The organism is Terribacillus saccharophilus (assembly GCF_000725365.1).
Classification (GTDB): Bacteria; Bacillota; Bacilli; order Bacillales; family Amphibacillaceae; genus Terribacillus; species Terribacillus saccharophilus.
The window spans coordinates 3,123,936-3,181,606 of sequence record NZ_CP008876.1 but is presented as its reverse complement, the minus strand read 5'-3'; the positions used below and the strand labels follow the sequence as shown (position 1 = coordinate 3,181,606).

Below are 57,671 nucleotides of genomic sequence, written 5' to 3'. Positions count from 1 at the left end.
GCAAGCGTACCGAAGCTTTAATATAGTTGTAGTCAACAGATTCTACTTTAGGAAACGCAACCTGTCTTGTTACATCTGCCTCAACTGGCTTGAACTCTTCCATAATGTAGCGTTGTGTGAAGAAACTCGCCATATAATCTATCTCTTCTTCAGTTTGAATTACCAACTCTGCTCCATCTATTGAACAAGTTAAGATATCATTCAACACTTTATAGTAGAGATATTGCGAATCATGGATTGCCTGCAAAGGTATCTCAGTATCACTTTCGTCACTCAAAGCATTTTCTAAGTTATCCACTACAGTATTGATGTAATATGGCTGGACCATTGCCTGACATGTCTCAGCCGAAGGCAATTCATACGCACCATCAGCAATAGCTGGTAAATCATCCAAACTAGGCAGATCTTCACTATATCCTTCAACGACTGTTAGAATTCCTCTAGATAATGCTTCAATTGTTAGAAAGTGAGATTCTTCATAGTTTCCATTAACGATAATTGCTGTTGCCGATTCTACATGTTGCCAAATATCTTCCGCTGCGTCTTTCCAATCAATTGTTTCGATTCCCATTTGCTTTGCCATGTTTTGAATTGCTACCTTATCAGAACCCTCACCTATTATCGTCAAATGAGCCTTATGCTGCACACTTCTAAAGGCACAAAAAATACGTTCAAAATAGTTATCAAACAAAGAAAGTTCACCCACGGAGATGAAGTGCGCTTTATCTGCAGGACGAGGAATTATATCATGTTTCTCCTGCAATATCGGCTCACCAATCATATGCAGCCATTGATCCTGAAAAGCGTATCGCTGAACTGCTTCCTCTAGCTGCTCATTCATTACCAAATGTCGATCGGCAAATTTTAGAGCCTCTTCATAGCCATACTCCTCAGGCACTCCTTGTAACCATGAGTAGATTCGCGGTGCTGAGCCGTGAAGCTGGGCTACAGCTGTTCGGCACACATAATTCAGGAGCGGAGCTCGTACTGCAACAATCACATCTGGCTTACCGTGATGACGTAAACTATTTGTATAACCTTCTATAAGTGAATCGGGATTCTCGTACTCTAGCCCGCTTTTCTCTCCATAATAATGGATTTCAGGCAATACAGACTCCCATTCCGTATTCTCAGGTCGATATGATTGAAAAATACGCACATGGTGGCCACTCTTAGAGAGCAAACCTGCTGTCTTTGTTAAAGTCTGTTCCAGCTGACCATTGCCATTTGCGTAAATGAGGGCGAAATCGATGATCATGGTAAATGCTCCTTTATTTTTAAAAGATTCGTTTTACCTGCCAAGTCCCACTTTCGTTCACAATTTTTACTCTTACTTCTTCTATACTATCATGACTGTCTTTTCGATAGCTAAAACGAATGATAGCTCTTGTATAAGAATAATTAATGATATCGATTTTCATATCATACCAGTTAAACGAACTTTCCCCTGATAACAATTTTTCTACTAACTTGGGATAAATATCCTCTATTATGAATTTACAAGTAACGACATCATCTAACTGACTTTCATTTACAACTTTTTCGTTTAGAGTAAACCCATCATTTTTAATAACATTTAGAATATTATTTAATTTCTTCACTACTCTATCCGCTTCATACTCTAAAACGGAATTGACACACTGTTGTGCATTAGGCAACGTAACTTTTCCAGTTTGAATAGCGTTAAGAAGATCTTTTAATTTATTAATATCTCCTTTCGGTACAATCCAGCCATTAATACCGTTTTTTACTATGTCAATGGGTCCATCACAATCTGTCGAGATAACGGCGACGCCGCGGGAAAGTGCTTCTACTAAGACTAATCCAAACCCTTCAATATCAGATGGTAATACCAATACTGACGCTTCATCTATCTCGTCCCAGGGAGCTTCCTTCCAACCTAACCATGTTATTCTTTTATTAATATGTAATTCATCAGCTAATTCATAGAGCTTATTTTTATCAGGGCCATCTCCAATACAAGTTAAGCTCCACTTGTCTTCCACGCCTTCCAAAGCTTTAAGTAATAAATCTAGTCTCTTTTCCTTATTACTCAATCTACCTATGAATATAATCTTCAGTGCATTAGGACGTATTATTTCATTCTGATTGATGTCTACAGGGTTATTCACTAAATAGATTGGCTGTTCTTCAGCAATATCTTTTATTGTGCGCCCTATGCTTGATGAAATCGCAAAATGCGCATCACTGTATTTTAGAAATTTCCCGCCTCCGAAATAAGCAGGCGGTCCATGGAGCCAAGATACCACAGGAGTTTCAGGTTTAAAGCGCGCAATAGCTGTCCTGCAGATGTAACTTAGTATAGGAGCATGTGTTGCTATAATTACATCAGGAAGCTCCGCACTCTTCAAAAAGTTTGTATATCCAGTCTGCATTGAAGATACAGTTTCTTCCTCCACCTTTCCTTCCTGGCCATAATAATATATTTCGGGTATTGTGTCTGCCCAAGATTCGAATTTTGGAGCATGCGTTTGTAATACACGAATCCTATGCCCCTTACTCACAAGCCCATTAACAACAGTAGTTAATACGTCCTCTAAACCTCCTTTTCCTTCTGCATGTCCCAAAACTATATCAATTAGCATTATATTCAGCCTCTTTCCTTTTACATCATAAAAAACACACCTTTGAAAGGTGCGCTCTTTTCTTAAATTCTTAATAGTTTCTCTTCCAGCCATATACTGTCTTTATATAAGTTCAATGCTTCTATTAGATACGGCTCTGGATTCTCATCCGTCTCAATTATCTGTTCATAAAATACATAATCATCTTTAAATTTCATTAATGCTTCTTTTGATATCCTGTTCGCTTCTGCTAAATTGCCTTGCGCCTTCAGCCATAGAACTATATTTAAATAATCTTGTTTCTCTAAGTTATTTTCATCTGATCTCTCATACATTGTAATAGCTAAATCTTGTTGCGATAATTTAAACAGTATTCCTCCTAATTTTGCATATATAGAAGGTGAGAACAAAGAAACTTGTTCCAGTAACTCATTGGCAATTTCAAAGTTTTGGTATTTGACTAATTTCTTAATCATATAACAGAATTCTAGAGTATACTCTTCTTTTTTCAGTTTGTCTTTATCATAATGGTCGTCAATTGTGAAACCTAATACTGAATTTAATATTATGTTGCGGTATACGTCGCTTAATTCCTGGGTTGGTTTAAGAAGATGGAGTAAATAGATGTCCCCGGCATCGATAAACCTAAGTTTCAGTGCCTTAGCTAATTTTTGTTCATCCTTTTCAAGCCAATCCTCTTGAATTTCTGTAAAATTAATTATTGCTGTTTTTACACCTATAATATCTATTATATCTTTATCCAATGTACTGTGCTGTACAATCTCGCTTAAAAGTTCATGCAAACCTTCGTTTAGCAGGAAGCGAATGACATCGTATTTATTATATTCAAGATAAGGTCTAGCAAGCTCGAATGTTTCTTTTGCAGAAGTATGAACTGCAAGTATCTTCACAAGACTTGTCAATGAATCAAAGCAGTGATTATTAATGTTCAAAGCTTTTGAATAATAGGTTACGGCTTTTTCAATGTTATTCTCTAGTTCATAAATTTTACCTAACCTTAGGGAAGGGAGATATTCTATAGAATCAGAACTCTTCACAACAGTTTTAAACGTTGATTTCTCATTTAAGATTAGTGTGAAAACTTGCTTAGCATCTTCAAGTCTACCTTGGGATAGATAAATCGAACCTTTAACAAAAAGGAAATCAGCTGAATCTTGATAAATTCTTATTGCGTCTTGTAAAACATTAAGCGCATCATTATGTCTGTCCAACAATATTAATGTTTCTGTCATATTTAGTAAGCAAATTGGAACCCAATTAATAAATGGATCTATCTTTTTCTTATATGCAGTTACATAGGCATTAAGTGCTTGCTCGTACTTCTTTTCAGTCTTCAACTCATTTCCGAGATTATAATAGTCGAAGCCATCCTTTTCTTTCTTAAGTTGTAGATCGATTAACTTTTTATTTCTTTTTGTCTTTTGCTTATTCTTAACTACTTCTTCCATGTATCCAGAGTGATATGCAATTAGCCCTGATAATTTGATAGTGAAGTTTTTATTATCTTTGTGTGTTATTTGTTCATGTATTGCTCTAGTGTATTTATAAACACCAGAATTTTTGTACAATCTAACATGTTTATTTTCTATAATACGGTTCCCATCGCTACCCACAAAATTAACAATATTTATTGCATAGACATCGTTCTTACTATTTTTCAAATCATCTATTACAGCACGTGCATTTGTTGGCTCAAGAAATTCATCTGCATCTAATACAAGTATCCATTCACCCTGTGCATGACTTGCAGCGAAATTCCTGGCATCAGCAAAGTTATTATTCCATTCAAAACTAAATAATCTAATATTCTCGTACTCTTGAATCATTTCTATTGTACTGTCAGTAGAACCAGTATCAACTATAATAATATCTTCAATTAAATCCACAACTGAATCTAAGCAACGTTTAATTACTTTCTCTTCATTTTTAACAATCATACAAAGAGAAACATTTGGTTTTGTCTTCACAGTTAACACCTCACTCTATAAAAATACTGGTCCAAAATTAATTGGACCAGTATTTTTATAGGCGAAAATAATTTCGCCTATAATGAAATTACTGAAGAAGTTGCAATACACCTTGTGGCTGCTGGTTAGCTTGTGCAAGCATAGACTGTGCAGCTTGAGAAAGGATATTGTTCTTAGTGAATTCCATCATTTCAGAAGCCATGTCAACGTCACGAATACGAGATTCAGATGCTGTTAGGTTTTCTGAAGATGTTTGCAAGTTGTTGATTGTGTGATCCAAACGGTTTTGGTAAGCACCAAGTTTAGAACGCTCAGCAGATACTGTAGAGATCGCTGTATTAATTGTATCGATTGCAGCATTAGCATCACTTTGAGAAGAGATGTTAATACCTTCAGTTGTTGAAGCACCTTCAACACCTAGTGCAGAAGCGCCCATGTCTTTAATGTCAAGAGTGATATTCTGATCTTTGTTAGCACCAATGTGGAATGTTAGAGCAGTTCCAGCATCAGCAGAATCGATGTCACCGTTGATTAGTTTCTTCGTGTTAAATTCAGTATCTGTAGAGATACGAGTGATTTCCTGAGCCAACTGATCGACTTCTTTTTGAAGTTCTGCACGATCATCATCAGTGTTTGTGTCGTTGGAAGACTGTGTAGCTAATTCACGCATACGCTGTAGGATAGAGTGAGTTTCGTTCAAAGCACCCTCAGCAGTTTGGATCAAAGAGATACCATCTTGTGCGTTTTTAGAAGCCATGTCTAAACCACGGATCTGTCCGCGCATTTTTTCGGAGATTGCTAGACCTGCAGCATCGTCTCCAGCTTTGTTGATTTTAAGACCTGAAGAAAGTTTCTCCAAAGATCCTTGTGTTGCAGATGAGTTAGCACTTAGTTTGTTGTAAGTGTTAAGAGCAGCGATATTATGATTGATTCTCATTTTAAAATTCCTCCTTGAGTGTAAGTACAGCCCACATCCTTGTGGTTTCACTGGTTTGCAGCGGTCGGCCGCCCGCGCTTACCTTTGCTGTACTATTTATATCGGAGGATTTCACCATATGTTTAGCTTTTTCTTTATTCTTTTTTTAAAAAATTAAGTAAATCCAAAGAAGTATCAGCAGCTGCACTATTTTCTTGTTCAATTGCCAGATAGACTTCTTTCCGATGTATGGCAATCTCTTTTGGAGCATCGATACCAATCTTGATCTGTTCACCATCAATGCTAAGAACTTTCAATTCGATATCATCACCGATTTTAACTGACTCTCCAACCTTCCTTGTCAGAACAAGCATTATTCCACCCTCGCTTTCTCAGTTTGCAAAGGTGTGCGCGCGGAAAAGTTATCTGTAAGAATGATTTGCTGCGCTTTTAATGCATCAACATTAATAATAATTGGAGCTTGTAAATTAATTGTGCTCTTTTCAAAAGGTTTCCGTAACGTCAGTATAGATAAAACCTTCACATGATCTGCTGTTGTGATTGCCAGCTCTTCTTTAGTTTGTTCTCCCAAATTGAATGTATATTCTTCACGGAAATGGTATGGGCTAGCTACTACAAATGCAACGTAGGCTGTTACAGTACTTTGCAAAATTTGAAATAAAGGGTTGTCAGGAAAATCTATCAATACAAACTTCTTTTCATCCTGGAATCCCGGTAGGCCTTTAACGAAATGAATCACTTTATTCTCATCTACTAACATACTTCCAAAATATTTTGTTTCAATATTCATTTTTAAACTCCTTATATATTAAGTTCGAAACCATTAACGCCATAGAATTTCAAGTTTTCAAAGTCTACCTTAAGAGACTGATATTGCATGATACCTGTATCCACTTGTCCGCGTTCATAAGCAATCTGCGGCTTATTTGGGGTATTCTTTATTTCCGGAGCATTGATATTCACATCAATTTCCAAATTAGATGGCTTGTAATCGATTTTTACAGAAAAACGGGATGGAATCCACCCAATAGCAAAATCTTTCAATTTCCTTTCATCTATTCGTTTCGCTTGGGCAACTATTGGATCGCCTCCCTTTTCAATTTCCATCATTTCTTTGCCTTCCTGAACCCGACGCGCTATGCCCTCCAAATTTGATTTCTTACCAAGGTTAGCAAAATCCTCTGTCCGCTTAAAAACAGATTTCAAGTCCATATCATTCCAAGCTTGTGTCTGATCAATAGTAAGCTTTGATGGTGTCGTATGCATTGTGATTTCCGCTTTCGGCTGGCGGATGGTTTGCTCTGCTTCTGGCTGTTGAATATTCACGGAAGCATCTGTCGTATTAAGGCTTATCTTAGCTTGCTGGGACTGTAATCGTACCTGTGGCATTTGCATAAATATTACTCCTTTCTACACAAAAAGCTCCGCCAACTGGCAGAGCTTTATCTATTTTTATCGTAGGAAGTCCATAAGGGTTGGTTGAATAATTCGTGCGCCAGCTGACATCGCTGCACGGTGAACTGCTTCTTGGGAAGTAAGGTTCATAATAACTTCTTCCATTTCGGCATCTTCATTATTGGACATCAATTCTGTCGCTGAAAGCTCCTGATCACCTAAGCGGGATTCAACAAGATCCATACGATTCATCCGAGCACCTATATCAGCTCTTTCGTTGACAAGATTGTTGATATTCTCGTCAATAAGCCCGATATACTGATCTAAGTCTTCATCAGAACCATCAGAACGAAGTGCTGCAGAGAAATTATTCAAGTCATCGAATAATTTATTTCCGAATACTGCACCACCATCGACATTGATCTTTACATCAACACCTTTGGATAACGTCAGATTAACAGCATTAGAATTGAAATCTACAGTAGTGCTTCCATCGTCATTAATTGTAACTGGAGCAGTATTAGTGGTGGATCCATTAAAGATATATTTCTCATTCACCTGTGTATTTGCAACTGTCGCCAGTTGTTCTTTCAGTTGATCAACTTCCTCTGCAATATTACCGCGCTGTCCCTCTTCATAAGTACCATTACTTGCTTGGACAGCCAGTTCACGTAGTCGTTGAAGAGCACTAGTAGCATTGCTTAAAGCGGAATCAGAGTTATCAATCCAACTCTGTGCCTCTGATAAATTCCGCTTGTATTGTGCAACATCACGAACCTCAGTACGATAACCCATACCCTTCGTAGCAACCACCGGGTCATCGGAAGGCTTTGTGATTTTCTTTCCAGAAGATAGCTGTTCGGAATACTTATTCAAGTCACTGTAGCTATTACTCAGGTTACGCAGCATACTGTTAGACATCATACTTTGTGTTATACGCATGTCTTACTTACCTCCCTACTAATCCCATGTTATTAATAATTGTATCGAGCATTTCGTCCACGGCTGTCATGCTGCGGGCTGCAGCATTATAAGCATGCTGGAACTTGATCATATTAGTCATTTCTTCATCGAGTGACACGCTGGAAACAGATTGGCGCTGCAAATCAGCTTGATCTACTAATGAAGTAGAGTTCGTTGCTTGTCTCTTCGCTTCCTGTGCATTTACTCCTAATGTCCCGATCATACCTTCATAAAAGCTGCTGACAGAAGTGTTGCCTAGTCCTGCTAAAGGTGAACGCATTGCTTCTGAAAGCTTCTTGGCGTTTTCACCATTACCGGAAGTACCGTCTGCACTTGCTGCAATTAGGTCAGGCTTGCCTTCAATAGCAGCCGACAAGCTAATTTTTGCTGCTGCACCATACTCAGACCCACCAGCATCAAAGAAATCAATTCCAGACACTGTGCCATCTTTCGTATAGCCAGTTTGCTGTACAGCATTCATCGCCTGAGCAAAGCTGAACGCCATTTTATCAAGGTTCTTCATCATTTCCGGATAGGTACCTTTAACAGCACCGTCTTCCAGATAGCCATAAGAATCTATAAGTCCTTTAAGTTCACCTTTAGATGTAAAGTTCTCTACCGAAATCTCTGTATCTCCAAATGTGATACTCTCAACAGCTTCCATGCCGTTTTCATCTTGGCCATACTGAATGGACAATGGCTGATATGTCTTTGAATCTGGATCAACCAACACTGCTTGTGCAGCACCTTGATCGTCCACCAAAGTAATCTTAGCTATACCTTGTGCTGCTGTCGGAGCATGACCGCCTGATTCCTGGTATTCTACTTTAATGTTGACCATTGATGATAGCTCATCAATCAGTACATCTCGTTTATCATACAGATCATTTGTTACCATGCCGTGTGGCTCCATCTCGGCGATCTGTTTGTTCAATTCATTGATTTGATTCATATAAGAGTTGATGCTTTTCACGGATACATTATCAATTTGATCACGAAGATCGCCTCGGACATTGGTCAGGCTGTCAGAGATATAATTAAATGTCTCTGCAACTGCCTGTCCTTTTTGTAAGGCTACAGAACGCGCTCCGGATTCTTCCGGTGTAGAAGAGAGGTCCTGTAAGGAGCTCCAGAAATCATCTAATACTGCGGACAATCCAGTATCGGATGGCTCATTAATGACGCCTTCCATACGGTTTAGTGCTTCTGATTTCATACTCCAATAAGCAGCCGTACCAGTCTGCGAACGGTATTGCGCATCCAAGTAGCTGTTGCGGATTCGTTCAATCGAACCTGCTTGGACACCTGTTCCCTGCTGTCCGACTACTTCTGGACGGTTACGTCCTGCGGCTGGATATGGGGAGATTTGTTCGAAGTTAACGCGCTGTCTTGTGTAGCCTTCTGTATTTGCATTTGCAATATTATTGCTTGTCGTATATAACGCCGTCTGCTGCGCATAAAGCGCAGAGCGGGCGATTTCTAATCCTTGGAATGTTGATCCCATGTATATTCCCCTTTTACCGATAGCTTTTCCGTATCTGTGTTATGCTTTGGAGTCAAATAAGGTGCGATTCTGTGGTCGCTGCTGATCTTGATTAGGTGTACCGTAATTCAATGACTGAATGGAGGGAGCAAGCATATCCAATGAAATCTGCAGAAATTGCATCGATTGCTCCAGCAGCTGCTGATTGAGCGCTTCCTGCTTCTTGAGCTCTGTCACCGTCTCAGTAAGGCCGATCAGTTCGTGTTCAAACCGAAGCGCTAACTTTTGATCTGTGATCTGTTCCAAAAGCTCAGAAACAGTCGACGGTACCGGAAGCCCAGAAGCAACAGCATATGCTTCAGTTTGCTTGATTCGCAATTTCTCGAGTTGGGCTACTGCTTGCACATGCTTCTTCTCTGCAAGCAGCTGCTTTTGCAGACCGTCCATATCATTTGCCTTCAAATGATCGGATTTCCGCTTGCTGATTTCCAGTAGACTCCGATGCAATTTATGCAGTTTTTCAATCGTTTCTAATAAAGCTTGTAAAGCTTGTAAAGCCATGGTTGCTCCTCCTTGGTCTTATGACCAAAAATCCATCATTTTCTTAGCGGTTTTCTCTGCATCGACTTTATATTCGCCATTTTGTACTGCGGCTTTTATCTGTTCCACATGGCTCTGACGGCTAGCCTGGATTTTGTCGCCTTCCTGAAGACGTTTCGCCTCCGGGGAAATTTCCAGCTTATCCTGGCGCTGACTTGCTTTTTGCAAATCAGCTTGCTGCTTGAGCTGTTTTGTGTACGGATTGAAACCGGATTGGTTCGGACCTTGAATTTTCAAAGATCTACACCCCTTTCCAACTTCTTAACACTCTTACAGATAGTATCGGTCAACATCGGGGAAATGTTAAGCGATTTAACGAATTATTTCGCAGAACGGTCTGCATTGTAATAGACACGCTGCTCTTTAACACCGGCAGCTACCCGTTTATCATCCAATTCGCGGGCAATATCCAAGTCTTTACGCATTTGGTCTTTGCAATCTGTACAGATCTCACCTTCTGTAATCTGATTGGAACAGTTACGACAGGAATAAGATAGCATCGGGAATTGACTTGGCTGCAGTCGTTTTTCGCGGACAAATTTAATGATCAATGATTCTGGTACTGTTGTTACTTCCGTAATTTGCTGGATGGTTGCTTGGCGATTTTCACGTTTGCGCAGATATTGATGTACCATTTGAAAAGAACGCTCTTCCTCTCGATGGCAATTCGGACAAATATCTCGGTAATCTCGTGCGAATACGCTTCCGCAGCGGACGCAATTTGCTAGTTCTAACATAGGCTAACGCCCTCCTCCTAGTATAATAGGTACACTCATTGGTGACCTGTTTAGTATAATTATAGCATGCTAATGTGGCAATCCTGCGGTTTACGCGACATTTGGCATATGGGAAAGTTACCCCCTAATTAGCGTACAGGCAGCCACAAAATCGGTACCATTTTCCTGCAATACCTGAGCAGCATGCCTTAGCGTTGCGCCTGTTGTATAAATATCATCGATCAACACAGCGTATTTGGGCGGCTCAACTAACAATTGAAAAGGATTTTCTGCAGTCAGCCTGTGCAATCGGCTACGCTTTGATTGCTTCTCTCCGTGCTTTCTTCCTAGTACATCTTTCCGCTTGGCCCGTGTAAAAGCTGCTAACTCTCCAGCTTGGTTAAAGCCTCTTTCCGCCATCCGTTCTGCACTTAACGGAATAGGAACAACCTCATACTTAGTATCCTGGAAATGCTGATAATAGAGTTTCTGAAATTCTACTTCAAAAACTTTACCAAGCACATAATCGCCGCGGTATTTCCATCTTGCTATATAATCTTGCATAAATGGCTCATAGCTGTACAAAGAAACATTCTTCTCCAGTACACCCTGATAGCTCGTTTTCTCCCACTCCAGACAATCCGAACAAATACTAGAACCGGTCTGCTTCATGCAACTTGGGCAACCTGACTCCTTCAGTCTTTGAAAAGACCCTTCGCAATCCTTACAAAGAAATGAAATCCGCTCCGACCAAAAGAAAGTGGACCAGCTCGGACGGGAAGTATACGATTCTCCGCATCCTATACAGAGGTTCATAGACGCTTTGCCCTTCGATTCATAACTTGAATGGCCCGAACTGCTTTATCCATAGCGTCACTTCTTCCTTCATGGAAAAAGATGACCTCTCCCGTCGGATCGGCCGGACTTCTGCCAGCGCGACCAGCAATCTGCACCAATGCCGCCTCATCAAACACATCATGAGCAGCATCCAAAATTGCCACATCTACAGAAGGAAACGTGACACCCCGCTCAAGAATCGTCGTCGTTAAAATAATGGCTGTTTCCCGATTTCGGAACGCCTGCACTTTTGCCTCTCTGTCTTTATCGGCAGCATGGACGGTTCTGATTAGTGTTTCGGCTTCTCTTTTTGGAAGGATCTTATGTGCAAATGGAAGCAGCACTTCTATTGCTTCTTCTTGCAGTCTATCAGCAAGCACAACGGTAGGGAGGAAGATAAGTACCTGCCTAATCGGATTTCTTCGATTATTGAGCCAACGCAGCAATCCTTTTGGAAGAGTTCCTTTTCGCAATTGCTTATGCAGACCAAAGCAGAGCTTTGAAGCAGGTACTGGAAGAGGCTGTCCATGAAACCTTACGGGAACGAAAACATGCGGGAGGGTTTTAGCGGCGATTTGCCGCTTTTCTTTTTGCCTTGGTGTTGCGGTGAGGAAGATGGAGGCACATGTCTGTTTCTTAGCTTTTTCCGAAGCGACATGGAGCATCGGATCTGCATGAAATGGAAAAGCATCGATTTCATCAATTATGAGTACATCAAAAGCGTGATAAAATCGCAGCAGCTGGTGTGTGGTTGCCAGAATAAGCTGACCGTCACCGGTTTTATCCGGACTGCCGCCGTACAATGCTTGAACGGTGACTGTCGGGAAAGCCTGCTGAAATCGCGGCAGCAATTCCCGGACAACATCAGCTCGCGGTGTTGCGAGACAAATTCTTTTGCCTTGCTGAAGAGAAGTTGCAATTCCTTGGAAGAGCATCTCCGTCTTCCCTGCTCCGCAAACGGCATGTACCAGTAGCTTTCCATTCTGCTTCATCGTCTGATCGATTGCATCTGCCGCAATCTGCTGATGTTTGGTCAGTTCTCCTTCCCATGCACAAGGATTATTGTGAATGTGCCAATCAGGATTTGGACCGGCCCATTCATAGAAAAACTCACAATAACTCACTCTGCCCATCTGGATGCAGTTTCGGCAATACAGATGTGTGCTTCCACAATTTTGACAGTTAATATTTTGCAAATGAGGCTGGGTAGCATTGCATCGATTGCAATACAGAATGTTTTTTTCTTTTCGTAGTGTTGGAATCTGTTTGAAGTATTGGTGTTGGAGAGCTTCTCGGAGGGCAGTTGTTGAGAGGGGTATTTCACGGCGTAATAATCGCTTGCCAGCATAGCGTTTTGGATCAAGTTCCATGCACTCGCTCCTTTCTATAAAAAAGGGAGAGAAATTCTCTCCCCTTTAAACCTTGTACCACAAAAGTCCAATTGCACCTTCCCCAAGATGAGTGGCGATAACGGGACCGAAATAAGAAATTTCCACTTCTACATTCGGAAATTCAGCTGCCAGTTCTTGACGCAGAATTTCTGCTTCTTCAGGTCGGTTGCCATGAAGTAAGCATGCCTTCATTTTCGCACCATCTGCCGCTTGCTCCGCTAACAATGCTTTGATTCGGCTGATAGCTTTCTTCTTCGTACGAATCTTTTCAAACGGTACAATCTTTTTATCCTCAAAATGGAGAACTGGTTTCACCTGGAGCAAACTGCCGATAATGGCTTGTGCCCCATTCAAGCGTCCTCCGCGCTGCAAATTGGATAAATCATCAACGATGAAGTATGCAATCATCGTTTCTTTCATTTCATCCATTCGCTTAAGAATTTCTTCCACGCTAGCGCCTTGCTTCACCATACGAGCAGCTTCCAAAGCATAGTAGCCCTGAGCCATACAGCTCAGTTCGGAATCATACGCATATACTTCAATTCCTTCGACCATATCATTAGCAGCAACCATAGATTGGTACGTACCGCTAATACCGCTGGAAAGATGCACACTAATAACGGCATCGTAGGATTGGCTCAGCTCCTCTAGTTTCTCGATTACTTTGCCGACCACTGGCTGCGACGTTTTAGGCAATGTCTTCTGCTGCTTGACCTTCTCATAAAATTCCGAAGCGGTAATATCCACTTCTTCTTCATAAGTTGCATCGTCGAAAACAACCTGCAACGGGATCATATGTATGTCAAACGCTTCTCGCTGTTCTGGCGTAAGATATGCTGTACTATCTGTCATCACAGCAATGTTCATGCTATCGGTCTCCCTTATGTTTTTCTGCTTTTTATCTAATCTTTTCTGCCTCTATCTTACCCTATGCCTGTCCTTTTTGCATCATTCATTTAGGAATTTCAACTCATGTGAGTAAGGAAAGATTTAGAGATTACCTGCTAAAAAGAGCGAATTTCGCCCCATCCTTTAGTAGAAAAACAAAAAAAGTCCGGGCTTATCACCCGGACTTTCAACTTATAATACTTCGACCCAGCCGTTGCGGATTGCTGTTACAACTGCCTGCGTACGGTCATTAACATTCATTTTCTGCAAGATATTACTAACGTGGTTCTTTACTGTTTTTTCACTGATATATAATGCTTCTGCTACGCCGCGGTTGCTCTTACCGTCAGCAAGCAGCTGCAGTACTTCACATTCTCTGCGTGTAAGCAAATGCAAAGGACGACGGTGTTCGCCGATTTTGCTGGAAATGGAAGAATTGCTTTCTTCTGAAAGGCGTCGGTATTCCTTTACAAGATTGTGAGTGACTTTCGGATGCAAATAGGATCCGCCTTCACTAACGACCTTAATAGCATCAATCAAAGAATCTGCATCCATTTCTTTCAGCAGGTAGCCTTGTGCGCCTGTTTTCAAAGCATGTGTCACATAGTTTTCATCATCATGGATAGAAAGGATGATAACATTGATATCTGGACGGTGCTTGATCAAGTCTGCTGTTGCTTGTACACCGTTCGTAGTCGGCATATTAATATCCATAAGAACAACGTCAGGATTAAACTTTTCAACTAGCTCAAGTGCCTCTGAACCGTCGTCTCCTTCTGCTACAACCTGGAAAGCTGGTTCGAATTCCAGGATCCGTTTGACACCCTCTCGAAATAGCTTATGGTCGTCAATCAATAATATTCCAGTACTCATATGGTTCGCTCCTCCTACAAGTTCTTGTTATTTTTCATCTTTTGCTGCATGTTTTAAGAAATTATGAGTAAATTGTCAATATAAGTGCGTTAACAAGTCCCGTCTAAGCGGTTGACATTAATGCATGCATCTAATTATAAGCATAATTACCTGATTATCGCCACTGAAATCCTTCTTTTTATCCCTCTGTAAGCGGTACCTTGATTAGGACTCGAGTCCCTTTTCCAATTTCGGAATGGAAGGCAATGGTACCATCTAGCATCTCGACACGCTCTCGCATTCCGATGATTCCAAAGGAGTTTTCCTTCTTCACCGTAACGTCAAAGCCCTTGCCATCATCAATGATGCTGATAACAACCAACTCCTGCATAACTTCAAGGCGAACCTTGATTGTGCTTGGCTCTGCATGCTTGACCGCATTTTGGACTGCTTCCTGCGTAAGACGGAACAAAGCCACCTCATACTTCGGATCTAGACGTTTTTCTGCCTTCAGTGCTGTGAAATCAATATGGATATTATTGAATTCTTCGATATTGGCCAAATACTTCCTTATTGTAGGCAGCAAACCAAGATCATCCAGCGCCATCGGGCGTAGGTCATAAATGATGCGGCGCACTTCGTACAGCGAGCTACGGACCATCTTACGCATATTCTGAATCTCAAGCAGCGCTTCCTCTGTACTTCTTTCCCGGAAGGTACGGTCAACAAGTTCGGATCTGAGCAGGATATTCGCCAGCATTTGAGCAGGGCCGTCATGCATTTCCCTGGAGAGTCTGCGGCGTTCTTCCTCTTGCGCTTCGATGATTTTTAATCCGAATTCCTGTTTTTCCTTCGCATCAATAATAAGCTGGGAAACTTGCTTGAAGTCATCATTCAGATAATTGAGGACAACGCTAATCTTACCTACAAGACCTTCCGCACGCTTCATTTTCAGTTCCAGCCCCTGCAATCGACGCTGGATCTCATCACGGCGTTCCCGCAGGAGCTTTTCCTTTTCACGTGACATGCGCAGCTCAATTTGCAGCTTATGGGTCTGCTCGTACACTTCCCGGATCTCTTCTTCCGAGTAGCGATCAAAATCACGGCTCACATCGGACAAGCGCATCTTGGAATAGCGGACCTTCTGTTCCAGCTGATCACCTTCCTTGATCATATCGCCCACTTTTTCTTTCGTGAGCTGCAGATCAGCGAGAAGCTGCTCATATTCCATGCGCGACTCTTCCCCTATGTAAAAAATCTCATCCTTGCTGTTCTCGACAGCTTCCACCATTTCATTGATGATCCGGTCGAGCGCTTTGTCTTCGATTTTTTTACCCATTTCATTTCTCCAATCTTGTATGCTATATCATTCGAATTACCCAACTGCTTTATGGGGTTTGCGGGATACTTTTCTATGTAATTCGTCATGTTTTCTGCTATCTTTATATAATGAGTGCTCAAGGAGGTAAAATGCAAGATGCTTACAACTTATTTTACCGTAAAAACGGAAGGTTCACACGAAATTGTCATTCAAAAATCCCGTTTTATCGGTCATGTGAAGCGCGTTGAGACAGAAGAAGAAGCAATCAATTTTGTTCAAAAAATCAAGAAAGAACATAAAGACGCCACCCATAACTGCTCAGCTTATATGATCGGCGAACACGACTTGATTCAAAAAGCCAGCGATGATGGTGAACCAAGCGGAACTGCTGGAGTGCCGATTTTGGAAGTATTGAAAAAGAAGGGCTTGAAGGATACTGCTGTGGTCGTCACAAGGTATTTTGGCGGCATCAAGCTTGGAGCAGGCGGTTTAATCCGCGCTTATTCTGGGTCTGCATCGCAATCAATTGACGAAATCGGTGTTGTAAAACGGCAGCTCATGCAGCTGGCGGAAATTCATATCGATTATACATTACTCGGAAAAGTCGAAAATGAGCTGCGGCAATCTGCCTATACATTGCGTAATATTGATTACGCTGACCGTGTCGTGCTTCATGCCGCATTCCAATCCGGACAGGAAGAAGAATTCCAAGCATATGTTACAGATATGACGAATGCACAGGCAGAAATCAGATTAGGCAGTCAAGAATATATAGAAGAAGATGTGTAAAAGTCGGACCGGCTTCTACACATCTTCTTTTTTTTCGACAAATTTATTACCCGGGAAATCACTTCCCGGTCTGATAATCTGCCGCCTTCAATCCGCTCAGTGCTCCTTGGTCAGCAATAATCGTGACATTCGGATGGTCTTTGATAATGGATGCAGGAAATGCTTCGGTTTTATCACCGTATACTAGCCTCTCCAATACAGAAGCTTTTTGTTCCCCTGCCACAAGCAGAAGCAATTCTTTACTTTCCATTATATTTTGGATGCCCATTGTAATAGCATGTGTCGGGACAGCTTCTAAGCTCGGGAAAAAGCGCGCATTCGCACTTCTTGTTGTCTTATCGAGCTCCACAACATGAGTCCGCTGCTCAAATGGTGTATGTGGTTCATTAAAACCGATATGTCCATTCAAGCCGATACCGATGACTTGTAAATCAATACCGCCTGCTTCCTCAATCAGCTGCTCATAAGCCTGACACGCTTTGTCCATATCGTTCGCTTCTCCATCTGGGAGATGCGCTTTTTCTGGGGATAAATCAATATGTTGGAACAGATGCTGGTTCATATAGTAGGCATAGCTATTCTCGTCGTCGGATTGGAGCCCTACATATTCATCAAGATTGAATGTTGCAGCTTCTGCAAAAGAAATGCGTTTTTGATTATACATCTCGATAAGTGCGTCATACATGCCTTCCGGTGTTGAACCGGTCGCAAGCCCCAGCACAGCATCCGGTTTTTTAGAAAGCTTCATAGCGATGCGTTCAGCAGCCATTACACTAAGTTCTTTATAATCCTTTGCTTTTTCCATTGTCAGCATGATTCTTCCTCCTTCTGATAAGCCAAGTTCCCTTTGCAATAGGTTGCTTGCAATGTCAGCTGGTCATCCAGCAAAACGATATCTGCATCTTTTCCTATAGCTAGCGAACCTTTTCGGTCATAAATTCCATACTGCTTGGCCGGATTTTCCGCCGTCATCTTGGCGATATCTGCAACAGATACATCTGCAAATGTTGCCATGTTCCGAACTGCATCCTTCATCTGCAGCATGCTTCCAGCGAGCGTCCCATCCGGCAGCAATGCTTTACCATCCTTCACAGTGACAGCCTGCCCGCCAAGATCATACGTGCCGTCTTCTAAACCTTTTCCGCGCAAGGAATCTGTAATCAGAATCAACCGGTCTGGACCGACATTCTGATAAACCAAACGCAGCATCTCAGGTGCTACGTGGATACCATCTGCTATTAGCTCCGACATGAGCTCGGGTAGTAAAAATGCTGCACCGACAGCCCCCACATCACGATGATGAATTCCATTCATTTGATTGCACAAATGAGTCAGCTGCGTAATTCCCTGTTCAGCAGCATCCTTTATTTGTTCAAAAGAGCTATCTGTATGTCCCGCCGATGCTACAATCTGTTCCGAAGCTAGCAGCTGCGTCAACTGGTAGTCCTCGTCACATTCAGGCGCAAGCGTCACGACCTTAATTTTATTTCCTGATAGCTTCTGCCACTTCCGGAAAAGTTCTGTGTCAGGTTGGCGGATATGAGCTAATGGTTGTGCGCCTGCTTTCACCGGATTAACAAACGGACCTTCCAAATGGACGCCGATAAGTTCAGCTTCTCCCGCTTGATGTATAAACAAACGTACTTGTTCCAGAGCTGTCTCAATTGCCTCTTCTTCTTGGGTAATTGTAGTAGCTACGAAAGTAGTTGTTCCTTCATTCGGCAGCCAGGCAGCCATTTTGTGCAGGCTTTCCTGTGTCGCATCCATCGTATCTGCCCCTGCAGCTCCATGAATATGTCCATCGATAAAACCGGGCAATGCATATTGAAGTAGCCCATCCACTTCCTTACCATACTGCTGGGATGGTTCACCTTCTCCTATTTCTACTATTTCCCCATTTCTCATACCGAGATAACCCGTCACCAACTTTTCTGGCAGACAAATCCGGACATTGCGAAGCAAGATGTCACCCATAGCAAGATTCCTTCTTTCCTTGATAGTACCATTAGCTTAGCATAAGGTATACATATTGTCTAACACTATAGACAATATGTATACAATTAAAAATCAACATGTTATACTTAGTGAAATAAAACGACAGAGGAGCACTAGCATGATCGACAAAAATTCACCCATTCCGCTTTATTTTCAGTTGGAACAGGCGATTCGTGAGCGCATCGAGTCCGGCAGCTTGCCTTCTGGGGAGATGCTGCCGCCTGAAAGGCATTATACCGAGTCATTAGGCATCAGCCGAATGACAGTAAGGCATGCAATGCAGGCTCTAATTGAAGATGGACTGCTAGAAAGAAGAAAAAACAAAGGTCTTTTCGTGAAAGTGCGTCCTTATCATCAATCTTTATCAAAATTGACAAGTTTCAGTGAAGATATGCAAGCCCGCGGGCTCTCTTCATCCAGCAGTATATTGGAATGGAAGGAAATAAAATTAAGCAGTATGACTGCAGACAAATTACAAAAGGAAATCGGTGCAGCCGCAATCCGAATCAAACGTTTACGATCCGCGAATCAGGAACCGATTGCTGTCGAAACAATAACATCTCCACTGGAAATGGCTAAAGATCTGACAGAGAACAAGCTTAAGGAGAGCTTTTACGCTTATTTAGAAAGTGAAATGGGGTTGACGCTTCACCGTGCTGAACAGGAAATCGAAGCTGATTTGGCAGACGAAGAGCTGGCTAGATTGTTGAACGTAACGCGAGGCGATGCAGTTTTACGCATTCATCGCTTGTCTTATCTGGAGGATGGTCGGCCCTTTGAGTATGTAACGAGCACGTATAGAGCGGATAAATACACGTTTACAAGCAGTTTCTATCGTTAAGAACACACAAAAAGAGCAGCGCCGGTATCCGGTACACTGCTCTTTTAACTTTGGCTTACTGTTCGATATGATTGTAGTTCTTGAATTAGCTTTGTCATCATGTCTTCTGTATTGTTGATCTGTTTGTTTTCCGTCTGGGATATCAGCTTTACTAGGATATTCTTATATATTTCCTGCTCTTTCACTATGTCACCTCTTTGGTAAATCGATACATTACGATATGTACGTAATCTGAATCGTGTGAATCATAGTGAATATACCACATTTTTCGCAAAAGGATGTCTATTTTTGCCAAAAATAAGGATTTCGTAGCATTTATGAACGTTTCCAGTAAATGTGATACAGATTCCTTCCGATTATTACCACTAACAGTCCCACACAAGCACCGATTGTATCAATAACCACATCCCCGACATATGGCGTCCTGCCGGGTGTAAGGCTTTGATGGAATTCATCGAAGCAGGCATATAGGATTGATATCACCAATGCTATACGCAATGATAGTCGGTATTTCAAACCAAATCCTTTATAAAGTGCCGCAAATGCGAGAATCGCCAGACAGAAATAGACACCAAAATGGGCCGCTTTCCTTATAAAGAATTCCACGACAGAGTACACACCTACCGCCTGTACACTGACCTCCTGTCCATGATAGGTAAAATGGATAGGTGAAAGAAATGGTTCAAGCGGACTTAAATCTATGTGGGAAGCAAGCATAGGCTTGATGTCCTGCTCCTGGTAAGGGGTAGCGGAAAATAGGAAGATGATGATGATGCAAGCCAGCGGCAGCATACCATAGACCCATTTTTTCAAACTCATCTTCTCCCCTCCCTTTTTTTAGATAAGCTTCGATTATATCATAGCAGCATATATAAAGGCAGTTTATCCCGTGCTTTGCTTTACTAAACCTTTACAAGAAACAGCTTCCGCGCTGGAAATTTTTTATATATAATATATGTTAGAAATTATACAAGCCAGCTTGTACATAAAGGAGAACATATGAAACGATTCGCTGTCATATTAGTTGTTGCAGGGCTTCTATTGGTAGGATACGGAGGATATGAATGGTATACAACCGCAAAGGCACAGAAAGATTCCCTGTCCAGTGCGAAATCGATGCTTCATGAAGCTCATGCAGCAGAGAAACTTACCCCTGAGCAAGCAGAAAAGGAAGCAAGCAGCTTCGAGCCTGGCCAAGGAGATGTAGTTGGTGTACTGCATGTACCGAAGCTAGATGCAGATTTGCCGATTGTTGAAGGAACAGATGCTGATGATCTGGATAAAGGCGTTGGCCATTATAAAGGAACCGCCTATCCGCTCCAAGATGATCAGATTGTTTTATCCGGCCATCGTGACACAGTGTTTCGCAATATGGGAGAAGTGAAAGTAGGCGACACCTTTGTCGTTGAAATGCCGTACGGCTCCTTCACCTATAAGGTTGAGAATACAAAAATCGTCGATAAAGATGATTTGACGGTTATCGTTCCAACTGCTCCAGAGGAAGTTTTAACTGTGACAACATGCTACCCGTTTTCTTATGTAGGAGATGCTCCAGAACGTTTTGTCTGGACAGCAGTACCTGTAGAAACAGAATAAACCGAGCAGCCCTTGACTGCTCGGTTTTCTATTGAACTTGTTTGTAAGTTGATTTACCGATTTCCGCAGGTCTGTTGAAAATTATCCACCATTCTGCAAGCAACCGGTCCTCTCCCCTTTATCAGCTGTCAGGGGTCAGCTTCTTCTCAACATTCCGCAGATGAATCAAGCATTGCAAACGAGCAAGCTCTGCTTCCCCTGCCTGGATGGCTTCATAAATTTTCTCATGTTCCTTATAAATGATTTGCTTATTGCGCAAAAGATCTTGTTTTTCTTCAAAAGACAGATCTAGCGCTTTCTTATAAACAGTGTCTAAGTTAGCAAAGGTCTGAATCATGACCGGATTATGTGTTGCTTTCATCACAGCAAGGTGGAAAGTAAAGTCTGCATTGCGTCCTTTATATGAATCAGCGGTATCAACATCCACTTCCTTCATCAACTCAAGCGCAGAGCGCATTTCTTCTAATTCTTTGTTTGTCCGGCGTTCTGCTGCCAGCATGGCTGCTTCGGGCTCCAAAATCTTCCGCATTTCAAAAAGATAGCGGAAGCTGGCAAGATTCGATTCATCGACCATCACTTGGTGGAAGAATTCACCATGAAATGCTTGTTCCACGTACGTTCCGCCGCCTTGCTTTGATGTGACAGCGCCTTGTGCTTTCAACTCGCTCAATGCTTCCCGGATCGAAGCACGACTGACGCCATATTTTTCACATAGCTGCTTCTCTGTAGGCAGCTTCTGTCCCGGTTTGATATCTCCTTCCACTATTTGTTCCAATATTTCAGCCGCAATCCGATGCGACATTTTCTCCTTTTTCATGTTGTATGCTTCTTCTCCTTTTTTGTCTGACAAGTACTTAACTATAAAAATCACAAAACATCTTACTAATCAGGTTATTCACTTTAAAACTATTGATTTGTCTAGGTTTCTTTGACTCTCTCATTATTCTATCATCCTAATAATTATCAGCAAGCATTTTTTGCCTTACAACTTTATCTTGCCAACACTTATCTTTTATGTTTACAATCACAGTAGCGAAGGGGGTACGTGTATGGAAAACGAAAACAACCCAATGGCGCCCGCCAGTCCTACTCCTCCTAAGACCTTCGGCCAGAAGCTCCGCAATGTCGGACCTGGCTTTGTCACCGCAGCAACGGGCGTCGGAACTGGCGATCTTATCGCCGCTTTAGTAGCCGGATCAGGCTTTGGCATGATGCTCGGCTGGGCAATCATTTTAGGTTCTATCATCAAATATTTCCTCACCGAGGGAGTCGGCAGATGGCATCTTGCAACTGGCAAAACCATCCTACAAGGCTGGCACTCTCTTGGCAGATGGGCAACCGGCTATTTCGGTGTCTACTCAATTATCTGGGGCGTCCTTTATGGTGCCGCAGCAGGATCCACTAGCGCATTGATGATGCGTTCGATGTTTCCTATCATGCCGCTATGGGCATGGGCCATCATCCATCTTCTCGCGGGATTTGCCTTGATTTGGACAGGTAAATACATGCTGTTCGAGAAAGTGATGCTCGTTTTCATCGGTATCATGTTTGTCACTGTAGTAGGAACTGCCGTTATCTTGCTTCCTGATATCGGGAATATCGTTCGAGGTATCGTCATACCAAAAATGGACGCTGGCAGCTTCCTGCTTGTCATGGGTCTGATAGGTGGCGTCGGTGGAACGATTACGATGGCTTCCTATGGCTATTGGCTGCAGGAGAAGAAATGGAAAGGAAAAGCTTGGGTCTCGATGATGCGCGTTGATAATAGCGTTGCATACATCGTGACAGCGATCTTTACACTTTCCTTGATGGTCATCGGTGCAGAATTCCTGCACAGCTCCAATATCAAGATTGATGGAGAAGAAGGCTTAATCACACTGTCTGGCATGCTTGGGGAAGAATTCAATGGAGTTGTTTCCTGGATGTTCATGATTGGTGCATGGTCAGCTGCATTCTCCTCATTAATCGGGGTTTGGAATGGCGTTCCATATCTGTTTGCGGATTTCATTCGTACCGTACGAAAAAAAGGGCGGTCAGAAGACAAACCGGTCTCTGAAAAAGATCCTGCTTATCGTTTTTATCTTGTTTGGCTTACATTTCCGCCAATGCTTTTGTTATTCTTTGGCAAACCGGTGGGACTTGTATTGATTCAAGGAGCGCTGGGAGCATTGCTCATGCCGTTCCTCGCAATTACACTTATATGGCTGCTCAACTCGAAGCGCGTCGAACCTGATTACAGGAATGGCTGGATCACAAACGGCGTATTGGGTATCAGCATTTTGTTATTCGGTGCACTAATGGTCAACGAATTAATCAATTTGTTCTGATTTACCGCGGAGGGCACACAATTGTGTCTTCCTTTTCTTTGTTAGGAAAGTTGACATGATTCTAGTAAGCTATGCTATTATTACATTTATGAATTTATTAATCTTACAACGTGGGGGTACATCATGAAGCGTTTTAAAATTGGACTAGCCTACCAGATTTTAATTGGTTTAGCGCTAGGTGTTATTGTTGGTTCAATCTTCTACGGCAATGAAACTGCCGTTTCTATTCTACAGCCTTTGGGCGATTTGTTCTTACGTGCGATTAAGATGATCGTTATACCAATCGTCATCGCCTCTATCATTGTCGGTGTAGCCGGCACAGGTGATGGTAAATCAGTTGGTCGACTAGGTTTTAAAACACTCGTCTACTTTGAGATTGTTACGATCATTGCGTTAGCTATCGGTCTTATATTCGCAAACGTTTTCCAGCCCGGAGAAGGTATCGACCGTTCTTCTCTAGAAACATCAAGCATTTCACAGTATGAAGAAACTGCAGAGACACAAGAAGATCGTACTATTGTAGATACAATTCTTGAAATCATCCCAACAAACGTCTTCCAAGCAATCGGTGAGGGTGACATGCTCGCTATCGTATTCTTCTCCGCACTATTCGGTCTTGGGGTAGCAGCTATCGGTCAAAAAGGACAGCCTGTGCTGAACTTCTTCGAAGGTGTCAGTCAGACTATGTTCTGGGTAACAAACCTTGTTATGAAATTAGCACCAATTGGTGTATTCGGACTTATCGGTGTTACAGTATCGAAATTCGGTATTTCATCTTTGGTTCCATTAGGTAAGCTTGCACTTGTCACATATGGTGCGATGGCGTTCTTCATCCTTGTCATCTTCTCCATCATTGCAAAAATCGTAGGCATCAACTTGTTCAAGATGCTGAAAGTATTGAAAGATGAACTATTGCTTGCATTCTCCACTTCCAGTGGTGAAACAGTATTGCCGCGCGTAATGTATAAAATGGAACGTATGGGTGCGCCAAAATCCATTGTTTCCTTCGTATTGCCGACTGGTTACACATTCAACTTGGATGGATCAACCATGTATCAAGCTCTTGCATCTCTATTCATTGCACAGATGTACGGTATTGATTTGACTATCTGGCAGCAGCTTGGAATTATGGCATTGCTGATCGTTACATCTAAAGGTATCGCAGCGGTTCCAGGAACAAGCTTTGTCGTATTACTTGCAACATTGAGCTCTGTGGGGTTACCAGTTGAAGGTCTTGCGTTCATAGCTGGTATTGACCGTATCCTTGATATGGGACGTACAGTTGTAAACGTTGTTGGTAACAGTCTTGCAGTTATCGTTGTTTCTAAGTGGGAAGGCAAATTCAATTTGAATAAAGATTACTTGGAAAACGGCGGTTCAGAAGAAGTAAAAGTAGGTTGAGGATTTTCCTCACCTACTTTTTTTATACCCATATATTCCTGAAATGCTTGCTACCTTCGATATAATTTAATAGAGGCACATCCTCTGGTACAATCTGTCCAATCACATTGACTTTATCGTCTTGAGGCAAGTTACTCCTAGTAATTTGAATTTCACCTTTGTAACGCATATACAGATTGTTATCGATAGTTACGCTTCCTTTGTTTCGTTTGATGCAATTGAAAGGTAACACCTCTACATCTTGGAACATTCCGCTCATCCTAGACTCTTCCGAGCGTATTACATCTCGCGCCCGATCCGGGCGATTATGTGTCCCCTTTTCCAGCAAACGATGTGCTTCTGTTAGCTCCCCATAAGGCTCTGCACGGAGCGTAATTGTATTTGATGAATCTTTCAGCTGCATTAATGCCTCATCTGTCACGTCTGGATCTCCAATTAGAACTTTGTCCACGTTATATGCTTTCAGCTCTGTGAAGGCAGCAAAAGTTCCATACTCACGATGCTGTTCCAATGTTGGCAGTCCTTGATGCAACGGCCCCCGCAGATTACGGTCACCCGGTATGAAAGCTTGCACCTTCAAACCATATGTTTGGAATAGGAGATTTTTCGCTAGAAAATCGCTGAGTGCAAGACCTGTTTCCGGCCGGGGGTAGAAATTATGCCAAACCTCCGTGTGGGTAGTACGCAAACCCGCCTCAATCAATCGCTGTAGCTGTTCTTCTGTGAGTGTACTTGCATTCAAAGCGACCTTCATCTTTTGCGATAACCGGACAATAACATCATCCTCAATTCCGTAATCAATCCGCAAACCAGTTAGTCCCCAATCCAGCACCGTCTCAGCAGTATTCCAGTCCAAATCAAGCTTCTCCATTGATGCTGTCGAAATATCCGCTATCAATTCCATCTCAAGAGCAGAAGCGATTGAACCAAGAAGTTGTAATTTAGTTCGATACGCGGAGGCATCTTCTTCCGGAATGTGAAGTGATGTAAACAAACTCCGGAATCCAGCTTCATAAAACCTTCTGATTTTCTCTTCCTCTATACGTTCCTGTAAATACACAGATATCCCTAACACCTTATCCCTCCTATGTACAAAAAAGGCGTCATAAAGACGCCCTGATAGTTATATATCCTTTGCCATGTCTTCCTTAAACCCGAAGAAGTAAGTAAATAGGAAGCCGGCAATATAAGCTACAAAAATACCAATCAAGTATTGCAGGTACTTTCCTTCAGCGATAAGCGGCGTTAAAGAAAGTCCAGAAACACCGATAGAAGTCGCGCCTGTTGCAAACAGTGCCTGTGTAGCTCCACCGACAGCAGCTCCAAGACAAGCTGTTAAGAACGGACGTCCGAGCGGTAAAGTTACCCCGTACAATAGCGGCTCGCCAATACCAAGGAATCCGGCCGGCAAGGCACCTTTGATAATATTCCGCAGACGCTTATTACGTGTTTTGACGAAAACAGCGATAGAAGCTCCGACCTGTCCGCCGCCTGCCATTGCTAGAACAGGAAGCAATGCTGTAAAGCTGAACGTCTGGATAAGCTCCATGTGAATCGGCGTTAATCCATGATGCAATCCCACCATGACAAGTGGCAGGAAGAATCCAGCAAGCAAAGCACCAGCTACGACACCGCCGACATTAAGAATTGCATTAATTCCGGAAGTAATTCCATCTGACATCACACCGGCAACGGGCATAATGACAAGTAAAGAAGCAACACCAACAAACAGAACAGTTAAGATAGGAGTAAAAATAATATCAATACTATTAGGCATGAATTTTCTTACGCGCTTCTCGATGAAACTCATCAGCCAAGCAGCAAAGATGACGCCGAATAATCCGCCCCGGCCAGGAACGAGCGCTTCACCGAATAACGTAATATTCGCCAGCGCCGGATTGAACAAAATCATACCCGCAATGGCACCAAGAACCGGAGAACCACCGAATTCCTTCGCCGTATTCCAACCGACTAGAATCGCTAAGAAACTGAACAAACTTCCGCCAATCAACTGAAGAATCTGGATGATACCGAGTGTAGGATCTGCACCAGCATTGACAGCGAAGCTGACACCACCATTGATGATACCGGAAGCAATCAACCCAGGAATCAGCGGAATGAATATATTACCGATACGTTTTAATAGAAACTTAATCGGCGTTTTATTCTTTTCCTTCATGTTCTCCCGTTTGAGCTGGGCTCTTTCTTCAAAGGTAAGATCGTCAATTTCTGCTGCTTCTTCTTCGACACCGAGACCGGTGATTCGGCTGATCTCATCGGAGACTTTATTAACAGTCCCAGGTCCGACTACAATCTGAATTGTATCATCTGCTACTACTCCCATGACGCCTTCGATACGCTTTAGAGCATCAAAGTTCACATGATTATCATCCCTAACCCGCAACCGCACTCGTGTCATACAATGTGTCAAAGAAACTACATTCTGCTCTCCGCCAACTTCACGGAGAATGTCTTCTGCCAATTGCTTCATCTTCGCCATTTTGATTCCTCCCCTTTACGCTTTTATCGCTGAACGGACAAATCCCTCTGCATTACGAAGCTTCTCCTCTGCCTCCTCTTTTGGAACATCAAGCAGCAGCATGACAATTGCTGTCTTGACCTGACCGTCTGCTTGATCAAAAATTTTCTCTGCTGCATCATAGTTCGCACCGGTTGCTTCCATGATGATGCGTTTAGCACGCTCCTGTAATTTGTCATTCGTCGGCTTCACATCAACCATCAAATTCTTATATACTTTTCCGACTCCTACCATACTGGCAGTAGATATCATGTTCAGCACCAGCTTCTGTGCAGTTCCGGCTTTCAGTCTTGTCGAGCCTGTCAGTATTTCCGGACCAGTTTCTACCTCAATGCTGATCTTTGCATGCTTAGATATAGCTGAGTTTTTATTGCAAGCAACGCTAACTGTGGCAGCTCCTACAGCTGCAGCATAATCCAGCGCCCCGATCACATACGGTGTTCTGCCACTTGCCGCAATACCAATTACAGTATCTTTTGAAGACAAACCGATTTCCTCGAGCTCCCTTGCCCCTAAATCCGGATTATCTTCAGCCCCTTCCTTCGCTTTACGGAAAGCAGACATTCCTCCAGCCAGCAGTCCTTGCACCATATCATCTGGTGTGCTGAATGTTGGCGGGCACTCCACTGCATCCAAAATACCAAGTCTGCCGCTTGTGCCTGCACCAGTGTAAATGAGTCTGCCTCCAGCCCGAAATGTTGCAATGACTTGTTCCACAGCCGCTTCAATTTTCGGCAATGCTGCCTCCACCGCGTCTGGCACTGTTCGATCTTCCTTATTCATCAGCTGAAGTACTTCCTTTGTAGTAAGCTGATCCAGCTTCATCGTACTTTCGTTGCGCTTCTCTGTCGTCAGTTTATCTAGCATTGTTTTCCCTCACTTTTGCTCTGTTTGGAATGCTTGCTGAATTGCCAGCCGTGATTTTTCCAGTGCGTCGATTGTATGATCATAATTCTGTCCCGCTACCGCTGTGTAAATGATATCCATTAAATACATTTGGACAATCCTGGAGCTTGTAGCCGCGCTGCGGATGCGGGCTTCTTTTGCCACGGTGAACAACTGGATATCAGCCAGCTCTTGAAGTCGGTTAGGACCTAACTTCGTCATCGCAATCGTCGTTGCTCCAGCTTCCTTTGCCTGCTTTATGACAGACAGCAGCTGGTCGGTTTCACCTGAATAACTGATAGCAAATGCAACATCCCCATATGTTAGATTCGCCGCTGAAGCCAGCTGCTGATGGGCATCACTGTAGGCAGTGCACCATTTGCCAATCCGGCCGAATTTCTGCTCGCCATCCTGTGCAACAAGATAGGAAGCTCCAACTCCATAAAAATCAATCTTTCTTGCTCTGGAAATCATAGAAACCGCCTGTTCAATTGCCAACGCTTCATTAACCTGCATTGTCTGACTGATTGACTGGGTATGCTTCTCAGCAATTGCTTCCATCAAATGCGCAACCGTATCATTCGGTTTGATTTCACCAAACGCATTTTTGTTACCGCTTTCATTTTGCAAATCTCCCGCAATCTTCAGCTTCAGTTCCCGGTACCCTGTCACACCGATTGATTTACAAAGACGGATAACGGCCGCCTCACTGGACCCGCTTTTCACTGCCAGCTCCTGTACCGAAAGCTTTACCACCTCAGCTGGATGGGCAAGTATGTAGTTAGCTGCATTTTTTTCAGAGGGCTTAATCAAAGGTAAGCTTTCTCGAAGCAGTGTTAAACCGCCCTTCACTGTCAGGATCACCTGCTCTCTATATAAAATTTTAATTCATATTTAGATTATATTACTAAAATAAAATTTCATGAAGTGTTTTGTGAATAAATCTTACGGAATTTTCCATTAAATATTCGATAATATATGAGTTCTTATAAAATAGATATTTTTTCAAAGATTACTAGATCAAAATACATAACAAAAGACCCGCCTCCCAGCGGGTCTTCTCTATGCCAAATATGCTTCCGTAATCGTTGGATCGGCCAGCAGTGTCTGGCCTTTGCCGCTGCGCCAGATGCTGCCGGTTTGGAGGACGTAGCCGCGGTGGGCGACTTTGAGTGCTTGGAAGGCATTTTGTTCGACGAGCAGGATGGTCATGCCGTCGTCGTTGAGCTCTTTAATAATGTGGAAAATTTGTTCGACGATGATTGGGGCTAAGCCCATGGATGGTTCGTCGAGCATGAGCAAATCAGGATCCATCATTAGCGCCCGGCCGATAGCCAGCATTTGCTGCTCGCCGCCGCTCATCGTACCGCCAAGCTGATGAAGCCGCTCCTTTACTCGTGGGAAGTAGCCGAAAACACGCTCCATCCTTTGCTCGATCAGTTTTTTATCCTTTACACCAAATGCGCCAATTTGTAAATTTTCCTTCACCGTCAGCTTCGGGAAAATCCTTCTCCCTTCTGGTACATGTGCGACACCAAGCTTTGTCGTCTGGTGGGCTTTTCGGGAAGTGATATCTTTTCCTTTATACAGAACCGTACCTTCCTTTACAGGTACGAGTCCGCTGATTGTTTTCAGAGTAGTAGATTTCCCAGCTCCGTTACTGCCAATCAGCGTAACGATTTCCCCTTCTTCTACTGTCAAATCAATTTGTTTTAAGGCTTGGATAGCACCATAAAAGGCAGTCACTTGTTTCAGCTCCAGATAGCTCATCCTTTTGCCTCCTGTTCCTCGGCTGCTCCTTTACCCAAATACGCCTCGATAACCTTTTTATCATGTCTAATTTGGGCCGGCAGTCCTTCTGCAATCAGCTCTCCATGGTCCAGTACATAAATATAATCCGAAATCTCCATGACGAGCTTCATATCATGCTCAATCAAAATGATTGTCATATCCATTTCTTGTTTGATTTTCTGGATAAGACCTGTCAGGTCTGCTGTTTCTTTTGGGTTCATTCCGGCTGCCGGTTCATCAAGCAGCAAAACAGACGGCTTAGTCGCAAGTGCCCTGGCAATCTCCAAACGCCGCTGACTTCCATACGACAGGCTGGCAGCTTCATCATTGTAATGCTCTTCCAGTCCAACATACTCCAGCAAACGATATGCTTCCCGTTCAGCAATTCGCTCTTCTCTATCCACTCCTGGCAAATGAAAAATCGTCCCGAAAATACCTGCTTTCAAATGTGTATGCATACCGACCAGCACATTCTCCAAAACCGTAATTGGGCCGAACAGGCGGATATTCTGAAACGTACGGGAGATTCCTTTCTTAGCTACGGCATGTGGTTTTAGACCACCGATTAATTCGCCGCGCAGTTTGATAGAACCGGATGTTGGTTTATACACACCGGTAATCATATTGAAGAAAGTAGTTTTGCCAGCACCATTCGGTCCGATAACTGCTGTAATTTTATTTGCTTCAGCTCGGAGGCTGATTTCCTTATTGGCAGTCAGTCCTCCAAATGTTTTAGTCAGTTTCTCAACTTCCAGTATGGCCATGTTCATCCTCCTTTGGTGCAGCAACAGATTGCAGTCGTTTCTTCGTGCCCTTCTCAGAAAGGAATTTCTGTTTATCATATACAACATTCTTTGCCGGTATCAGCCCTTTCGATCGATACAGTGCAAACAGAATGAGTAATGCACCAAAGAAGAAGCGCTGCATTTTTACAGGAGACATGGCATCCGGCAAGGTGATGATGCCTGCAGTGCTTAAGCTGTTAAACCACATTGTCAATTCATTGAGTACTTGGGCATTTAGGATCGTCACGACGGCAGCACCAAGAATGACACCAGGCACACTGCCCATCCCTCCAAGAAGAACCATGACAAGAATATTGATTGATTGGAGCATCGTGAAACTGGTCGGATCAATGAATGCTTGCTTGGCTGCAAAAACGACACCCATCATACCAGAGAATGAAGCGCCGATTGCGAAGGCCATAAGCTTTGTTTTTACGAGCGGGATTCCCATCGCTTGAGCAGCAATTTCATTCTCGCGGACAGCTTTCCAGGAACGCCCCAGCTTGGAATGCTCCAGACTGCGAACCGCAAAAATGACGAAAAGCAAAATGAATAGAACGACAAAATAAATCTGATTGGAATACAGCAGTTCAATCCCGAAAATCTTAGGCGGTGCAATTGAAGATAGTCCTAGCGCACCATTGGTAATATTAACTGGCTGGTCCAAGTTGTTGAAAACGATCCGGATGATTTCCCCGAAACCGAGCGTAACAATGGCCAGATAATCACCTTTCACCCGCAGCACCGGAATCCCAAGCAGCACACCGAACAATGCAGCGACGAAACAGCCGAGGATGATGAAGATCCAGAAGCTGTTACCCGATAATGGATACGTTCCGAACGGCATGAAGTTGGACGCCTGCGCTGTGGCGAAAATACCGTATGTATAAGCACCGACGGCAAAGAAGGCCACAAAACCAAGATCCAATAAACCAGCCATTCCGACGACGATATTCAAGCCAAGTGCCATGCTGACGTAGATACCAACAAGTGTTGCTACATCCATATATTCCTGATATGCAGGTCCCTGCATCGCAGAAAACGGAAGGATAAAGAACATGATGGCAAGACCGATTGCCCATTTTGACCAGTTTGGCAGCTTTGTGTAATACAGCAGCAAAAACGATAACAGCAGCAGCAGAAATGCCGCAACCGAACGCTGAGCCAAAATCAAACTAAGAGAAGTGAGCGCGATATAACCGACTAAAAGTCCGAGCTGGAGCCATTTGTTTCCACGTATTTGTTCCAGGATTTTTTTCATATGTCACCTACACTTTCTCGATTGCGGCTCTGCCGAACAAGCCCTCAGGCCGGAATATCAATACGAGGATAAGGATGGCGAAAGCAAACACATCTTTATATTCTGAACTAAGCAGACCCGCTGTTATTGCAGATAGATTTGCCGCTGCGAACATTTCCAATAATCCCAGCAGCATACCGCCAGCCATGGCACCGCGGATATTCCCGATACCGCCCAATACTGCCGCAGTGAAGGCCTTCAAACCAAGGATAAAGCCGATGTACGGGTCAATTGTGCCATAATGGATGGCGAACAATACTCCTGTGGCACCACCTAAAGCTGAACCAACAAAAAAGGTGACGCTGATCACTTTATTTACATTCACACTCATCAGTGAAGCAGTATCCTGATCCTGTGCTACAGCTCGCATGGCCAGTCCCCACTTTGTCCGGTTTACGAAAAACTCCAATGCGATCATCATCAGGATTGCAACGATGATAACAACAAGGAAAGAGTAGCGAATGTTCAAGCCGCTAACCGATAGACTGCCCGGGAAGAGCGATGGTGTATTGACGATATAGTTATTCTGCTGTGTCTCCGTAATAAAGCGGACAATGTCCTGGAGCAGGAAGGAAACGCCGATTGCCGTAATCAAGGTAATCAGCTTGGATGCTTTTCGGAGCGGGCGATATGCGAGTCGCTCAATTCCCATGCCGAGCATACCTGTAAGTCCCCCTGTAATCACTAGGACAATTAGCAAAACGAATATAGCTGGCATGACAGCAACCCAGCCAAGACCAGTCAGACCGATCAGGACTGCTGTTCCGATAAAAGCTCCTGCCATGAATATTTCTCCGTGAGCAAAGTTAATCAGTTCCAAAATCCCGTAAACCATCGTATAACCGAGAGCGATGATTGCATAAATAGCTCCAAGTGTCAGGCCATCAATCAGCACCTGTGGCAGTGTATCCCACACCTGTGTCATCATTCCAACTCCTTTCTTTCTGTAATGAAAAAGGATATGGTATCGTGACCATATCCTTTTCACTTCTTACTGTGAAATTTCGCCTTGGATTTTGGCTGGATAGCTTGCTTCATCGAATTTATAAATGAATATTTTAGCGAATTCGTTGTCGCCTTTATCATCAAAGCTGACCTGGGTCATTTCGCCTTCATAATCATCGATTGCACGTACAGCAGCTGCGACTTTATCTTTAGCAGGAAGCTTGCCTCCGTTCTCCTTTGCTGCATCGAGTATGCCTTCCATGAGCACCTTGGCTGAATCATAGCCATAAATGGAGAAGGATTCAGGCTTGGCTCCATACTCTTCTTCATAATTCTTGGCAAATTCAGTCGCGCTAGAATCGCCGGCTACTGAAGTCAGATAAACATTGTTGATTGTGTCACCAGCAATCTCAACAAGTGTGGAGGAATCAAGTCCGTCACCGCCCATGAAGGCCGCATCGATACCATTGTCACGTGCCTGCTTGATCAGCAAACCACCCTCTGAGTACAGGCCGCCAAAATAGACAAGATCCGGATCAGCCGATGATACTTGATTCAATACACCGTTGAAATCTTTCTCTCCTACCGTGATTCCAGCTTCTCCGACGATTTCAGCTCCTTCTTCTGCTGCAGCCTCAGCAAATGCCGTTGCCAATCCCTGCCCATAAGCTGTTTTATCATTAATGACGAAGATTTTCTTTGCACCGATTTCCTGGACGGCATATTCCGCCCCAGCTGGTCCTTGGAAATCATCACGTGCTACTATCCGGTTGACCGATTTCAAATTACGGTCGGTAACATCCGTTGCTGTTGAAGCCGGGGATACAGAAGGAATATTATAACGCTCATACACTTCACTCGAAGGTATAAAAACACCAGAGTTCAAATGGGCTACGACGCCGTACACTTCCTGATCGGAGCCGATGATTTGTGCGTTGGAAACCCCTTTCTGCGGATCACCTTGGTCATCGTATTCCACTAGCTCCAGACTGAAACCGGCTTCCTCGAAATCAGCTTTTTCCTCTTCCACTGCCATAGCAGCTCCATTCTTGATTGCTTCTCCTAATGTCGCACTGCCGCCCGACATTGGCGCTTGGAGTGCAATCTTCACTGTTTCGTTGCCTCCACCATCTGATGCAGATTCCGTATTACCGCATGCTGCCAAAAAACCAAGTGCCAATGTACTCGTCATCGCTAAAGCCATTACTCGTTTCCCCACCTGTTTTCCCCCTTTGCTTCTTTCAGCGTTTGTAAGATTATGTACGTGCCGCCTCGAAGTTAGGTCTAATAATATACAGGCAATTGTGGCAAGTCAAGATAGTTTTTAGAAAATTAATAATATTATGTATATTTGTCAGAAACCCTGACACACCGCGGTTTTTGGCAGATGTTAGCGTATCTAACAAACAAAAAAGCACCTGCCATAAAGGCAGATGCTAAAAAATTTATGACCACCACATCGTAGTGGCAGGTTCATTAATCACGACATTTTTCAGATTATCGACAGCTCGCTGGAACCCTTCTTCTATCGACATCAGCGAATCTTCATGCTCAATGCTGATAACATAATCGTAGTCATAGGTGCGCAGTGCACTGATCATTTTGTTCCACTCTTCCTGGCCGTGGCCGAGTCCGACTGTACGGAAGTTCCATGCCCGCTGTTTGATATTGCTGTATGGCTGCATATCAGTCAGGCCGTACATATTCACATTATCAGGGTCGATGTACGTATCTTTAGCATGGAAATGATGGATGGCGCCAGCTTTTCCGAGTATTTTAATGGCTGCAGTTGGGTCGATTCCCTGCCACCACATATGACTTGGATCAAAGTTGGCTCCGATAGCATCACTCGTTAGCTCACGCAGTTTGAGCATCGTATAAGGTGTGTGAACAAGGAAGCCGCCGTGCAATTCCAGCGCAATCTTCACCTCATGCTCCTCTGCAAATTTGCCGAGCTCCTTCCAGTAAGGAACAAGTTTCTCTTCCCATTGCCAGTTCAAGACATCTCCATACTCAGTCGGCCAAGCTGTAACCGGCCAGTTCGGCTTTGTGGCGCTCTCTTCGGAACCTGCCACACCGGAAAAACAGTTCACAACCGGAACACCCATTTTAGCAGCAAGCTTGATCGTCTTGCGCAATAGCCAATCCGATTCTTCGGCAAATGCTTTGTCTGGTGAAATAGGGTTGCCATGGCAGCTGAAAGCGCCAATCGTAACACCATATTTCTCAAAAGTTGCTTGATATTGCTTCAACGCATCTTCACTTTCAAGCAGTTCATCAATTTTACAATGCGCATTGCCCGGATAGCCGCCCGTGCCTATTTCAACAGTATCCAAACCTGCTTGCTTCACGCGCGCAAGCATATCCTCAAGTGAAAGCTCCTGGAACAGAACTGTAAAAACGCCTAATTTCATACTTGTTCCCCTTTCTCTACTGCTTCTGGTGCAAGTGAGATTATTTTTTTCGTACCATTGGAATCCAACGCTGCCAAGATGACCGCCAATGCAGATCGTCCTTTTTCTGCTGTGATTGGACAGTTAGATGAATTCTCTAGCACACAGCTGGCAAACGCGTCCACAACGCCCGAATTCGATTGTGTATCAGAATCATTTGTCTGAATTGCTCCAAGCGAATGATTACTGCGGTCACCGTTATGATATTCGACAACCAAGCTGTATTCAGGGCTTTCCTCGAGACGAATAACCCCTTTCTCACCGTAAATGATCGTGGAATTATCTTCTTCTGCCACATATGACCAACTGGCAGTAAGTGTACCAATAATTCCTGACTTCGTACGCAGTACAGCGACTGCATTATCATCCACATCTGCGTAAGGCTTTGCCAACGTATCGACAAAAGCCGCTACCTCATGAATTGGTTCGTCGAGCAGGAATTCAATCAAATGGGATTTATGCACACCCAGATCACCAAGTGCTCCGATATAAGCTTTGTCTTTATCAAAGAACCAGCTGTTTTTCCCATCAATGCTCCACTGCTCTGGACCTCCGTGACCGAATGTCGTCCGGAAGCTGAATATCTTGCCGAGCTCACCGTCTTGAATCATCTTCCGCGCCTTTTGATGAGATGGGACAAAGCACTGATTATGCGCTATTAGCAGGAGCTTGCCGCTCGCCTTTTGTGCTGATATCATTTCATCTGCTTCCTCCAGTGTCGTGGCCATCGGTTTTTCACAAAGTACATGCTTTCCTGCCTGCAGAGCAGCGATTGATACTGGTGCGTGCAAATGGTTGGCCGCACAGACGATGACCGCATCGATGCGCGGATCCTCAATTAGTTCTTCGTATTCGGTATATGCTGTTGCGTTATATTCTTTGGCGATTTCCTCTGACCGGCTCGGCACCACATCACAAACAGCAGTGATTTCAGTATTTGGATTGTTTTCAAGCTCCGGCAAATGACGATTGCGTGCAATACTTCCTAGTCCGACTACTCCTACGCGTAAGGTTTTCATTATCTAGAAGTACCTCCAAGTTTATTATTCTTTGACAGATCCACTTGTCAGACCAGCAACAATACGACGCTGGAACAAGAGTACGAGAATGACAATTGGGATAGTTACAATGACGGTGGCAGCAGTGATATCTCCCCACGGAACGGTGTATTGGCTTTGATAGAATGAGATACCGACTGGTATTGTGCGCCAGCGATCATCGGTGTTGATGGTTAAGGCAAATAGATATTCATTCCAGGCAGCGATAAACACAAGGATGGCTGTCGTAAAAACGCCTGGCGCTGCCAGCGGGAAGATGATTTTACGGAAAGTCTGGAACGGAGTCGCTCCATCCAGCTTCGCTGATTCTTCCAATGCCAGCGGAATTTTGATGAAAAATGTCGATAGAATCCAGATTGCCAGTGGCAAACTGATCGTAATATACGGGATTACAAGACCGAGATAGCTGTTGCGCAAGCCTGCATCGGTGACAAAGTTGAAGATAGGTGATAGGACTGCGATTTGCGGAAACATGGATGCTGCCAAAACCAACCCTAGAATCAAACCTTTGAAACGGATTGGCAGCCGCGTGACCGCATAGGCTGTGAATGATGCGACAATGATGGAAATAATCGTGGTGAGAGTTGCAACAACAAAGCTATTCAGCATGTACATAAGCAACGGCCTTGTTTCCAATGCCGATGCATAGTTATCCAATGTCATATTGCTTGAGAACCATTGGAAGGAGGAAAAAATTTCTCCCTGTGGTTTGATAGAGGTCAGGAACACCCAGATAAACGGGAACATGACCAGGAATACAAAGATAATCAAGAAAATGTAGAAGCCGACTCCAGCACGTTTTACCATATTATTCTCCTCCTCCGTCCTATTGTTTTAGCCTTCCGCTGAACAAATCCGAGCCGATCAGCTTGATGAAAATCGTACTGAGCAATGCGACACTCAAGAATACAATTACACTCAAAGCAGAACCTGCACCGAAATTCTGTTGTTCAAACAGCAATTTGTAAGCATAGACGCTGATTGATTCCGTCGAGTTGGCTGGACCTCCGCCAGTAAGGACGTAGATAAGGTCGAACACACGGAATGCGTCCAATGCACGGAATAAGACTGCAACTAGGATTGCCGAACGAATCATCGGCAGAGTGATGGAGATAAACTGCTGGAATTTATTTGCGCCATCCACTTCTGCTGCTTCATACAGTGAGCGTGGAATAGTTTGCAAGCCAGCTAAAAGTAAAAGTGCCATATACGGTGTCGTTTTCCAAATATCTGCGAACATGATAGAGAACATACCGCCTGCTCCAGTCGAAAGCAGTGCACCTGGGTCATCGATGAGACCAAACTGAGCCATATAATGGGCCATGATACCGGACTGACCGTCAAACAAGAATGTCCACATCATAGCTGCTACCGCTGTCGGAATCGCCCACGGTACTAGTACAGCAGCTCGAACAAGCCCGCGTCCAATGAAAACGCGATTGATCAGTAAAGCAACAGCCAAACCTACGGCAAGCTCAACACCTACAGTAACGACGGTGAACAATAGCGTGTTCAGCATTGCTGTCCAAGTCCGTCCATCACCAAGGTAGGTCGTATAATTCTTTAACCCGACAAAGTTTGGCTCCAGAATTGAACCTTGCGTATTCGACAGCTGTGATTCCAGATCCGTCAGTGGCTGGAAAGCTTCCTCAGGAGCACCGTCCCGCAAAGCCTGGACAGCGGCTGTCTGCTCATCCAACGTGTTGGCAAAACCATCTGCCCATTCCTCTGGTACATCTGCCAGCCGAAGCTCTTCATCATTCACAGGCTGGAAATTCTCCAGCATAGTGTTGACTTCTTCATAGCGACCTGCAAGTCCTTCATCAGTATTCAATAATGTTTCATGCTGTTCATCCAATGCTGTTGTGATGTCATCCAATGCGCCGCCTGCATCAGGCATCGCATCTCTGACTTCATCCATTGTGTCGTACACCAAATATCGGTTATCAGCATATGTTTCGAGATTGATGCTTAAAGATGAAATCCGTTCTGCTTTGGCCGGGTCATTCAAACGATAATCAAACAAGCTATTCCAGCCTGACAACATAATAGGCCAAATGATGATGACGGCAATAAGAATGATAGACGGTGCGACCATCGCGTAACCAAGCTGCCGTTCACTCAGCTGAAACCGTCTTTTTTTCGGTTGCTTCATACACTCAGCTCCTTTAATTGGTTACGGATTCCAACGCAGCTTGCATTTTTGTTTCCATACGTTCTACCGCTTCCTCAGCAGTTATATCTCCTGCCATCGCACGGGAAAGCTCAATTTGCATGATATCGGAAATCTCTGGATAAATTGGTGTGATCGGGCGCGGTATCGCATTTTGCAGAGAATCATAGAAATCCTCGCTTGCAAGCACGGCACTGACATCCGTAATCTCTTTATCATCATATAAAGCTTCCAATGTCGGGGCCTTACCGCCTTCAAGAGCGCTGATCTTCTGCCCTTCTTCTCCGCTCATCCACTTCACAAAAGTCCAGGATGCTTCCACTTCATCTGAGTAGCGGTTAATCATCCGCATCCATCCTCCTAATGAGGATGCTGCTCCGTCACTTCCGGCCGGAAGTGTGGCAATGCCAACATTACCTGCTACTTTGGATATCTCCGGATCATTCGCTGTATCATTCAAATATGGCCAGTTTCTTGCATACACGGCATTTCCCTCATTAAAGGAAGACTCTGTGTCGATTTCCTGGAAGTTAAGTATATTGTTCGGTACAAAATCACTATTCGTTATGTCAATCATCTTCTGCAAGCCTTCTATTGCTTCTGGACTATTAATGACAACGTTTCCATTTGCGTCCAATACTTGCCCGCCGTAGGAGTAAATATACTCAATGGCGTTGGTCACGATGCCCTCATATTGAGCTGCCTGCATGAGGTAACCAAATTTGGAGCCTTCCTTCCCCATGTTTTCTTGAGCCAACTGTTCCAGCTCATCCCATGTTTCAGGAACCTGATCAGTTATATCAGTCCGATAATAAAGCAATCCTGCATCGGCATAGCCAGGCATGGCATACTGTCTGCCATTATAACGGCCAGCCTCTACCGTAGCCGGGAAGTAAGCGTCCATATCCACCTGATCCCGCTCAATCAATCGGTCGAGCGGAAGCACATAGTTTGCCTGACCGAACTCTGCAGACCAAACAATATCTGCATCGAATACATCGATTTCCTCACTTCTGCCACTGAACATCGTCACATATTGATTATGTGATTCTCCAGTATCAGATGGCATTTCTCGAACCTCCACATCAATTTCAGGATGCTCTTTTTCGAATGCTTCGACTAGTATATCCGTGGCACCAGTCGTATCCGTCCCCCTCGCGTATGTAATCTGAACTTTGTCATCACTCGCACCATCTCCGCTCGTCACGGCTGAGCAGCCTGCCAGCCCAAGACCGGCAAATAAGGCAACCATCAGAAAGCTTCGCTTCATCACAGCTCCTCCTCGCATTTTGGTAAACGCTTTCTTTAGTGCGGTTATCTCATTCCCTCCTTTTTGTTACATTAAGCCTATCCCCCTAAATTTTGTCTTTTCTGCAGAAGTTATAAAAAGTTTATCATAAAAATGCAAACGCTTTCAATGATATTGTATATACAAGTTTCGCCAAAGAAAAAAACACGCCTGTCTCAGGCGTGCTCTGTTCCGCTTATTCATATAGTATGCAACAGCATATCAAGTAAATCATAATTCGGTTGTTTATCAGTCTTTTCATCGAGCATCGTACGCAAATCTTTCTCAATTAGCTGATTGGCTTTGATTCCGATTGCATAACCGGACTGCCCTTCCATCAGCATGTTAACTGCTTTGACACCCATCTTGTTGGCAAGAATCCGGTCAAATGCGGAAGGTTCGCCACCGCGCTGGATGAATCCGAGGACTGTCGTACGCACTTCTATATTCATCTGTTTCTCGATGAATTGCTGCAGCTCATCCAAATCATACATTCGTTCCGTGACGACGATGATGTTATCATTCCGGCCTTTGGAAATTTTGTCTTGAAGTTTTTCACAAATCTGCTCAAAACTCAGTTTAAGCTCCGGCGTAGAAATGATATCTCCTTCTCCTGCAACAGCAGTAAACAAGGCCAAATCACCGCAATGTCTGCCCATCACTTCCACGATGGTCGTCTTGTTATGCGATAAACCAGTATCCTTGATTCGTCCGATGGAGCTGAGCACTGTATTCAATGTCGTATCAAAGCCGATAGAATAGTCAGTGTAATCCAGGTCATTGTCAATCGTTCCCGGAATGCCAATCACACGGATACCCAATTCATGCAGCTTTTGTGCACCTTGAAGTGAACCTTCCCCACCGATGACAATAACATCAGCAATACCATAATTGCGAAGTACTTCCACTGCCTGTTTTCTCCCAGACTCATCCATGAAAGCAAGCGAGCGTGACGTTTTTAAGATCGTTCCGCCTTTATTGGCGATTGTTTCTACATCAGGTGTACGAATGATTGATAATTTATCCTCAATCAGGCCCTGATAACCGCCTTCCACACCATAAACTTCAATATCATGATAGTTGGCCGCCTTAACAATGGCTCGTATGGCCGCATTCATGCCCGGTGAATCACCACCGCTTGTGATAACAGCTACTTTATGTAACATCGGTTCACCTCTCCACCATATATGTCTTATTTTCATTATACAACAGAATTGTCAGGAAACAGAACAAAGACAGGCATAACGCCTGCCTCTATCATACAGAAATGACAAGTTTTCCGATCATACTGCCATCTTCCAATCGCTTATGCGCTTTTTGCACGTTCTCGACGGTAAGACCCTCGAGCTCCTCTGCTTTGGTTGTGCGAATGCGTTCGCTCTCTAACAGCTCTGCTACTTTGGACAGAATTTCACCTTGCTTATATCTGCTAGGTGTCTGATGGAGCGTACGGGTAAACATATACTCCCAGACAAGTGTCAGGCTCTTGGATGTCAGATCAGTCAGTTTGATATTTTCAACTGGACCTGTGATGGCACAGATAATACCTTCTGGTTTCACGACTTCAATAATGTCATCCCATGCCTTGTCCAGCTGGTGCATACAGAAGACATAGTCAACACTGTCTATTCCTAACTTTTCTAGTTGTGGATGAAACGGTTCATGATGATTGATCACCCGCTCGGTGCCGTGCTGCTTAGCCCATGTAATCGTCTCTTCTCGTGAAGCAGTTCCAACTATATTCAGACCATATAATTGCGCAAACTGGGAAGCAATCGAACCAACACCTCCAGCTGCGTTAACCAGCAAAATTGTCTTGTCTTTATTCGCTTCCGCGTCTAGCGGGATATGCATCTTTTCAAACATAGCTTCCCATGCTGTCAATGCTGTCAACGGCAGGGCTGCAGCTTCAGCAAAACTGAGATTTGCTGGTTTCTTGGCGATAACTTTATAATCAACAAGCTGGAATTCACTATTGGAACCTTGACGGGCAACGGATCCAGCATAATATACTTCATCCCCCGGCTGAAATCCCTCTACATTCTCTCCAACTTCCTCGATGATTCCTGCTGCATCAAAGCCGAGGATGCGGAATTTACCATCGTCCTCTTTCAGCTTTCGCTGTTTTGTATCAACTGGATTGACACTGACAGCTTTTACTTTGACAAGTACATCATCACCTGCTGCAGTTGGCTTATCCACCTGTTCTTCTGTAAAGCTGTCTGCCTGATCCACGGATGTTTGTTTGTATATCCCGATTGCACGCATCTATTTCTCCTCCTCTATTTTTGTATCTCTTTATGTAAAAGCCGTCGAGCTGAGACGGCTTTATACTCATTTCTTCGCAAGGCGCAGTATCGGCTCCAAGGCTTCTGACTTTCCGTAGTGCGGGACGACAGCTGAGGGTGCTGCTGCCCACTCGCATGCATTTCGGATAACAGTCTGCACATTCTTATCATAGTAAGTCGGGTACGTTTCATGACCGGGTCGGAAATAGAAGATTTTCCCTTTTCCTCGATTGTACGTGCAGCCGCTGCGGAAAACTTCGCCGCCTTCAAACCAGCTGATGAACAGCGTATGATCAGGTTCTGGTATATCGAAATGCTCACCGTACATTTCTTCTTCCGGAAGCTCGAAATACTCACCTAGACCTCTCGTAATCGGATGACTTGGCTGAACCACCCAAATTCGTTCCTTCTCTCCATCCTGTCTCCATTTCAGGTCACAAGTTGTGCCCATCAAATTGCGGAATATCTTGGAGAAATGGCCGGAATGGAGGACAATCAGTCCCATACCTGCCAGAACACGCTGTTTCACTCGCTCAATTGCATAGTCATTCAGTTCATCATGCGCCTTATGTGCCCACCAGATCAGGACATCCGTTTGCTCCAGCGTCTCTTGGTCCAATCCCTGCTCCGAATCATCAAGTGTCCTTGTCTGTACAGCAAATCCAGTGTCCTCCAGGAATTCGGCAATTGCTCCATGAATGCCTCGGGGATAGATGCTTCTCACCTGGTCGTTTTCCTTCTCATGACGGTATTCGTTCCATATGGTAACGCGCATAAGATGCTCCTTCTTCATTTTTTATCCTATTCCCCATGTTAAGTAGCTACCCGGTTCCCTATTAGATTATGCAGTGAATTTTATTTTACTAATTACATTAGCCCTTTTCCTTACATCTCCTGCCCAGAGAAAAAGATCCTGCAAAAAATTTGCAGGATCTCATCCGAGAAGCAGAGCACCATAAACCAAAGCACCAAGGATAACAAAGGCAGGATGCACCTTCCATCTCTCCATAAGTAAATAGCTTAGTACAACCAAGATGATCGTATGTATCCAGCCTGCACTTTCATAAGAAGTGTGGAAAAAGCTGATTGCCATGCCTGCCAGCAGCACAGCGATTGTCGGTCGGATATATGCTGTCATTCTTTTTACTCGAGGAGAATCCTTGAACTTCGCTAAAATACTTAATAATCCAATCATTAAGATGAGTGAAGGCGCTACTGTAGCGAACAAACCGATTGTAGCTCCAAGCACACCCGCTTGCTGAAAACCGATCACACCTGCCAGCTTCGTCGCAATCGGTCCGGGAAGTGCATTTGCCAGTGCCAGCATCTGGCTGTAATCAGCTGTTGTCATCCAGCCATATCTATCCACCACTTCATTTTCGATGAGCGGAATAGTTGCTGGGCCACCACCATATCCAACAATTCCAGGAATGAAGAAGGCGAGGAATATCTGCCAATAAATCATGCTTTCTCTTCCTCCTTCCGTTTCTCCGGTTTTACAAGTGCAAACAGAAGAAGCGCCAGGATAAGGAATGCTGGATGGATATGAAGCAGTTCAATCAGCACAACAGATGCAGCTAGCAAAGCAACAATCTGCCAGCTGCTCAACCCATTACGGGACTTTTTAAGAAAATCCAGTGTCATCACTGCCAGCATGACACCAACAACAGGTATGACAGCTGTTGTCATACCGCTGAGCCAAGGCTGATCGCTCAATGCATCAACAAAATAAAACAGGACAATGAGCAGTACGACTGTCGGAATGACGGTAGCGATCAAAGCGCTGACCATACCAATAAAGCCGCCGACACGATAGCCGATGTATCCTGCAAGCTTTGTTGCTATCGGACCGGGCAAACTGTTGCCAAGTGCCAGCGTGTTACCAAACTCTTCATCATCCATCCACTTATACTGTTTGACGACTTCCTTTTCCACAAGCGGGATCGACGATGGACCGCCGCCGTATCCTAGGATGCCGACACGGAAAAATGCCATAAATAATTGCCAGTAGATCATGTTGTTCAACCTTTCTAATACGAAGCGATGCTGCCGTCTGCTCGCGCTTCTGTTCCTCCGTATAATGTTCCGTTCTCTGGGTCGCGCCAAATAACTTGTCCGCGCCCGAATGTGGACCTGTCGGCTTTGACCTCGATATCATGCCCTTTACGGATCAGTGCCTCCGCGATATGTTTCGGGAAATCTGCTTCTACATGGAATGTCTTGTCTTTGATCCACTGCCAGCGTGGAGCGTCCAGAGCTGTTTGCGGATTAAGTCCGAAATCAAGCATATTCATAACCACCTGAGCGTGCCCCTGTGGCTGCATGAATCCGCCCATTACCCCAAACGGTCCGATAGCTTGATTTTCTTTCGTCAAAAAGCCCGGAATGATTGTGTGGAAAGACTTCTTCCCGCCTTGCAGGCTGTTTGCATGCTCAGGATCCAGACTGAAATTGTGTCCGCGGTTTTGCAGCGCAATACCTGTTCCTGGTACGACCAGCCCGGAACCGAATCCATGGTAGTTACTCTGAATGAAGGAAACCATATTTCCCTCACTATCTGCTGTAGCCAAATAAACCGTTCCGCCTGCTTTCGGTTCGCCCGCCTCCGGTTCCTGCGCAGTCTCTCCGATTTGGTCTCTTCTTTTGGCAGCATAAGCATCTGACAACAATTCTTCCACAGTGACAGGCATATGCTGTTCTTCGGTTATGTATGCATGTCCATCGGCGAATGCAAGCTTCATCGCTTCCATTTGCTTATGATATGTATCAATTGATTCTTTTTCTTGGAAAGAGAAACCTTTTAATATATTCAAAGCTGAAAGAGCTACTAGCCCTTGCCCGTTCGGTGGAATTTCCCACACATCGTAGCCACGGTAATTGACAGAAATCGGCTCTACCCATTCCGGCTCATAAGCTGCCAAATCCTCTTTTGTAAGGAAGCCGCCATTATCAGCAGAAAATTCCGTCATTTTAGCAGCTAGTTCTCCTTTATAAAAAGCAGCCGCATCTGTACGCGCTATTTGCCGAAGTGTTTCAGCATGATCAGGAGATCGCCATATGTCTCCGATCTTCGGATACTCTCCATTTGGAGCGAATGTGTCAAACCAACCATTGTACATTGGTTCTGTACATGAAGTCCTGAATTTCTTATAAGCACGTTCCCACAGCTTAGCAACTGTCGGAGTTACCGCAAACCCGTTTTCAGCATAATATATTGCTGGCTGCAGCACTTCTATTAATGGAAGCTTACCGAAGCGCTTGCTAAGGGCAGCCCATCCGCCTGGTGCACCTGGTACAGTGACCGGCAGGAAACCTTGCAAAGGCATTTCATCATGTCCAAGCTCTCTCACTTTATCAATGCTAATTGATTGGGGTGCTGGGCCGCTAGCATTCAAACCATATAACTTGTCCTTCATCCAAACAAGCGCGAAAGCATCGCCGCCGATTCCATTAGAAGTCGGCTCCACAACTGTCAGCATGGCTGCAGTTGCAATCGCGGCATCGACTGCATTACCGCCTTTTTTCAGCATATCCAGTCCTGCTTGTGCAGCAAGCGGCTGTGACGTGGCTACCATTCCCTGTCTGGCAATGGTCGTCATACGCTGTGAATGATATGGGTAATACAAATGATCTGTCTTCATTCTGTCTCCCCCTTATGTAAGAAGCCCGGAATACCCGGGCTTATGACCATCCTAGCAGATGGTGGATCGCTTTTGCTACCCCATCAGCTTCATTTGTATCAGTTTGATAGTTTGCGACTTCCTTGACTGCATCCTGGGCATTGCCCATCGCTACGCCGCAACCAACAGCTTCAATCATCTTGATATCATTCAGGCTATCACCCATTGCAATTACTTGCTCCATTTTAATACCAAGTCTATCACAGACTTTTTGCACTGCTTCTGCTTTGTTAATTCCCACTGCATTGACCTCGATATTTGTTGGACTGGAATTGGAAAGCTCCAGTTCATTTTTATCGGACAGAGCTTTGACGATCGCTTCCCGTTTTGCATCATCAAATGTATCAAATCCGAATTTCAGCCAATCATATTCCTCCATATTTGCTGGGAAATTACCGCGGAACACATGCTCCGTGCTGACTGCCCAATAATGTGTGTCATACTCATCAGCCAAGCTCTTCATCTTTTTGATCAAATCATCCTCGATCAATACACGCTCGAGCAGTTCGCCGCCAGCGGTCCAGATTTCACTTCCGTTTACTGTCACCAAAAAAGATCGCAGCCCAAGATCATCAGCATAAGGCTTACATGTCCGAATACCTCGACCTGTGCTAAGGATAACATCGACACCTTCCTCTTGCGCCCGTTGTATCGCCTGTCTATTCGCATCCGATACCTCTTCACGCGGATTGAGCATTGTACCATCCATATCAAGTGCGATCAGCTTGTAATCCTTTTGTGTTACGTTCTCAGCCATCCAATCTCCCCTTTATGTAAATGCTTAGTCCATGTCCATTATAGTATAGTCGTCTTTATTTTTCCTTTCAGACCGATTCCAGTTGGCCAAGAGAGCTGGCAGCACTCGCCAATCAGAGAAACTCGGCACCCCTTCCAGCTTACCGCCGAAAAATACCGGCTGTAGACCTGCGCTTTTGCTGCCTGCTACATCAACCTCTGCATGATCTCCGACAAAAACGGCTTCTGATGCTGCTGCCTCCACCTCTAACAGCGCCATCTCAAAGATTGCAGGATCCGGCTTTCGCAAGCCGACTGCTTCGGAAATGATCAAGCTTTGGCAATGCCAGTACAACCCAAGCTGTTCAATCACCTGCTGTTGAAGCAGGGCCGGTCCATTTGTGACAACGCCTAATGTATAAGACATACTTAGTTCCTGCAAAGTCTCAAGCGCTTCCGGAAATGCGACCGCAAACTGTGCTACCTTTTCAAAATAATCAGCAGTCAATACAGGCTCCAAGCCCGTATCTAAAGAAAATTGATTTAATAGCTCATGATACACAACTGGCTTCTCCACATAACCATTTTTATCCAATTCTAGAAATGTTTCTGTAAAATCCGATTCACTCACTCCTGGCAGCTTAGATTCATACCGTTGGAATTGATCAGCCAAAAACCGCTGTAATGTAGTATGTCTGTCATGGATCGTTCCATCCAAATCAAAAAGAATTGCTTTCATCCTGTCTCTCCCGTTTCTCTTTTTCTCCATCATACGCCTTTCAAGAAAGATTGTCAGTACTCCGCTATACTTACATTAAGAGGTGAGGAAAATGAAAATAACTATCTATCATGAACATCAGGAGCAGACACTGTTATTCCTACATGGAGGCGGTGTTGGTGGCTGGATGTGGAAAGAGCAAATAATGCATTTTAAAGACTACAGATGCGCCGTGGCGGAGTTGGACTTTGAGGTAGCTAATGCAACAATAGAACATCTAGCGGATCAGCTGTTGAAATGGGCAGAAAACAATATGCGTAACGGTAAGCTAGCTTTAATCGGGTTTTCCATTGGCGCACAGATTGCCTTGCAGATGGTAAGCAAGCGCCCAGATTTGTTCTGTTTTACCATGCTTAACAGCCCGCTTACAATTCCGGTAAAGCTACCGAGAAACATTATTCAATGCGCTGTCAGTTTAACGTATCCATTGGTTAAAAAGAGGAGTTTTGCAGCTTTGCAAGCGCGCGCTCTCTCAATTCCTGCCGAAGACTTTGATGCGTACTACCAATATAGTTTGCAAATATCCTCTATGGCACTCACTAAGATGCTCGAAGAAAATATGCAGTTTTCTATTCCCCAAGATTTCTCTAACATTAAAACCGATATTCTTGTAACAGTAGGTGAAAAGGAAAAACAAATCATGAAACGATCCGCAACTGAACTAACAAACCGTAATTGCTATTGCAGCAGCCTCTTAATTGCTGATATTGGACACGGCTTTCCTGTAGAACAGCCTCAGTTATTCAACCTTTTGCTGCGCCAAAAACTAGCTACTCATCAATTCTGATTCCGATAATCCCATAAAATACGCCATTCTCCCTTTTCCTTTGTTACGTAGACATACTGCACAAAGGAAAAACGTCCGTACTTTCCTTGATAATTCTGTTTAACTGTATAAGAATAGACGTCTTTATAGGTCTGTCCATTTGGTTCTGCTCGCCACTTTTTATGCTTTTCTCCCTTTTCTATATCAAATGAAAAAGTGTCTGCACCAAAATGACCCATAAATACATGAGAACGATCCGTCACATAGTCTTTAAGCGGAAATCTGGCCTGTACATCCTTATGCAGCAAACCCCAAGAGGCAGCAAATTCGCCCTTCTGTTCTAAAGTATAAAAATCTTCCACAGTCTTTTTAGCCTGATTGGGAGAAGCGCTGTTAAACAAGAGGGCAAACAGACAAAACAGCAGCATAATAAGGAAGCATATCGCCATCAGTTGCTTACGTTTGATTCTCCGGTAATGATGCATAAACATAGCCCCCTTCAGGACTAGCTTATTCACCAACTGCTGAAGGTAGTATGAAAAGAATGTATGTGATAAAGGTGTTTAGTCAAAAAAATCCAAACTACGCAAATTCTTAAATAGAAATTCGCATGAATTTGGATTTTATTTTTTTAATAAAGTCTTGTTTGTCTTAAATAATATGTCCAAGCTTAATGCTTCTCCATCTGACCGTATGATACATTGGTAGCATAAAATCCACTGCCTTTACCGGTATACAGCGATAACTCCTCTTCTTCCTCTTCCGTTGCTTCTCCTCTGAGGCTAAGGAAATAAAGGATACTCACGTCCATCTCTTTATCCTCTGCATCGCCTTCTGGGCCTGGATGATGATCGCGAAGTTCATCAGCATCTGCTTCCATTCCCCATTTTATATGATGGTACAAGTTCTCGAAGGTTCTTTCTGCATCTGGTGTGATGTTACCCGCCATATACTCTTGTTTCACTTGTTCAAGGTCATGTGTCCGGAAGTACTCGATTAACTCTTTTCCATCACCATATTGGAAAAATTCTCCCCAAATGGTCGGTGTCTGTTCTCCTAATTGAAACAGCATCAAGTACTTGATCTCGAAACGTTCTCTTTCCTCAGGATGTCGTTCACCGCGCTCAGAAGCATCCTCGGTAATTTCTCCTTCAAAGACCTCCAAACAAAACTTCTTGTATTCCTCATCAAATTGACGCATCACTTCCCACAGACGATGGATATCTTTATCAAATAATTCCTTGCTGCGGAAAATGGTTGCAAGCATGATGAAGCGGAATAACCCTCGTAAATGTGTATTGATTTTTTTCTGGCTCCAATCATAATGCTCTTTGCGAAAAGCATCATTGATCTTATCCACATAGTCAAAATTCAGTGCCTGTTTCAGCCTATCAAAATGCTCTTCATCTACTATTCCTGTCGGACGCAGCCTTAACGTATCGTACTGGAGCTTCAACTGCTCCCGGTGCCGATCGGAATTCTGCATAGGGCGTTTACGCGCTCCCGTGTTGTAGAAGACAGCTATCCCGACAAGTATAATGACAACTGCTATCCCTATAATCGTAACAAGTCCATCCATCTCTTTTCCTCCTGCCCATGACAAAATAGAGCTGACTCACTCGTCAGCTCTATTATAATTCGTTTAGCTCTGCAAAACACGCAGCAGCTCTTGATTGAATTTTTCTTTTTCATCGAACATAAGTCCGTGGCCGCTGTTTTCAAAAGGAATAATTGTTGAATTGACGATACCGCCTGTCAATTCAGCAGTGAAATCAAACGGACAAATCTCATCCTTTTGACCATGGAAGATATATGTCGGTGTGCTGATCTGCACCAGTTCAGCACGAAGATCTTCATCACGAAGAGCTTCCATAGCCTGAATGGTACCATGCCCGCTAGCTTCCAAGCCTAGATGGAAGAACCATTCCTTAAAAGGCTCAGAATGTTCTTGAGCGAAGAACATATCTCCAAAGTCTTGCAGCGTATTTGGACGATCCGCCTGAATCTGCGCGATCATATCATCTGCTTCTTCCTTCTTCATACCAAACGGATATGCATCACGCTGCGTGAACACAGGAGCTGCTGCAGATAAGAGAAGCAGCTTGTTCACTTTAGCAAGACCGTATTTATTCATATAACGAATGGCAATCGGACCACCCATCGAAAAGCCAGCTAAAACAAAATTATTTAGTCCCAGATGCTCGACAACAGCATGTACTGCTTCTGCCTGCGCATCATAGGTGTAGCTGTCCCATGGCTTATCCGATTTACCAAATCCAAGCAAATCGATACCGACGAAACGGTAGCCTTGCTTCGGAAGCTCATTCATTTGATATTCGAACATCTTATGGTTTACCGGCCATCCGTGTATAAAGACGACAGGAATACCTGTCCCGATATCTTCCGCAAATACGTTATATCCTGATTCTGTTTTAATCACATGTCCCATTATTATCTCCCCTTGCGATTATAGTCTCGTTCTCTTGGTTCTTTCTTTTCTCTTTTTCTTAATTCTCGGAATAAGAAAAATGCCCCTACTACACCTGAAAGAATAGTGAGCAGTAGAAAAATCGTATTGATAGTGAATGCATAGATAAGTAGGAATACAAGCGCTAGGATGAAAAATCCGAAATAGCCTGCTATCTTCATACGCCCCACTCCTTCCATTTATGTTATTGCTTCTGTATACCCTTTAGGTACCACGATTAAGCAAAAGAAAAAAGCATGCCTCCGCAGCATGCTTAATGAGTGTGCAAAATAGTGCCTTCTGGTCCGATTAAATTGACCTCCAGTTCGATTTCACGGTTGATGTCATCTTCTAGATTATGTGCTTCCACAACATCCGCTGCTTCTCCTTTCACTTCTTCCCAAACAGTCTGCATATGATGATCGACTTCCTCTCCCTCGTTCTGAATGCGCAAACTGATAATGCCTTCGGGCTCAAAACCAACTCCCAGTACTTCATACGTATCATAAACAGCCAGCTCCTCAACTGCTGTATTGTTCACTTCCTCCAATGCGTGACGGATCATCTCTTCGTGGACATCATTATACGGAACAGGATGGGTAGATCGGTCGGTGAAGAAAAATAGCAGGCCAGCTATTACCATTGTCCCAGCCAAAACAAGACGCAATCCAAGGCTTCGTTTCATCTGCATACCTCCATTCCTTGCTACTATATGCAGCATGGTACGGAAACTTGTCCATTTAAAAAAGAGCACGCCTCGCGGCGCACTCCTTTTACTTATTTATCTTCTTCTCTTCGTTTACGTTTGAATGGCCACCAGTTCAGTTCGCCAAGTGTTGTAGCGACTGCTGGGATAAGCAGCGGCAGAATCACGAGTCCGTACAATAACAGACCAATGATGATAACTGTTGCTACTTCCAGAAGCGTCAATACACCTGATGGCATCATCGCAGCGAACGTACCTGCCAAAATGATTGCGGCGGTAATAATAACTCCGCCCATTTTCTTCATGGAGTGAACCATGCCAGCCTGCAGATCATCACGAGCTTCTTCGGTAAATCGATCAAGCAGGAAGATGGAATAATCGACTCCAAGTGATATCAAGATAACAAAGCTGAAGAACGGAACAGCCCAGCTTACACCTGCATAGTCCAAACCATTGACAAAGATCAATTCGGTGATGGAAATAGCAGTATAGTAAGTAAGCAGCAAGGAACCAATCATGTAAGCCGGAATGACCATAGAACGGAACAGCAAAGTCAAGATAATGAATAATCCGACCATCATGATGACCATTGTCCGAGAAAGATCAGATGTAGAGAGATCTTCCAAATCGGCGTTGGTGCTCGTTACGCCGCCATAGACGATTTCCGCATTTTCATAAGGTGTATCCTTCACTTCTGCATCGATACGGTCCTTGATTGTCTGTAGTGTTTGAATCGCTTCTTCAGAGTATGGATCATCACTCAATACGACATCAAGTGTTACACCTTCTCCATCACGGAAACTATACGTATCGATACTTTCCTGGAAGTCACCCTCCAAAGCATCCTCCGGAATATACATACCAGTCTCACGTACTGTCTCGCTATCGCTAATATCACGCAGTGTATCAGATGCCGTTGTCAGTCCATCAGAAACTTGTGTTAGTCCTTCATTTGCCGAACCGACACCATCTGCAAGCTGCTGCAGCGTTTCAGTCAATGTACCAACCTGTTGCTGCTGACCTTGTAATTGTGTATCGGCCTGTTCCAGACCTGATTGAATCTGTGCGAGTTGTTCGCTGATTCCAGCCAGCTGAGCAGTTGCCTGCTGGACATTTCCAGTTTGCTGCAACTGACCAGTTACTTGCTGCAATGCAGTATTAACTTGACCAAGACCTTCTGTCGCATCAGATAGTCCGCCACCGCTTGATGAACCGGCACTGCCAGCTTGACCGGATATTTGATTCAGGCCATCTTGTACTTGCGTCAGCCCATCCTGTACCTCACCAATACCATCAACTGCATCGTTGATACCATCCGCGATTTGACCAGTTTGAGAATCTACATACAAGTCATCAATTTTTTCACCGGTAGGCTGTGTTGCTGTCCGGACTTTTTCCACACCATCAATCTTGCTGATCGCATCACTCAAGTTATCAAGATATGGCAATGTGTTTGCTGTTGTCAGATTCTCATCGTCATTGATGACAACCTGTATCGGCATCGCTTCCCCTTTTCCGATTGCGTCCCCGATAGCGTTAAGGCCTTTGATTGAATTATAATCACTGCTGATTTCCTCGGTAGAGTTGAAGGAAACTTGTTCATCGTACGTAAGTACAAACGGTACTGTTATCGCAGCCGTGATTGCCAGGAACAGCACCGGTCTTGCTACCGAATGACGTCCAAGGAAATGCCATAGCTTATTATCTCCGTGAGAAGCAGCCTTTTTGGAAGGCCAAAACAGTTTCTCGCCCAGCGTTACCATGAACAGCGGCAGTACCGTCACAAGGACAATTAAGAGTACCGCAACCCCTACTGCTACACCAACTGCAGATTGGAAGATAGCAAACTTCGCGAAGAAGATAGATGCAAATCCTACGAATACCGCAATGGCACTGATGAATAATGTACGTCCCGCTGTCCGATAAGCCGTAACAGTCGCTTCGACTTTATCATGACCATTAGCAAGCTCCTCTCGGAAACGGCTAAGCAGCAGGATACAATAATCGGTCCCGATACCAAATAAAATCGCCACCAAGAACGTCTGGGTAAACGTTGAAATCGGAAAGTCCAATGTGTCTACTAAAATAGCTAGAATTCCCTGACTGATCAAGTATGTAATGCCTACAGTGATCAAAGGAACAAATGGTGTCACGATGGAACGGAACACTATTAAAAGAAGTGCTACGATAATAAATACTGTAATTAGCTCTGTCTTTTTCAGGCCGTCTTCTGAAGTATTAGCAAAATCCTGATTAATCAATGACGCACCTGTCACATATGCTGTTTCATCGTCAGGTACAGCATCATAAATCTCCTCGGAGATTCTCTCGGCTTCTTCATCTGACCCTTCAACCGTAACCGGCATCATGACTGTCTTTTTATCCTCTGACATCATTTGATCCTGTATTTCTTGATTATCCGTCAGCGGTGTTGTTATCTCACTTACTCCGTCAATTTGTTCGACTTTATCGATAACTCCCTGAATCATGTCTTCACTGTCCTGATTCAAAGCTTCGTCCAGCTCGAAAACAACACTAAGTGAATTACTATTCTTCCCGGCATCTTCTAAAATATCGCTAGCGCGAATGGAAACAGCATCCTCTGGAAGCTGTGTCTGCCCCTTATCTGATGCAAGCTGGGTCAGATTCGGTGAAAAAATCGTTAATCCAACCGCGATCAAGATAACTGCAATCGCGATGATCCATTTAAAACGAATGATTGTCCTCAATCTTCTCTCTCCCCTTTTTTAAGCTGTTCTTTTACATCTGTAAAAATGCGGATGAATGTTTCTACGTCTTCGTCCTTAATATGCTCGAAAAGCCCGCAGAATCTATCATAAATAGCTTCCTCAGCTTGTTTCAGAATCTCTTCCCCATCCTCTGTAATTTGCACAAGCTTCGTTCGCTTATCCCCTTCTGAATCAACCCATTCCACCCAGCCCTTTTCATGCAGCTTTTTCAGGCGGTTGGAAATCGCACTTTTATGTACTTGCTGCACGATAGCCAAATGGCCAGGTGAGGACGCTCCATACAAGCTCAAGATTTTTATCAACCCAACTTGCTGTGGTGATACCTCCTTGAACACGTCATACGCTGAGCCTTTCTTATGAAACAATTCGGTAGCCATAAATGACACCTCATTGAAGAGATCAATTGCTTCTTTCAATTTATTCACGATGGTTTACCCCCTATACCAATTTAGTTTATACCCTAAACTATATGCAGTCAAACCTTTTTATCTGCTAATAAAATAAAAATATTATCTAAAAATGCAATATAAATGGGTACATATAGGCAGACAGTGTATCAACGACAGAATTACCCAAAATGTAGGCTCAGGAACCCGAAAGAATATATTTCCATTACGGCACGATTACAAATGTCCGTTTATAGCACTGTACTTTTCCTAGTAATACCCTTTTCTTAGTGTAATAGACTGGAAAACATCTGCATAAGAAACAAACAGTTTCGTCTATTCCCTTCCCTCTGCTGTTTCCGTAGCATTATACAAGAAACAGACGCCGCCACGTCTGACAGCTTTAAAAGAGGAGTGGAATACTATTGGCTAAGCTTACACGCTTTCCGATCATCGGATTTATAACTGTATTACTATTTGGACTTATCGCAGCTCCATTCCAAGCTTTTGCAGAAGAAACAGATAAACCTTGGATGAATGAAGATCTGTCCGCTAAAAAACGGACAAACCTGCTGCTTGATGCTATGTCACTTGAAGATAAGGTTAATCTCATCACAGGAAATTTAAACAATTATTATGGATACTACAATGAAGGAATGGAGAAATACGGAATTCCTGAACTGAAAATGGCAGATGGCCCGGCTGGGGTCAGAATTGCTAACCCAGACATACAGAACAAACAATCGACTGCAATGCCAGCACCGCTTGCCCTTGCAGCTTCATGGGATACAGATGCAGCAGCTGCATACGGAGATGTGCTCGGTAATGAAGCCTTCAATACGACACATAATGTGCTGCTCGGACCTGGCCTTGATATCGCGCGGAATGCATTCGGATCTCGTAACTTTGAATCATTAGGAGAAGATCCAGTACTGCAATCCCGTATGGCTACCTCATACATAAATGGTGTTCAAGACAATCATGTAATGACAACTGCCAAACACTACCTGCTGAATAACCAGGAAACATTGCGTTTCACAAATGATTCACAGGCAAGCGAACGTGCAATCCATGAAATTTACGCACGCCCATTCCAAGCAGCAATTGAAGATGCTGACCTTAGCAGTATCATGTGCTCCTTTAATAAAGTAAATACGGAATATGCTTGTGATAGTAAAACATTATTAACTGATCTGCTTCGCGATCAGCTAGACTTTGAAGGCTTTGTTATGAGCGACTATGGCGCTAACATTAGTACGGCTAACTCCATCAATTCTGGACTTGATTTGGAAACGCCAGGAGAACCTGATGGTAAATGGGGCGATAATCTGCTCCAAGCTGTTAAAGACGGTCAAGTTAGCGAAGAAACAATCAATCAAAGCACATACAGACTGCTTTACCAAATGTTCGATAAAGGTTTGATTGATCATCCAACACAAAATGAACAAATCGACACAGCAGCTCATGGACAAACAGCTCGTGAAATAGCTGCCGAAAGCATGGTTTTGCTGAAAAACAAAAAAGATATTTTGCCAATCCAGAACAAAACAGATTCCATTGCTGTAATCGGACCTGATGCTGATAATGCATCTGCAGCAGGCGGCGGAAGCTCGCTTGTGAATCCTACTTATACTGTGAGCCCGCTAGAAGGTATTGAAAGCCATGCTGGGAAAAATACCGAAGTCAGCTATACAGCTGGAACAGACCCAATCAGTGCAGGCGATGTTATGCCTGGACCTGACGCTGTCCCATCTTCCCTGCTGCACACTGCAAAAGATGCATCAGAGAATGGATTAAAAGCGGAATATTGGACGAATAAGAATTTTGAAGGAAACCCGTCACACGAACGTACAGACAGACAAGTTAACATGAACCTTGGATTCTATAACTATGAGGGTTTCAACTCTCAGTCACCTAAACTGGACAAACTGCCGACTAACTTGAACGGTATGATGTCTGCTCGATGGACTGGTGTAATTGAAGCTCCTAAGAATGGAACATATAAACTATCCACTACTAGCTTCGGTACAAGTAAACTTTATTTGGATGGCAAGCTGATTGTCGATAATGAAGGAAAAGAACTTGGCACAAAATCAGTTGAAGTAGAATTGAAAAAAGGCGAACAGCATGATATCAAAATCGAATATCAAACAGATTATGAAACTGGAGATGGCCGTGATTATGGCGGCCAAATGAGATTCGGCTGGGAACCTGCAAAAGGTGCTGTCGATGAACAGATCAAAGAAGCTGTCAAAGCTGCCAAGAAAGCAGACAAAGCTGTCATTGTAACGCGCACATATGATAGTGAAGGTTATACAGACCGTTCCGACATGGAACTGCCAAACAACCAGCAGCAGCTGATTGAAGAAGTGTCAAAAGTGAATAAAAATACGATTGTCGTGAATGAAAGTGGAATCGCAATTGAAATGGGAGACTGGCAAGACGATGTTAAAGCAATCGTTCAAGCTTGGTATCCGGGTCAAGAGCAAGGAAATGCCATTGCGGATGTCCTTTTCGGAGACGTCAATCCATCTGGTAAGCTTCCAGTTACATTCCCTGTCGATGAAGACAAGACGCCAACTAGCAGCGAAGACCAATTCCCTGGTACGAATGGCGTAAACAACTACTCAGAAGGTGTATTCGTGGGCTATCGCGGCTATGACAAACAAAACCTTGAAGTAGCTTATCCATTCGGATATGGTCTTTCTTATACCGACTTCAAGTATCGCAATCTGCATACAAAAGTGAAGCATAAGAAAGATGACACTAGTATTGAAGTAAAACTTAACCTTCGTAATACAGGAGATACAAAAGGCGCAGAAGTCGTCCAAGTATATGCAGGTGAACTACCGACGAATGATGTAGAAACTCCTGAAAAGCAATTAGCCGGATTTGAAAAAGTCGAGCTGAAAGCTGGTAAACAGAAGTCCGTTAAGATTAAGCTTGATCCAAAAGCATTCTCTTATTATGACGAAACGAAAAAAGAATGGGTT

58 protein-coding genes (2 of these 58 cut by a window edge) are annotated in these 57,671 nt (G+C 43.8%); 7 read left to right on the top strand and 51 right to left on the bottom strand.

Annotation, left to right across the window (positions count from 1 at the left end):
* The 17 genes from GZ22_RS18105 to GZ22_RS15730 form a co-directional block, all read right to left on the bottom strand.
* Nucleotides 1-1,258, bottom strand: the 5' portion of a protein-coding gene (locus GZ22_RS18105) for a CDP-glycerol glycerophosphotransferase family protein (protein WP_051748374.1). Its footprint begins 1,244 nt before the window's first position; the window shows 1,258 of its 2,502 coding nt (coding positions 1-1,258); its start codon is at nucleotides 1,256-1,258; its stop codon lies off the left edge, out of view.
* Between the two features lie 19 nt (nucleotides 1,259-1,277).
* Nucleotides 1,278-2,699 carry a glycosyltransferase gene (locus GZ22_RS15805; RefSeq protein WP_084160775.1) on the bottom strand — a complete coding sequence of 474 codons (1,422 nt, stop codon included), beginning with the start codon at nucleotides 2,697-2,699 and terminating at the stop codon, nucleotides 1,278-1,280.
* Complete coding sequence (locus tag GZ22_RS18100; protein WP_051748370.1) at nucleotides 2,669-4,573, bottom strand: glycosyltransferase; 1,905 nt, start codon at nucleotides 4,571-4,573, stop codon at nucleotides 2,669-2,671. Before GZ22_RS18100 ends, GZ22_RS15805 begins: the two co-directional genes overlap by 31 nt.
* A gap of 88 nt (nucleotides 4,574-4,661) precedes the next feature.
* A complete protein-coding gene (hag, locus tag GZ22_RS15795) occupies nucleotides 4,662-5,510 on the bottom strand; it encodes a flagellin Hag (protein ID WP_038564534.1) in 849 nt (282 codons plus the stop codon).
* A gap of 134 nt (nucleotides 5,511-5,644) precedes the next feature.
* Nucleotides 5,645-5,863 (bottom strand): carbon storage regulator CsrA, encoded by a 219-nt coding sequence (gene csrA, locus GZ22_RS15790; protein ID WP_038564533.1) that lies wholly within the window; start codon nucleotides 5,861-5,863, stop codon nucleotides 5,645-5,647.
* Nucleotides 5,863-6,300 carry a flagellar assembly protein FliW gene (fliW, locus tag GZ22_RS15785; protein WP_038564532.1) on the bottom strand — a complete coding sequence of 146 codons (438 nt, stop codon included), beginning with the start codon at nucleotides 6,298-6,300 and terminating at the stop codon, nucleotides 5,863-5,865. The genes csrA and fliW overlap by 1 nt, the downstream gene beginning before the upstream one ends.
* Nucleotides 6,301-6,311: 11 nt before the next feature.
* A complete protein-coding gene (locus tag GZ22_RS15780; RefSeq protein ID WP_038564531.1) occupies nucleotides 6,312-6,905 on the bottom strand; it encodes a DUF6470 family protein in 594 nt (197 codons plus the stop codon).
* A 57-nt stretch (nucleotides 6,906-6,962) separates the two neighbouring features.
* Complete coding sequence (gene flgL, locus GZ22_RS15775) at nucleotides 6,963-7,847, bottom strand: flagellar hook-associated protein FlgL (RefSeq protein ID WP_038564528.1); 885 nt, start codon at nucleotides 7,845-7,847, stop codon at nucleotides 6,963-6,965.
* A gap of 7 nt (nucleotides 7,848-7,854) precedes the next feature.
* A complete protein-coding gene (gene flgK, locus GZ22_RS15770; protein ID WP_038564526.1) occupies nucleotides 7,855-9,372 on the bottom strand; it encodes a flagellar hook-associated protein FlgK in 1,518 nt (505 codons plus the stop codon).
* Between the two features lie 39 nt (nucleotides 9,373-9,411).
* The gene (locus GZ22_RS15765; protein WP_038564525.1) at nucleotides 9,412-9,912 is read right to left on the bottom strand and encodes a flagellar protein FlgN; all 501 of its coding nucleotides are present in this window, start codon (nucleotides 9,910-9,912) and stop codon (nucleotides 9,412-9,414) included.
* 18 nt (nucleotides 9,913-9,930) lie between these two features.
* Entirely contained in the window at nucleotides 9,931-10,188 is a 258-nt protein-coding gene (gene flgM / locus GZ22_RS15760) for a flagellar biosynthesis anti-sigma factor FlgM (protein WP_038564523.1), read from the bottom strand.
* Between the two features lie 83 nt (nucleotides 10,189-10,271).
* Nucleotides 10,272-10,688 (bottom strand): TIGR03826 family flagellar region protein, encoded by a 417-nt coding sequence (locus GZ22_RS15755; protein WP_038564520.1) that lies wholly within the window; start codon nucleotides 10,686-10,688, stop codon nucleotides 10,272-10,274.
* 117 nt (nucleotides 10,689-10,805) lie between these two features.
* Entirely contained in the window at nucleotides 10,806-11,339 is a 534-nt protein-coding gene (locus tag GZ22_RS15750) for a ComF family protein (RefSeq protein WP_051748367.1), read from the bottom strand.
* A gap of 140 nt (nucleotides 11,340-11,479) precedes the next feature.
* Nucleotides 11,480-12,874, bottom strand: a complete 1,395-nt coding sequence (locus tag GZ22_RS15745; RefSeq protein WP_038564515.1) for an ATP-dependent helicase ComFA — start codon at nucleotides 12,872-12,874, stop codon at nucleotides 11,480-11,482.
* Nucleotides 12,875-12,919: 45 nt separating this feature from the next.
* Nucleotides 12,920-13,762 carry a DegV family protein gene (locus GZ22_RS15740; protein ID WP_038564512.1) on the bottom strand — a complete coding sequence of 281 codons (843 nt, stop codon included), beginning with the start codon at nucleotides 13,760-13,762 and terminating at the stop codon, nucleotides 12,920-12,922.
* Nucleotides 13,763-13,975: 213 nt separating this feature from the next.
* The gene (locus GZ22_RS15735) at nucleotides 13,976-14,656 is read right to left on the bottom strand and encodes a response regulator (protein ID WP_038564508.1); all 681 of its coding nucleotides are present in this window, start codon (nucleotides 14,654-14,656) and stop codon (nucleotides 13,976-13,978) included.
* Between the two features lie 178 nt (nucleotides 14,657-14,834).
* Entirely contained in the window at nucleotides 14,835-15,974 is a 1,140-nt protein-coding gene (locus GZ22_RS15730; RefSeq protein WP_038564505.1) for a sensor histidine kinase, read from the bottom strand.
* 138 nt (nucleotides 15,975-16,112) lie between these two features.
* Between GZ22_RS15730 and GZ22_RS15725 the strand changes: the two genes are divergently transcribed.
* Nucleotides 16,113-16,745 carry a YigZ family protein gene (locus GZ22_RS15725; RefSeq protein ID WP_038564502.1) on the top strand — a complete coding sequence of 211 codons (633 nt, stop codon included), beginning with the start codon at nucleotides 16,113-16,115 and terminating at the stop codon, nucleotides 16,743-16,745.
* A gap of 58 nt (nucleotides 16,746-16,803) precedes the next feature.
* Here the strand turns inward: GZ22_RS15725 and nagB are convergent, their stop codons facing one another.
* Together nagB and nagA are read right to left on the bottom strand one after the other, a co-directional pair.
* A complete protein-coding gene (gene nagB / locus GZ22_RS15720; protein ID WP_099046371.1) occupies nucleotides 16,804-17,559 on the bottom strand; it encodes a glucosamine-6-phosphate deaminase in 756 nt (251 codons plus the stop codon).
* Nucleotides 17,553-18,719: an N-acetylglucosamine-6-phosphate deacetylase gene (gene nagA / locus GZ22_RS15715; RefSeq protein WP_038564500.1), complete on the bottom strand. Its 1,167-nt coding sequence runs from the start codon at nucleotides 18,717-18,719 to the stop codon at nucleotides 17,553-17,555. The genes nagB and nagA overlap by 7 nt, the downstream gene beginning before the upstream one ends.
* A 139-nt stretch (nucleotides 18,720-18,858) precedes the next feature.
* On the opposite strand from nagA, the gene GZ22_RS15710 reads away from it, so the two are divergent.
* On the top strand, nucleotides 18,859-19,581 hold the full coding sequence (locus tag GZ22_RS15710) for a GntR family transcriptional regulator (protein WP_038564497.1): 723 nt from the start codon (nucleotides 18,859-18,861) through the stop codon (nucleotides 19,579-19,581).
* 44 nt (nucleotides 19,582-19,625) lie between these two features.
* Here the strand turns inward: GZ22_RS15710 and GZ22_RS18675 are convergent, their stop codons facing one another.
* Together GZ22_RS18675 and GZ22_RS15705 are read right to left on the bottom strand one after the other, a co-directional pair.
* Nucleotides 19,626-19,766, bottom strand: coding sequence for a hypothetical protein (locus GZ22_RS18675; RefSeq protein WP_164072102.1), 141 nt, complete (start codon nucleotides 19,764-19,766; stop codon nucleotides 19,626-19,628).
* 130 nt (nucleotides 19,767-19,896) lie between these two features.
* Nucleotides 19,897-20,400: a VanZ family protein gene (locus GZ22_RS15705; RefSeq protein ID WP_038564494.1), complete on the bottom strand. Its 504-nt coding sequence runs from the start codon at nucleotides 20,398-20,400 to the stop codon at nucleotides 19,897-19,899.
* Nucleotides 20,401-20,580: 180 nt separating this feature from the next.
* On the opposite strand from GZ22_RS15705, the gene GZ22_RS15700 reads away from it, so the two are divergent.
* Entirely contained in the window at nucleotides 20,581-21,177 is a 597-nt protein-coding gene (locus tag GZ22_RS15700) for a class D sortase (protein ID WP_038564491.1), read from the top strand.
* Nucleotides 21,178-21,298: 121 nt separating this feature from the next.
* Here the strand turns inward: GZ22_RS15700 and GZ22_RS15695 are convergent, their stop codons facing one another.
* Nucleotides 21,299-21,994: a FadR/GntR family transcriptional regulator gene (locus GZ22_RS15695; protein ID WP_038564489.1), complete on the bottom strand. Its 696-nt coding sequence runs from the start codon at nucleotides 21,992-21,994 to the stop codon at nucleotides 21,299-21,301.
* A gap of 232 nt (nucleotides 21,995-22,226) precedes the next feature.
* Between GZ22_RS15695 and GZ22_RS15690 the strand changes: the two genes are divergently transcribed.
* A complete protein-coding gene (locus GZ22_RS15690; RefSeq protein ID WP_084160773.1) occupies nucleotides 22,227-23,504 on the top strand; it encodes an Nramp family divalent metal transporter in 1,278 nt (425 codons plus the stop codon).
* 123 nt (nucleotides 23,505-23,627) lie between these two features.
* Nucleotides 23,628-24,905: a cation:dicarboxylate symporter family transporter gene (locus tag GZ22_RS15685; protein WP_038564488.1), complete on the top strand. Its 1,278-nt coding sequence runs from the start codon at nucleotides 23,628-23,630 to the stop codon at nucleotides 24,903-24,905.
* A gap of 22 nt (nucleotides 24,906-24,927) precedes the next feature.
* On the opposite strand, the gene GZ22_RS15680 is transcribed toward GZ22_RS15685, so the two are convergent.
* From GZ22_RS15680 to GZ22_RS15575, 22 genes are all read right to left on the bottom strand, one after another.
* Nucleotides 24,928-25,980, bottom strand: coding sequence for a DUF871 domain-containing protein (locus GZ22_RS15680; RefSeq protein WP_038564486.1), 1,053 nt, complete (start codon nucleotides 25,978-25,980; stop codon nucleotides 24,928-24,930).
* A 48-nt stretch (nucleotides 25,981-26,028) separates the two neighbouring features.
* Nucleotides 26,029-27,405 (bottom strand): PTS transporter subunit EIIC, encoded by a 1,377-nt coding sequence (locus GZ22_RS15675; protein ID WP_038564485.1) that lies wholly within the window; start codon nucleotides 27,403-27,405, stop codon nucleotides 26,029-26,031.
* Between the two features lie 15 nt (nucleotides 27,406-27,420).
* The gene (gene murQ, locus GZ22_RS15670; protein WP_038564483.1) at nucleotides 27,421-28,311 is read right to left on the bottom strand and encodes an N-acetylmuramic acid 6-phosphate etherase; all 891 of its coding nucleotides are present in this window, start codon (nucleotides 28,309-28,311) and stop codon (nucleotides 27,421-27,423) included.
* Between the two features lie 9 nt (nucleotides 28,312-28,320).
* Nucleotides 28,321-29,181, bottom strand: a complete 861-nt coding sequence (locus GZ22_RS15665) for a MurR/RpiR family transcriptional regulator (protein WP_038564481.1) — start codon at nucleotides 29,179-29,181, stop codon at nucleotides 28,321-28,323.
* 210 nt (nucleotides 29,182-29,391) lie between these two features.
* The gene (locus GZ22_RS15660) at nucleotides 29,392-30,099 is read right to left on the bottom strand and encodes an ABC transporter ATP-binding protein (RefSeq protein WP_038564478.1); all 708 of its coding nucleotides are present in this window, start codon (nucleotides 30,097-30,099) and stop codon (nucleotides 29,392-29,394) included.
* The gene (locus tag GZ22_RS15655) at nucleotides 30,096-30,884 is read right to left on the bottom strand and encodes an ABC transporter ATP-binding protein (protein ID WP_038564476.1); all 789 of its coding nucleotides are present in this window, start codon (nucleotides 30,882-30,884) and stop codon (nucleotides 30,096-30,098) included. Before GZ22_RS15655 ends, GZ22_RS15660 begins: the two co-directional genes overlap by 4 nt.
* The gene (locus tag GZ22_RS15650) at nucleotides 30,865-32,166 is read right to left on the bottom strand and encodes a branched-chain amino acid ABC transporter permease (RefSeq protein WP_038564473.1); all 1,302 of its coding nucleotides are present in this window, start codon (nucleotides 32,164-32,166) and stop codon (nucleotides 30,865-30,867) included. The genes GZ22_RS15655 and GZ22_RS15650 overlap by 20 nt, the downstream gene beginning before the upstream one ends.
* A gap of 7 nt (nucleotides 32,167-32,173) precedes the next feature.
* Nucleotides 32,174-33,133, bottom strand: a complete 960-nt coding sequence (locus GZ22_RS15645; protein WP_038564470.1) for a branched-chain amino acid ABC transporter permease — start codon at nucleotides 33,131-33,133, stop codon at nucleotides 32,174-32,176.
* A gap of 63 nt (nucleotides 33,134-33,196) precedes the next feature.
* A complete protein-coding gene (locus GZ22_RS15640; protein WP_038566259.1) occupies nucleotides 33,197-34,354 on the bottom strand; it encodes a branched-chain amino acid ABC transporter substrate-binding protein in 1,158 nt (385 codons plus the stop codon).
* A gap of 241 nt (nucleotides 34,355-34,595) precedes the next feature.
* Nucleotides 34,596-35,564, bottom strand: coding sequence for a sugar phosphate isomerase/epimerase family protein (locus GZ22_RS15635; protein WP_038564468.1), 969 nt, complete (start codon nucleotides 35,562-35,564; stop codon nucleotides 34,596-34,598).
* A complete protein-coding gene (locus GZ22_RS15630) occupies nucleotides 35,561-36,622 on the bottom strand; it encodes a Gfo/Idh/MocA family protein (RefSeq protein ID WP_038564465.1) in 1,062 nt (353 codons plus the stop codon). Before GZ22_RS15630 ends, GZ22_RS15635 begins: the two co-directional genes overlap by 4 nt.
* A 24-nt stretch (nucleotides 36,623-36,646) precedes the next feature.
* Complete coding sequence (locus GZ22_RS15625; protein ID WP_038564462.1) at nucleotides 36,647-37,468, bottom strand: carbohydrate ABC transporter permease; 822 nt, start codon at nucleotides 37,466-37,468, stop codon at nucleotides 36,647-36,649.
* Nucleotides 37,469-37,487: 19 nt separating this feature from the next.
* Entirely contained in the window at nucleotides 37,488-38,816 is a 1,329-nt protein-coding gene (locus GZ22_RS15620) for a carbohydrate ABC transporter permease (protein WP_038564459.1), read from the bottom strand.
* Nucleotides 38,817-38,829: 13 nt separating this feature from the next.
* Entirely contained in the window at nucleotides 38,830-40,104 is a 1,275-nt protein-coding gene (locus GZ22_RS15615; protein WP_245609683.1) for an ABC transporter substrate-binding protein, read from the bottom strand.
* 218 nt (nucleotides 40,105-40,322) lie between these two features.
* Nucleotides 40,323-41,288, bottom strand: a complete 966-nt coding sequence (pfkA, locus tag GZ22_RS15610; protein WP_038564452.1) for a 6-phosphofructokinase — start codon at nucleotides 41,286-41,288, stop codon at nucleotides 40,323-40,325.
* 91 nt (nucleotides 41,289-41,379) lie between these two features.
* Nucleotides 41,380-42,390, bottom strand: coding sequence for a zinc-binding alcohol dehydrogenase family protein (locus GZ22_RS15605; RefSeq protein WP_038564449.1), 1,011 nt, complete (start codon nucleotides 42,388-42,390; stop codon nucleotides 41,380-41,382).
* Nucleotides 42,391-42,456: 66 nt separating this feature from the next.
* Entirely contained in the window at nucleotides 42,457-43,185 is a 729-nt protein-coding gene (locus GZ22_RS15600; protein ID WP_084160772.1) for a ThuA domain-containing protein, read from the bottom strand.
* A gap of 159 nt (nucleotides 43,186-43,344) precedes the next feature.
* The gene (locus GZ22_RS15595) at nucleotides 43,345-43,875 is read right to left on the bottom strand and encodes a chromate transporter (RefSeq protein WP_038564443.1); all 531 of its coding nucleotides are present in this window, start codon (nucleotides 43,873-43,875) and stop codon (nucleotides 43,345-43,347) included.
* A complete protein-coding gene (locus tag GZ22_RS15590; protein WP_038564441.1) occupies nucleotides 43,872-44,426 on the bottom strand; it encodes a chromate transporter in 555 nt (184 codons plus the stop codon). Before GZ22_RS15590 ends, GZ22_RS15595 begins: the two co-directional genes overlap by 4 nt.
* 14 nt (nucleotides 44,427-44,440) lie before the next feature.
* Entirely contained in the window at nucleotides 44,441-46,051 is a 1,611-nt protein-coding gene (gene ggt, locus GZ22_RS15585; protein WP_038564439.1) for a gamma-glutamyltransferase, read from the bottom strand.
* Between the two features lie 40 nt (nucleotides 46,052-46,091).
* Nucleotides 46,092-46,847 carry a Cof-type HAD-IIB family hydrolase gene (locus GZ22_RS15580; protein WP_038564437.1) on the bottom strand — a complete coding sequence of 252 codons (756 nt, stop codon included), beginning with the start codon at nucleotides 46,845-46,847 and terminating at the stop codon, nucleotides 46,092-46,094.
* A 24-nt stretch (nucleotides 46,848-46,871) separates the two neighbouring features.
* Nucleotides 46,872-47,564 (bottom strand): HAD family hydrolase, encoded by a 693-nt coding sequence (locus GZ22_RS15575; protein WP_038564435.1) that lies wholly within the window; start codon nucleotides 47,562-47,564, stop codon nucleotides 46,872-46,874.
* Nucleotides 47,565-47,655: 91 nt separating this feature from the next.
* Here GZ22_RS15575 and GZ22_RS15570 point away from each other — a divergent pair, with 91 nt between their 5' ends.
* Nucleotides 47,656-48,390, top strand: a complete 735-nt coding sequence (locus GZ22_RS15570) for an alpha/beta fold hydrolase (protein WP_051748365.1) — start codon at nucleotides 47,656-47,658, stop codon at nucleotides 48,388-48,390.
* Here GZ22_RS15570 and GZ22_RS15565 read toward each other — a convergent pair.
* From GZ22_RS15565 to GZ22_RS15535, 7 genes are all read right to left on the bottom strand, one after another.
* Nucleotides 48,381-48,854 carry a hypothetical protein gene (locus GZ22_RS15565; RefSeq protein WP_038564433.1) on the bottom strand — a complete coding sequence of 158 codons (474 nt, stop codon included), beginning with the start codon at nucleotides 48,852-48,854 and terminating at the stop codon, nucleotides 48,381-48,383. The two genes, GZ22_RS15570 and GZ22_RS15565, sit on opposite strands and share 10 nt — an antisense overlap.
* A 185-nt stretch (nucleotides 48,855-49,039) precedes the next feature.
* A complete protein-coding gene (locus GZ22_RS15560; protein ID WP_038564431.1) occupies nucleotides 49,040-49,948 on the bottom strand; it encodes a hypothetical protein in 909 nt (302 codons plus the stop codon).
* 63 nt (nucleotides 49,949-50,011) lie between these two features.
* Nucleotides 50,012-50,818 carry an alpha/beta fold hydrolase gene (locus tag GZ22_RS15555; RefSeq protein ID WP_038564428.1) on the bottom strand — a complete coding sequence of 269 codons (807 nt, stop codon included), beginning with the start codon at nucleotides 50,816-50,818 and terminating at the stop codon, nucleotides 50,012-50,014.
* Nucleotides 50,819-50,820: 2 nt separating this feature from the next.
* Nucleotides 50,821-51,018 (bottom strand): hypothetical protein, encoded by a 198-nt coding sequence (locus tag GZ22_RS15550; RefSeq protein WP_038564426.1) that lies wholly within the window; start codon nucleotides 51,016-51,018, stop codon nucleotides 50,821-50,823.
* 92 nt (nucleotides 51,019-51,110) lie between these two features.
* A complete protein-coding gene (locus GZ22_RS15545) occupies nucleotides 51,111-51,521 on the bottom strand; it encodes a hypothetical protein (protein WP_038564423.1) in 411 nt (136 codons plus the stop codon).
* Between the two features lie 92 nt (nucleotides 51,522-51,613).
* Complete coding sequence (locus tag GZ22_RS15540) at nucleotides 51,614-54,271, bottom strand: MMPL family transporter (RefSeq protein WP_038564420.1); 2,658 nt, start codon at nucleotides 54,269-54,271, stop codon at nucleotides 51,614-51,616.
* On the bottom strand, nucleotides 54,268-54,717 hold the full coding sequence (locus GZ22_RS15535) for a MarR family winged helix-turn-helix transcriptional regulator (protein WP_038564417.1): 450 nt from the start codon (nucleotides 54,715-54,717) through the stop codon (nucleotides 54,268-54,270). The genes GZ22_RS15540 and GZ22_RS15535 overlap by 4 nt, the downstream gene beginning before the upstream one ends.
* 386 nt (nucleotides 54,718-55,103) lie before the next feature.
* Between GZ22_RS15535 and GZ22_RS15530 the strand changes: the two genes are divergently transcribed.
* On the top strand, nucleotides 55,104-57,671 hold the 5' portion of the coding sequence (locus tag GZ22_RS15530; RefSeq protein ID WP_051748362.1) for a beta-glucosidase. The gene runs 81 nt beyond the window's last position; the window shows 2,568 of its 2,649 coding nt (coding positions 1-2,568); it begins with the start codon at nucleotides 55,104-55,106; its stop codon lies beyond the right edge, outside the window.

Coding starts and splice junctions, on each gene's coding strand:
- GZ22_RS15805 (WP_084160775.1), bottom strand. CDS start 2,699: ATGGCTGGAAGAGAAACTATTAAGAATTTAAGAAAAGAGCGCACCTTT.
- hag (WP_038564534.1), bottom strand. CDS start 5,510: ATGAGAATCAATCATAATATCGCTGCTCTTAACACTTACAACAAACTA.
- csrA (WP_038564533.1), bottom strand. CDS start 5,863: ATGCTTGTTCTGACAAGGAAGGTTGGAGAGTCAGTTAAAATCGGTGAT.
- fliW (WP_038564532.1), bottom strand. CDS start 6,300: ATGAATATTGAAACAAAATATTTTGGAAGTATGTTAGTAGATGAGAAT.
- GZ22_RS15780 (WP_038564531.1), bottom strand. CDS start 6,905: ATGCAAATGCCACAGGTACGATTACAGTCCCAGCAAGCTAAGATAAGC.
- flgL (WP_038564528.1), bottom strand. CDS start 7,847: ATGCGTATAACACAAAGTATGATGTCTAACAGTATGCTGCGTAACCTG.
- flgK (WP_038564526.1), bottom strand. CDS start 9,372: ATGGGATCAACATTCCAAGGATTAGAAATCGCCCGCTCTGCGCTTTAT.
- GZ22_RS15765 (WP_038564525.1), bottom strand. CDS start 9,912: ATGGCTTTACAAGCTTTACAAGCTTTATTAGAAACGATTGAAAAACTG.
- GZ22_RS15755 (WP_038564520.1), bottom strand. CDS start 10,688: ATGTTAGAACTAGCAAATTGCGTCCGCTGCGGAAGCGTATTCGCACGA.
- GZ22_RS15750 (WP_051748367.1), bottom strand. CDS start 11,339: ATGAAGCAGACCGGTTCTAGTATTTGTTCGGATTGTCTGGAGTGGGAG.
- GZ22_RS15745 (WP_038564515.1), bottom strand. CDS start 12,874: ATGGAACTTGATCCAAAACGCTATGCTGGCAAGCGATTATTACGCCGT.
- GZ22_RS15740 (WP_038564512.1), bottom strand. CDS start 13,762: ATGAACATTGCTGTGATGACAGATAGTACAGCATATCTTACGCCAGAA.
- GZ22_RS15735 (WP_038564508.1), bottom strand. CDS start 14,656: ATGAGTACTGGAATATTATTGATTGACGACCATAAGCTATTTCGAGAG.
- GZ22_RS15730 (WP_038564505.1), bottom strand. CDS start 15,974: ATGGGTAAAAAAATCGAAGACAAAGCGCTCGACCGGATCATCAATGAA.
- GZ22_RS15725 (WP_038564502.1), top strand. CDS start 16,113: ATGCTTACAACTTATTTTACCGTAAAAACGGAAGGTTCACACGAAATT.
- nagB (WP_099046371.1), bottom strand. CDS start 17,559: ATGCTGACAATGGAAAAAGCAAAGGATTATAAAGAACTTAGTGTAATG.
- nagA (WP_038564500.1), bottom strand. CDS start 18,719: ATGGGTGACATCTTGCTTCGCAATGTCCGGATTTGTCTGCCAGAAAAG.
- GZ22_RS15710 (WP_038564497.1), top strand. CDS start 18,859: ATGATCGACAAAAATTCACCCATTCCGCTTTATTTTCAGTTGGAACAG.
- GZ22_RS15705 (WP_038564494.1), bottom strand. CDS start 20,400: ATGAGTTTGAAAAAATGGGTCTATGGTATGCTGCCGCTGGCTTGCATC.
- GZ22_RS15700 (WP_038564491.1), top strand. CDS start 20,581: ATGAAACGATTCGCTGTCATATTAGTTGTTGCAGGGCTTCTATTGGTA.
- GZ22_RS15695 (WP_038564489.1), bottom strand. CDS start 21,994: ATGAAAAAGGAGAAAATGTCGCATCGGATTGCGGCTGAAATATTGGAA.
- GZ22_RS15690 (WP_084160773.1), top strand. CDS start 22,227: ATGGAAAACGAAAACAACCCAATGGCGCCCGCCAGTCCTACTCCTCCT.
- GZ22_RS15685 (WP_038564488.1), top strand. CDS start 23,628: ATGAAGCGTTTTAAAATTGGACTAGCCTACCAGATTTTAATTGGTTTA.
- GZ22_RS15675 (WP_038564485.1), bottom strand. CDS start 27,405: ATGGCGAAGATGAAGCAATTGGCAGAAGACATTCTCCGTGAAGTTGGC.
- murQ (WP_038564483.1), bottom strand. CDS start 28,311: ATGCTAGATAAACTGACGACAGAGAAGCGCAACGAAAGTACGATGAAG.
- GZ22_RS15660 (WP_038564478.1), bottom strand. CDS start 30,099: ATGAGCTATCTGGAGCTGAAACAAGTGACTGCCTTTTATGGTGCTATC.
- GZ22_RS15655 (WP_038564476.1), bottom strand. CDS start 30,884: ATGGCCATACTGGAAGTTGAGAAACTGACTAAAACATTTGGAGGACTG.
- GZ22_RS15650 (WP_038564473.1), bottom strand. CDS start 32,166: ATGAAAAAAATCCTGGAACAAATACGTGGAAACAAATGGCTCCAGCTC.
- GZ22_RS15645 (WP_038564470.1), bottom strand. CDS start 33,133: ATGATGACACAGGTGTGGGATACACTGCCACAGGTGCTGATTGATGGC.
- GZ22_RS15640 (WP_038566259.1), bottom strand. CDS start 34,354: ATGGCTTTAGCGATGACGAGTACATTGGCACTTGGTTTTTTGGCAGCA.
- GZ22_RS15635 (WP_038564468.1), bottom strand. CDS start 35,564: ATGAAATTAGGCGTTTTTACAGTTCTGTTCCAGGAGCTTTCACTTGAG.
- GZ22_RS15630 (WP_038564465.1), bottom strand. CDS start 36,622: ATGAAAACCTTACGCGTAGGAGTAGTCGGACTAGGAAGTATTGCACGC.
- GZ22_RS15625 (WP_038564462.1), bottom strand. CDS start 37,468: ATGGTAAAACGTGCTGGAGTCGGCTTCTACATTTTCTTGATTATCTTT.
- GZ22_RS15620 (WP_038564459.1), bottom strand. CDS start 38,816: ATGAAGCAACCGAAAAAAAGACGGTTTCAGCTGAGTGAACGGCAGCTT.
- GZ22_RS15615 (WP_245609683.1), bottom strand. CDS start 40,104: ATGAAGCGAAGCTTTCTGATGGTTGCCTTATTTGCCGGTCTTGGGCTG.
- pfkA (WP_038564452.1), bottom strand. CDS start 41,288: ATGTTACATAAAGTAGCTGTTATCACAAGCGGTGGTGATTCACCGGGC.
- GZ22_RS15605 (WP_038564449.1), bottom strand. CDS start 42,390: ATGCGTGCAATCGGGATATACAAACAAACATCCGTGGATCAGGCAGAC.
- GZ22_RS15600 (WP_084160772.1), bottom strand. CDS start 43,185: ATGCGCGTTACCATATGGAACGAATACCGTCATGAGAAGGAAAACGAC.
- GZ22_RS15595 (WP_038564443.1), bottom strand. CDS start 43,875: ATGATTTATTGGCAGATATTCCTCGCCTTCTTCATTCCTGGAATTGTT.
- GZ22_RS15590 (WP_038564441.1), bottom strand. CDS start 44,426: ATGATCTACTGGCAATTATTTATGGCATTTTTCCGTGTCGGCATCCTA.
- ggt (WP_038564439.1), bottom strand. CDS start 46,051: ATGAAGACAGATCATTTGTATTACCCATATCATTCACAGCGTATGACG.
- GZ22_RS15580 (WP_038564437.1), bottom strand. CDS start 46,847: ATGGCTGAGAACGTAACACAAAAGGATTACAAGCTGATCGCACTTGAT.
- GZ22_RS15575 (WP_038564435.1), bottom strand. CDS start 47,564: ATGAAAGCAATTCTTTTTGATTTGGATGGAACGATCCATGACAGACAT.
- GZ22_RS15570 (WP_051748365.1), top strand. CDS start 47,656: ATGAAAATAACTATCTATCATGAACATCAGGAGCAGACACTGTTATTC.
- GZ22_RS15565 (WP_038564433.1), bottom strand. CDS start 48,854: ATGCATCATTACCGGAGAATCAAACGTAAGCAACTGATGGCGATATGC.
- GZ22_RS15560 (WP_038564431.1), bottom strand. CDS start 49,948: ATGGATGGACTTGTTACGATTATAGGGATAGCAGTTGTCATTATACTT.
- GZ22_RS15555 (WP_038564428.1), bottom strand. CDS start 50,818: ATGGGACATGTGATTAAAACAGAATCAGGATATAACGTATTTGCGGAA.
- GZ22_RS15550 (WP_038564426.1), bottom strand. CDS start 51,018: ATGAAGATAGCAGGCTATTTCGGATTTTTCATCCTAGCGCTTGTATTC.
- GZ22_RS15545 (WP_038564423.1), bottom strand. CDS start 51,521: ATGAAACGAAGCCTTGGATTGCGTCTTGTTTTGGCTGGGACAATGGTA.